The 57671-nt window shown below is 46.2% G+C and carries 52 protein-coding genes and 1 tRNA gene (2 of these 53 cut by a window edge); 24 read left to right on the top strand and 29 right to left on the bottom strand.

Annotated features, from left to right (window positions below; all coding sequences use genetic code 11):
* From ESB13_RS19350 to ESB13_RS19335, 4 genes are all read right to left on the bottom strand, one after another.
* Nucleotides 1–1637, bottom strand: partial view of a SusC/RagA family TonB-linked outer membrane protein gene (locus ESB13_RS19350; protein ID WP_129005333.1) — the 5' end (the start) only. 1930 nt of this gene lie to the left of the window's left edge; the window shows 1637 of its 3567 coding nt (coding positions 1–1637); the start codon lies at nt 1635–1637; the stop codon falls past the left edge of the window.
* Between the two features lie 138 nt (nt 1638–1775).
* On the bottom strand, nt 1776–3023 hold the full coding sequence (locus tag ESB13_RS19345) for a FecR family protein (protein WP_129005332.1): 1248 nt from the start codon (nt 3021–3023) through the stop codon (nt 1776–1778).
* Nucleotides 3024–3121: 98 nt separating this feature from the next.
* On the bottom strand, nt 3122–3703 hold the full coding sequence (locus ESB13_RS19340; protein WP_129005331.1) for an RNA polymerase sigma-70 factor: 582 nt from the start codon (nt 3701–3703) through the stop codon (nt 3122–3124).
* Between the two features lie 288 nt (nt 3704–3991).
* Nucleotides 3992–4063 (bottom strand) — tRNA-Arg (locus ESB13_RS19335).
* A 111-nt stretch (nt 4064–4174) separates the two neighbouring features.
* On the opposite strand from ESB13_RS19335, the gene ESB13_RS19330 reads away from it, so the two are divergent.
* A complete protein-coding gene (locus tag ESB13_RS19330) occupies nt 4175–4825 on the top strand; it encodes a tetratricopeptide repeat protein (RefSeq protein WP_129005330.1) in 651 nt (216 codons plus the stop codon).
* 157 nt (nt 4826–4982) lie between these two features.
* Nucleotides 4983–5396, top strand: coding sequence for a DUF3788 family protein (locus ESB13_RS19325; protein WP_129005329.1), 414 nt, complete (start codon nt 4983–4985; stop codon nt 5394–5396).
* A gap of 80 nt (nt 5397–5476) precedes the next feature.
* Here the strand turns inward: ESB13_RS19325 and nth are convergent, their stop codons facing one another.
* The 5 genes from nth to ligA all read right to left on the bottom strand — a co-directional run bounded on the left by nth (nt 5477) and on the right by ligA (nt 10396).
* Nucleotides 5477–6136: an endonuclease III gene (nth, locus tag ESB13_RS19320; protein ID WP_129005328.1), complete on the bottom strand. Its 660-nt coding sequence runs from the start codon at nt 6134–6136 to the stop codon at nt 5477–5479.
* Nucleotides 6137–6165: 29 nt separating this feature from the next.
* Complete coding sequence (locus tag ESB13_RS19315; RefSeq protein ID WP_129005327.1) at nt 6166–6426, bottom strand: hypothetical protein; 261 nt, start codon at nt 6424–6426, stop codon at nt 6166–6168.
* A 66-nt stretch (nt 6427–6492) separates the two neighbouring features.
* On the bottom strand, nt 6493–6810 hold the full coding sequence (locus ESB13_RS19310) for an FtsB family cell division protein (protein ID WP_129005326.1): 318 nt from the start codon (nt 6808–6810) through the stop codon (nt 6493–6495).
* Between the two features lie 72 nt (nt 6811–6882).
* A complete protein-coding gene (eno, locus tag ESB13_RS19305) occupies nt 6883–8166 on the bottom strand; it encodes a phosphopyruvate hydratase (RefSeq protein ID WP_129005325.1) in 1284 nt (427 codons plus the stop codon).
* 94 nt (nt 8167–8260) lie between these two features.
* On the bottom strand, nt 8261–10396 hold the full coding sequence (gene ligA, locus ESB13_RS19300) for an NAD-dependent DNA ligase LigA (RefSeq protein WP_129005324.1): 2136 nt from the start codon (nt 10394–10396) through the stop codon (nt 8261–8263).
* 91 nt (nt 10397–10487) lie between these two features.
* Here ligA and ESB13_RS19295 point away from each other — a divergent pair, with 91 nt between their 5' ends.
* The 6 genes from ESB13_RS19295 (at nt 10488) to ESB13_RS19270 (ending at nt 16009) form a co-directional block, all read left to right on the top strand.
* Complete coding sequence (locus tag ESB13_RS19295; RefSeq protein ID WP_129005323.1) at nt 10488–11189, top strand: NUDIX hydrolase; 702 nt, start codon at nt 10488–10490, stop codon at nt 11187–11189.
* Nucleotides 11190–11290: 101 nt separating this feature from the next.
* Nucleotides 11291–12166 (top strand): YicC/YloC family endoribonuclease, encoded by an 876-nt coding sequence (locus ESB13_RS19290; protein ID WP_129005322.1) that lies wholly within the window; start codon nt 11291–11293, stop codon nt 12164–12166.
* 33 nt (nt 12167–12199) lie between these two features.
* On the top strand, nt 12200–12679 hold the full coding sequence (locus ESB13_RS19285; RefSeq protein WP_129005321.1) for a gliding motility lipoprotein GldH: 480 nt from the start codon (nt 12200–12202) through the stop codon (nt 12677–12679).
* Nucleotides 12680–12740: 61 nt separating this feature from the next.
* Entirely contained in the window at nt 12741–14297 is a 1557-nt protein-coding gene (gene treA, locus ESB13_RS19280) for an alpha,alpha-trehalase TreA (RefSeq protein ID WP_129005320.1), read from the top strand.
* Nucleotides 14298–14299: 2 nt separating this feature from the next.
* Nucleotides 14300–15286 (top strand): sensor histidine kinase, encoded by a 987-nt coding sequence (locus ESB13_RS19275; RefSeq protein WP_129005319.1) that lies wholly within the window; start codon nt 14300–14302, stop codon nt 15284–15286.
* A gap of 3 nt (nt 15287–15289) precedes the next feature.
* The gene (locus ESB13_RS19270; protein ID WP_129005318.1) at nt 15290–16009 is read left to right on the top strand and encodes a response regulator transcription factor; all 720 of its coding nucleotides are present in this window, start codon (nt 15290–15292) and stop codon (nt 16007–16009) included.
* An 86-nt stretch (nt 16010–16095) separates the two neighbouring features.
* Here ESB13_RS19270 and ESB13_RS19265 read toward each other — a convergent pair whose 3' ends face one another.
* Entirely contained in the window at nt 16096–17865 is a 1770-nt protein-coding gene (locus ESB13_RS19265) for a BatD family protein (protein ID WP_129005317.1), read from the bottom strand.
* Between the two features lie 113 nt (nt 17866–17978).
* Between ESB13_RS19265 and ESB13_RS19260 the strand changes: the two genes are divergently transcribed.
* From ESB13_RS19260 to ESB13_RS19245, 4 genes are all read left to right on the top strand, one after another.
* A complete protein-coding gene (locus ESB13_RS19260) occupies nt 17979–19121 on the top strand; it encodes a formimidoylglutamase (RefSeq protein WP_129005316.1) in 1143 nt (380 codons plus the stop codon).
* Nucleotides 19122–19301: 180 nt separating this feature from the next.
* A complete protein-coding gene (locus tag ESB13_RS19255) occupies nt 19302–20714 on the top strand; it encodes a D-alanyl-D-alanine carboxypeptidase/D-alanyl-D-alanine-endopeptidase (protein ID WP_164974281.1) in 1413 nt (470 codons plus the stop codon).
* Nucleotides 20715–20888: 174 nt separating this feature from the next.
* Complete coding sequence (locus ESB13_RS19250) at nt 20889–21500, top strand: phosphatase PAP2 family protein (RefSeq protein ID WP_129005314.1); 612 nt, start codon at nt 20889–20891, stop codon at nt 21498–21500.
* Nucleotides 21501–21786: 286 nt separating this feature from the next.
* On the top strand, nt 21787–22293 hold the full coding sequence (locus tag ESB13_RS19245; RefSeq protein WP_129005313.1) for a hypothetical protein: 507 nt from the start codon (nt 21787–21789) through the stop codon (nt 22291–22293).
* 23 nt (nt 22294–22316) lie between these two features.
* On the opposite strand, the gene mutL is transcribed toward ESB13_RS19245, so the two are convergent.
* On the bottom strand, nt 22317–24239 hold the full coding sequence (gene mutL, locus ESB13_RS19240) for a DNA mismatch repair endonuclease MutL (RefSeq protein ID WP_129005312.1): 1923 nt from the start codon (nt 24237–24239) through the stop codon (nt 22317–22319).
* 186 nt (nt 24240–24425) lie between these two features.
* Here mutL and ESB13_RS19235 point away from each other — a divergent pair, with 186 nt between their 5' ends.
* The 4 genes from ESB13_RS19235 to ESB13_RS19220 all read left to right on the top strand — a co-directional run bounded on the left by ESB13_RS19235 (nt 24426) and on the right by ESB13_RS19220 (nt 31103).
* Nucleotides 24426–27383, top strand: coding sequence for a glycoside hydrolase family 3 N-terminal domain-containing protein (locus tag ESB13_RS19235; protein ID WP_129005311.1), 2958 nt, complete (start codon nt 24426–24428; stop codon nt 27381–27383).
* A gap of 28 nt (nt 27384–27411) precedes the next feature.
* On the top strand, nt 27412–29103 hold the full coding sequence (locus ESB13_RS19230) for a DUF4836 family protein (RefSeq protein WP_164974280.1): 1692 nt from the start codon (nt 27412–27414) through the stop codon (nt 29101–29103).
* Nucleotides 29104–29166: 63 nt separating this feature from the next.
* Complete coding sequence (locus ESB13_RS19225) at nt 29167–29817, top strand: ATP-binding cassette domain-containing protein (RefSeq protein ID WP_129005309.1); 651 nt, start codon at nt 29167–29169, stop codon at nt 29815–29817.
* An 89-nt stretch (nt 29818–29906) separates the two neighbouring features.
* On the top strand, nt 29907–31103 hold the full coding sequence (locus tag ESB13_RS19220) for an FtsX-like permease family protein (RefSeq protein ID WP_129005308.1): 1197 nt from the start codon (nt 29907–29909) through the stop codon (nt 31101–31103).
* Nucleotides 31104–31261: 158 nt separating this feature from the next.
* On the opposite strand, the gene ESB13_RS19215 is transcribed toward ESB13_RS19220, so the two are convergent.
* The 10 genes from ESB13_RS19215 to ESB13_RS19170 all read right to left on the bottom strand — a co-directional run bounded on the left by ESB13_RS19215 (nt 31262) and on the right by ESB13_RS19170 (nt 41973).
* Nucleotides 31262–31984: a porin family protein gene (locus ESB13_RS19215; RefSeq protein ID WP_164974279.1), complete on the bottom strand. Its 723-nt coding sequence runs from the start codon at nt 31982–31984 to the stop codon at nt 31262–31264.
* 123 nt (nt 31985–32107) lie between these two features.
* Nucleotides 32108–33844 carry a regulatory iron-sulfur-containing complex subunit RicT gene (gene ricT, locus ESB13_RS19210; protein ID WP_246022632.1) on the bottom strand — a complete coding sequence of 579 codons (1737 nt, stop codon included), beginning with the start codon at nt 33842–33844 and terminating at the stop codon, nt 32108–32110.
* Between the two features lie 163 nt (nt 33845–34007).
* On the bottom strand, nt 34008–35222 hold the full coding sequence (locus tag ESB13_RS19205; RefSeq protein WP_129005305.1) for a DNA polymerase III subunit: 1215 nt from the start codon (nt 35220–35222) through the stop codon (nt 34008–34010).
* A 39-nt stretch (nt 35223–35261) separates the two neighbouring features.
* Nucleotides 35262–35807 carry a glutathione peroxidase gene (locus tag ESB13_RS19200; protein ID WP_129005304.1) on the bottom strand — a complete coding sequence of 182 codons (546 nt, stop codon included), beginning with the start codon at nt 35805–35807 and terminating at the stop codon, nt 35262–35264.
* A 76-nt stretch (nt 35808–35883) separates the two neighbouring features.
* Nucleotides 35884–36570 (bottom strand): ComF family protein, encoded by a 687-nt coding sequence (locus ESB13_RS19195; protein ID WP_129005303.1) that lies wholly within the window; start codon nt 36568–36570, stop codon nt 35884–35886.
* A gap of 99 nt (nt 36571–36669) precedes the next feature.
* Nucleotides 36670–38043 carry a DNA repair protein RadA gene (gene radA, locus ESB13_RS19190; RefSeq protein WP_129005302.1) on the bottom strand — a complete coding sequence of 458 codons (1374 nt, stop codon included), beginning with the start codon at nt 38041–38043 and terminating at the stop codon, nt 36670–36672.
* A 525-nt stretch (nt 38044–38568) separates the two neighbouring features.
* Entirely contained in the window at nt 38569–39762 is a 1194-nt protein-coding gene (locus ESB13_RS19185) for a carbamoyl phosphate synthase preATP-grasp domain-containing protein (RefSeq protein ID WP_129005301.1), read from the bottom strand.
* A gap of 306 nt (nt 39763–40068) precedes the next feature.
* The gene (locus ESB13_RS19180) at nt 40069–40401 is read right to left on the bottom strand and encodes an ArsR/SmtB family transcription factor (RefSeq protein ID WP_129005300.1); all 333 of its coding nucleotides are present in this window, start codon (nt 40399–40401) and stop codon (nt 40069–40071) included.
* Nucleotides 40402–40526: 125 nt separating this feature from the next.
* Nucleotides 40527–40796 (bottom strand): HU family DNA-binding protein, encoded by a 270-nt coding sequence (locus ESB13_RS19175; RefSeq protein WP_129005299.1) that lies wholly within the window; start codon nt 40794–40796, stop codon nt 40527–40529.
* Between the two features lie 115 nt (nt 40797–40911).
* A complete protein-coding gene (locus ESB13_RS19170) occupies nt 40912–41973 on the bottom strand; it encodes a quinone-dependent dihydroorotate dehydrogenase (protein ID WP_246022631.1) in 1062 nt (353 codons plus the stop codon).
* A 128-nt stretch (nt 41974–42101) separates the two neighbouring features.
* Between ESB13_RS19170 and ESB13_RS19165 the strand changes: the two genes are divergently transcribed.
* The 5 genes from ESB13_RS19165 to ESB13_RS19145 all read left to right on the top strand — a co-directional run bounded on the left by ESB13_RS19165 (nt 42102) and on the right by ESB13_RS19145 (nt 46558).
* Nucleotides 42102–43280 carry a thiolase family protein gene (locus ESB13_RS19165; RefSeq protein ID WP_129005298.1) on the top strand — a complete coding sequence of 393 codons (1179 nt, stop codon included), beginning with the start codon at nt 42102–42104 and terminating at the stop codon, nt 43278–43280.
* Between the two features lie 4 nt (nt 43281–43284).
* On the top strand, nt 43285–44283 hold the full coding sequence (locus tag ESB13_RS19160; RefSeq protein WP_129005297.1) for a zinc-binding dehydrogenase: 999 nt from the start codon (nt 43285–43287) through the stop codon (nt 44281–44283).
* Between the two features lie 50 nt (nt 44284–44333).
* On the top strand, nt 44334–45167 hold the full coding sequence (locus tag ESB13_RS19155) for a universal stress protein (protein ID WP_129005296.1): 834 nt from the start codon (nt 44334–44336) through the stop codon (nt 45165–45167).
* 174 nt (nt 45168–45341) lie between these two features.
* Nucleotides 45342–46013 carry a DUF3800 domain-containing protein gene (locus ESB13_RS19150; RefSeq protein WP_129005295.1) on the top strand — a complete coding sequence of 224 codons (672 nt, stop codon included), beginning with the start codon at nt 45342–45344 and terminating at the stop codon, nt 46011–46013.
* Nucleotides 46013–46558, top strand: coding sequence for a hypothetical protein (locus ESB13_RS19145; RefSeq protein WP_129005294.1), 546 nt, complete (start codon nt 46013–46015; stop codon nt 46556–46558). The genes ESB13_RS19150 and ESB13_RS19145 overlap by 1 nt, the downstream gene beginning before the upstream one ends.
* 718 nt (nt 46559–47276) lie before the next feature.
* Here the strand turns inward: ESB13_RS19145 and ESB13_RS19140 are convergent.
* From ESB13_RS19140 to ESB13_RS19130, 3 genes are all read right to left on the bottom strand, one after another.
* Nucleotides 47277–47528, bottom strand: a complete 252-nt coding sequence (locus ESB13_RS19140; protein ID WP_129005293.1) for a helix-turn-helix domain-containing protein — start codon at nt 47526–47528, stop codon at nt 47277–47279.
* 165 nt (nt 47529–47693) lie between these two features.
* Nucleotides 47694–48818 (bottom strand): TlpA disulfide reductase family protein, encoded by a 1125-nt coding sequence (locus ESB13_RS19135; protein ID WP_129005292.1) that lies wholly within the window; start codon nt 48816–48818, stop codon nt 47694–47696.
* Nucleotides 48819–49352: 534 nt separating this feature from the next.
* Nucleotides 49353–51032 carry an NAD+ synthase gene (locus ESB13_RS19130; protein ID WP_129005291.1) on the bottom strand — a complete coding sequence of 560 codons (1680 nt, stop codon included), beginning with the start codon at nt 51030–51032 and terminating at the stop codon, nt 49353–49355.
* Between the two features lie 175 nt (nt 51033–51207).
* On the opposite strand from ESB13_RS19130, the gene gldB reads away from it, so the two are divergent.
* Nucleotides 51208–52239: a gliding motility lipoprotein GldB gene (gene gldB / locus ESB13_RS19125; protein WP_246022630.1), complete on the top strand. Its 1032-nt coding sequence runs from the start codon at nt 51208–51210 to the stop codon at nt 52237–52239.
* An 18-nt stretch (nt 52240–52257) separates the two neighbouring features.
* On the opposite strand, the gene apaG is transcribed toward gldB, so the two are convergent.
* Entirely contained in the window at nt 52258–52644 is a 387-nt protein-coding gene (apaG, locus tag ESB13_RS19120; protein WP_129005290.1) for a Co2+/Mg2+ efflux protein ApaG, read from the bottom strand.
* A gap of 172 nt (nt 52645–52816) precedes the next feature.
* On the opposite strand from apaG, the gene ESB13_RS19115 reads away from it, so the two are divergent.
* Nucleotides 52817–54271 carry an NADP-dependent isocitrate dehydrogenase gene (locus ESB13_RS19115; RefSeq protein ID WP_129005289.1) on the top strand — a complete coding sequence of 485 codons (1455 nt, stop codon included), beginning with the start codon at nt 52817–52819 and terminating at the stop codon, nt 54269–54271.
* 248 nt (nt 54272–54519) lie between these two features.
* Here ESB13_RS19115 and ESB13_RS19110 read toward each other — a convergent pair whose 3' ends face one another.
* The 4 genes from ESB13_RS19110 to ESB13_RS19095 all read right to left on the bottom strand — a co-directional run bounded on the left by ESB13_RS19110 (nt 54520) and on the right by ESB13_RS19095 (nt 57104).
* Entirely contained in the window at nt 54520–55245 is a 726-nt protein-coding gene (locus tag ESB13_RS19110) for a DUF4397 domain-containing protein (RefSeq protein ID WP_129005288.1), read from the bottom strand.
* 100 nt (nt 55246–55345) lie between these two features.
* A complete protein-coding gene (locus ESB13_RS19105; RefSeq protein WP_129005287.1) occupies nt 55346–55690 on the bottom strand; it encodes a translation initiation factor in 345 nt (114 codons plus the stop codon).
* An 89-nt stretch (nt 55691–55779) separates the two neighbouring features.
* A complete protein-coding gene (nadC, locus tag ESB13_RS19100) occupies nt 55780–56643 on the bottom strand; it encodes a carboxylating nicotinate-nucleotide diphosphorylase (protein WP_164974278.1) in 864 nt (287 codons plus the stop codon).
* A 77-nt stretch (nt 56644–56720) separates the two neighbouring features.
* Nucleotides 56721–57104, bottom strand: coding sequence for a DUF4783 domain-containing protein (locus tag ESB13_RS19095; protein ID WP_129005286.1), 384 nt, complete (start codon nt 57102–57104; stop codon nt 56721–56723).
* Between the two features lie 135 nt (nt 57105–57239).
* Between ESB13_RS19095 and gpmI the strand changes: the two genes are divergently transcribed.
* Nucleotides 57240–57671: the start of a 2,3-bisphosphoglycerate-independent phosphoglycerate mutase gene (gene gpmI / locus ESB13_RS19090; RefSeq protein ID WP_129005285.1), read on the top strand. It continues 1098 nt past the right edge of the window; the window shows 432 of its 1530 coding nt (coding positions 1–432); its start codon is at nt 57240–57242; its stop codon lies beyond the right edge, outside the window.

Here is a 57671-nt window from a genome sequence, read left to right as displayed (position 1 = left end):
TTCTGTGGTTTTCCGGAAGCATCAACGATGTTGTAATAAGGCCTCATGATACTCCATGTAGTAAAGTCGAGCATGTCATTTCCATTGAGCGGCATCGCACTGTTACTGAAATTGGTATTGGAGAATATTTTTACCGTTACCCCATTCAGTGGTTTCCAGTCGTTCCGCAGGTCGAGTATGAGCCGGTTGTCTTTGCTGCCTGCCATATTATTCCTGTTGGAGATATAGCGCACTGCCGCATTGGTAGCATTTTTATCAGTGCTGGAAGAGATAGAAAGGTTGTGTTGCTGCGTAAGCCTGTTCCTGAATAAATGGTGTTCCAGCTGTCCGATGGTGTTGTTCTTTCTTAGCTGGTTCAGTTCTGCATTGACTTCAGCTTCCGAGATTAGGCCCTGGTCTTTCATCACCATTAACTGCGTTACGCGGCCGTAAGTGGCATATACTTCATAGTCCCATTGTACGTTGGCTGCATCGCTGTTATAGTTATCTATTTCTGCATCTACAAAATCTGCAGCGCTGGTCTTGTTCAGGTAGGACAGGTTGGGGCGAAGAGTGATGCCTGTGCTGCCTTTATAGCCCAGCTGAATCTTTCCTTTTTTAGGTGTTTTAGTAGTGATCACTATTACGCCGTTTGAAGAGCGCGCACCGTAGATGGAGGCGGCTACTGCGTCTTTTAATACGGTAATGGTTTCTATGTTGTCGATATTAACAGACTCCAGTCCGCCCGATGCAGGATAGCCATCTATGACGATCAGGGGGTCTCCGTTGGCAAGGAAAGTAGATCGTCCGCGTACCTCCACCTTACCATCTTTTGTAATGGCCACTCCGGCCGCCTGTCCTTCCAATGCACTTAGGAGGTTGGGTTGCAGTTTGTTTTCCAGGCGTTTTGTTTGAACAGCGGAATACGCGCCTGTCATTCTTTCGCGTGAAATAGATTGATAACCGGTGTTAACGGTAACAGCTATCTCATCGAGTTTAGTAGAAACAGGGATGAGCGATAGCGTAAGCAGTTGCCGTTTTTCTGCTACCATAGCTGCGGTAACCGTAATTTCCTGCGTGGCATATCCTATAAAAGAAACCAGCAGGATATCGTTTTCACCGGCATTGATGGAGAAGCCTCCGCCGGCATCGGTTATTGTGCCTTTCCGTGTGCCTTTGATCATTATGTTCACTCCGGGCATGGGAGTTCCGTCTTTATCTACGACTCTGCCTGCGATAGCGGCAATTGCCGGCGGAATGTAGAATCCGGCAGCCGCAGGCGGGGGTGTTTTTTCAGACAGGATGATGGTTTTTCCCTGGAGTACATAATCGAGTTCCTGGTCTTTCAACAACAGGCTCAATGCTTCTTTTAAAGGTCGGTTGGTAACTGAGACCGAAACCTTCTTTGCTCCTGCCAGCAATTTCTTATTACTGAACAACACATAACCTGTTTGCTTTTCAATTTCTGAAAAGGCTTTTTTCAGTGTAAGATTTTTACCTGAAATGGTTACAGACTGGGCAGTACCGGCAGCATGTGCCGACATTAAGGCAGCGAATAAAAAAACAGATAGAAGCCTCATCGCTTTTGAAATTTGTGCAGGCAGCCTGGTTCTCCTGCGGGCAGGAGTATACAGGCAACCATAAGCAGTTTTTTGCATAACTTGTGAACTGTTTTGGTTGTGAAAAAAGTGGTTGCGAACCCTTTTATTATCAACTGGAATGCTGCCGGAAACGAGGACCAGTCGGTTCCGGCTTTTTTATTCCAAAAGAGAATACAGCTATTAGCCAGTTCCTTATCATGGCATTACTATGAGCGTTCTGCCTTCGACACGGAAATGGACATTGGATTTCTCCAATGCAATCAGTAACCCGTTTAAAGAAATATCCCTTGTCATCTTACCCACAAATTCTATATCAGGTACACGGGATTCAAATTTTACGTCTATATCGTACCATCTTTCCAATTGGCGCATTACCTCATCGATCCTGGCGTTATCGAAATTGAAAAAGCCGTTTTTCCAAGCCATTACTTTTTCGATATCGGCATTTCGTACAACCATATCTTTTACGGAGCCGGCATGCATGGTTAAGGATGCCTGTTGTCCTGGTTTCAATACTATTTTCTGTTTCCCGCCTTTTGCGGCAACGGCTACTTTGCCTTCGAGTAAACTGGTATTGAGGCTGGGTTCATCGGGATAGGCATTAATGTTAAAATGGGTGCCTAATACTTCTACCAGAAACCTATTGTCGGCATTGACAATAAAGGGGATTTTTCTGCCTTTTTTTTCTGCAACAGCGGCTTCAAAGTATACTTCTCCGCTGACGTCTACTTTGCGTGTTTCTTCCGTGAACTGTGTGGGGAAGCGGATAGAGCTGGCTGCGTTCAGCCAGGCTATAGTGCCATCCGGCAAACGGATCCTGAACTGCCTGCCTTTGGGTGTGGTTAGTGTATTATAAGTTTTTTCTCCGGCAGACGTCCCTGCATTTTTGTATTCAAGTTGCCCGTTTGCCAGGAGCAGATCTGCGCCATTCTGGTGGCCCAGCTTGCCGTTACCCATTGAATCGAGCACCAGTGTTGATCCGTCGGCGAGTGTAAGAATAGCGCCATCCTGGCCAGGAGCGATTTGTTCTGTTTTTTTCTCTTCGCGCTTTGCCTGCCCGGTTTTTCCCGAAGGAAAGAAGAACCATGCTCCCACCGCCAGCAGCAATAACGCAGCAGCGGCGCCAAACCATGTTTTACGTAAGAAATACAGGCGTGGTGCAGGTTCAACTGCTGCCGGCTGCCGCAAATGTTCTTCATGGAATGCTTTCAGTTCTTCCAACGTGCTACTTCTGAACGAAGCGTATTCTTTGTCAAGATCGGAAAGCGTGTTTTTTTCCGACAAGTTGTCCCGCCATCGCAGATGCGTTACCTGCTGTTGCAGCCAGTTTTGCAGCTCTTGCCTTTCTGCTTCTGAAAGCAGCTCCAGCTTTTCGCCCGTTGTCAGCGCTGCAGCTTTCAGCAGCAATGCCAGTTCTTTTTCAGGTGTATTGTCCTCCTTCATTCCGGAACACTTGTTTCTATATTAACAGATGACAACGGGTGTCTTCCTGATTTGACTTCCTCCTGCAACTTTTTTTTTAAAAAACAGGCTTTTGCGGATCAATCGGCAAGCAGCAGGGTTATAAGCGCTATCCCGGGCGCTATTTTTTCGCGCAGCAATCTGATGGCCCTGGCCTTCTGATGGCTTACGGCCGAGGCCGAAACTCCCAGCCGGAGTGCAATTTCATTGGTGCTGAATCCCTCGATACCCATTTGTACTACTTTGGTACATTCAGGCGGTAATGTTTTGATGGCTTCATGTAACGTGCGGATAACTTCTGCATTAAATATTTCCTGAAGTATGTCTTCGGCGGGTTTTTCTTCTAACTGCTCCGCTGCCATGCCCTCTTTTTCCCCTTCGCGTTTTGATTTTCTGAGATGATTCAACGACCGGTTACGGGTTGCTGTATATAGATAGGCCTCTATATTCTTCACTTCGTTTAGTGCCTCCCTATTCTTCCATAACTGCAGGAAGATTTCGGAAACAATGTCTTTCGCTGCTGCCTCATTGGCGACAATCCTGTTCGCAAACAGGCATAGTGCGGGATGCATTGCTATAAAAAGCTGGTCAAATGCCAGAACATTACTTTCACTGATACGTAAAACCAGTTCTTCCTTTTTGTATAATTCGCTGTATTTCAATATAATACCTAGCTTTGGCCTGTGTACGGAAGGGCAAAGTTAGGTAACTCCGGAAAGTTATATTTTATCGAAAATGGCTTATTTAAAATAAAAATCGGCAAAGCGAAGATTTTTTCACCTTTCCGATATGGTAGACAGGAGTTAGCCTATGTTCCCGGATCACAGCCAATGGCAGTTGCATCGACCGGCTTTTTAAACAATTAGCTGCATTTGTTTCCGGCGCGGTATGGAGGCAGTATGTAATAAAAAAGAAAAGACGCCGATTTTGCGACGTCTTTTTAAAATCTGTAGTCCCGACAAGAATCGAACTTGTATCTAAAGTTTAGGAAACTTCTATTCTATCCATTGAACTACGGGACCAGCACCGAAAATGATTTTTCGGGACTGCAAAAATAGTGGAATCATGCATTCCGGCAATCTAAAATCCCAATTTTGTGTAAACCCCTATCTTTGCCGCTCGAAAACAGGTGTATGAAGTTTTACAATTTGCTGATTAAATATCGTTTCTGGCTTGGAATTCTCGCGATCGTTCTGGCTGTTGTTGTGAATGTGAACGCAGGTTTCTGGCCGGCCTTTATCCTTTATCTCATTGGTGTTATTGCTATTGCGGGTCATTTTTTCATTGGTCCTATGCGTCTTATACAGGAGCCCATGGAGGCGGGGAATATGGAAGAGGTGGAAAAGATCCTCAAGTCTATCTGGTTTCCCAACCTGCTTTACAAGCCTATCCGTTCTACTTATTATACGCTGAAAGGCCATCTGGCTATGGCTACCCAGGATTTCGATACTGCCGAAAAGCATCTCAAAAAGAGCTCTTCCCTGGGCGCACCAATGCCGGAAGCCGAAGGCGCCAATAAATTACAGCTGGGTATGATGGCTATGCAAAAAGGCGACCTGCGTAATGGTGAAAGCTATATCCGCGCTGCTATCCGCGCTGGCCTGGCCGACAAGGAAAGTGAAGCGGTTGCCTACCTGAGCATGTGCCAGATCTTTATGAATAAAAGGGAGTTCAGGGCGGCGAAAGACTTTTTCCGCAAGGCTAAGGCTTGCAAACCAACTACTAAAGAGGTGCTGAACCAGATTAAAGAGATTGAAAAATATATTTCCCGTATTCCGGGATAGGGATTTCCCCGGAAGGGGACTTTACGTAAAAAAGGGATCAATTCTGTTGATCCCTTTTTTATTGCCTGAGCTCTGCCTGTGATAAACTGACTGCTACATTTGCTTGCGGGGGTTACCCGGATCTGCAATCTTATTCTTTACTTGCCATTGAAATCTTATGAAAGAAGAAACGCTAGTCTTTGCTGACAAAAAATTACAACCCGATCTGGCACTTGCTTTACATGCGCTTGGTAAGAATGCGACATTACTGGAACAGGTAATGGCGGAATGCGGCATTACAGACAGTATATGGAAGTTTTACGGTGCTTCGAGCGGATGGACGCTGCAATGCAGAAGCGGCAAAAAGAATCTCTTTTACATTCAGCTCGCCGGCACCGGATTTAATGTATGGTTTACACTTGGCAAGGCAGCTAAACAAAAGGTATTGGAGGATACACAGCTGGCAGCAGTTCATGAGGAACTAAGTGCGGCAAGGGAGTATACGGAAGGCACCAGCTTCTGTGTTAAGGTGCGGGCGAAGAAAGACCTTGCCCCGATTGTTAAGCTGGCAGAAATAAAGGCTGGGAAGTAAGTGCTATTTGTTCTATTGGCTGCGAGACCTGGCACATCAAAAGCCGTTGACAGGGGCTGTTTGATGTGCCAAGCCTGGTTTTATTTCGCTTTAGCTGGTTTTATATTTTTACGGTAGTAATTGCAGACCTCTGTCAAGCCGCAGTCGTAACATTTTGGGGTACGGGCGAGGCAGGTATAGCGGCCGTGTAAAATGAGCCAGTGGTGGGCTTTGTGGATGAGTTCGGTGGGGATGTTCTTTACCAGTTCTTTTTCTACGGCCAGCGGGGTTTTGGCCCCGGTGGTGGTGAGGCCCAGGCGGGCGGAGACCCGGAAAACGTGTGTGTCTACAGCCATGTTGGGTTGTTCGTCTATTACCGAGGTTACCACATTGGCTGTTTTGCGGCCTACGCCGGGCAGTTTAATGAGTTCATCGACGGTCATGGGGACTTCGCCGTTGAAGTCGTTGATGAGCATATTGGCCATGCCAATGAGGTGTTTTGCCTTGTTGTTGGGATAGGAGATGCTTTTGATGTAATAAAATACATCTTCGAACGAAGCCTGGGCAAGGTCGTAAGGGTTGGGGTATTGGGCAAACAGGGCCGGCGTGGTCATGTTTACGCGCTTATCGGTGCATTGTGCGGATAGGATCACTGCTACGAGCAACTGATAAGGGTTGTCGTAAAAAAGCTCTGTTTCCGCGTCGGGCGTATGCTCCTGGAAATAATGGATTACGTACTGGTACTTTTCTTTGCGTGTCATAATGTTCCTGAAGACACGAAATTACCGGTTCACTTTAAATCTGCCGCGGTTTCTGTTAGAATAGCTGAGCTGTTACGATCGTAAAGGTAGGTGAGTATCGCCTGGATACTGCGTTGGGAGGGGGATTTGATCTTTACGGAATCCAGTGTATCGGTAGCTTCCTGCATTACATTCAGCTTTTCCCTCAATCCCCAGTTCTCCTGCAGAATCTCTTCGGTTAATAACCTGTCCGGTACGGAGAGATCGCCGTAGAGATAAAGCAATAAGTCATCAGTTGTACATGTCTGCATATCTTCTGCTGCTAAATAAAACACTGGTAATATAACGGACCCCTGAAAAGGATATTGCGCCGGAATTTACTTTTTTTTGCTGGTAGCTGCCGGTTCAACGAGGAAAATATCTTCATTATCGCGCTTCATATAGAAGTTTTCGCGGGCATATTTCTCGAGTGCAGCGGGATTTTGCTGGAGATCTATGAGCTGTTGTTTCGTACGTATGATTTCGTCCTGGTAGAATTGTTTGCTTGACTGCAATTCGCGCAACTGTTTTTTCCGTTCCATTTGGGTAAAGACGTCGTTGCGGTCGAAAAACAGCAGCAGGATCACAAAAGCCACCAGGCTTACGAGGTACTTGTTCTTCAGGATAAATAAGACTGTTTTCGCTGCTTTCTTCATATAAAATAAAAACGACCGGTATTACCAATCTTTTGATAAAGGTAATACCGATCGTTTAATCAAAAAAGGGAACTATTTGCCGAATTTGATCTTGCCTTTAGGATAGATAGCGCTTTCGCCTAAAGCTTCTTCGATACGGATCAGCTGGTTGTACTTAGCCATACGGTCGGTACGGGAAGCAGAACCGGTTTTGATCTGGCCGCAGTTTAATGCTACAGCGAGGTCGGCAATAGTAGTATCTTCCGTTTCACCGCTTCTGTGGCTCATGATGGTTGTGTAACCGCTTCTTTGTGCCAGTTGAACAGCGTTGATTGTTTCAGTAACGGTACCGATCTGGTTTACTTTTACCAGGATGCTGTTTGCGGTATTGGTATCGATACCACGTTGTAAGATTTTGGTGTTGGTAACGAACAGGTCATCACCTACGAGCTGTACTTTATGACCGATAGCGTCGGTGAGTTTTTTCCAGCCGTCCCAATCTTCTTCCGCCATACCGTCTTCGATAGAAACGATGGGGTATTTGTTCACCCATTCCTGCCAGTAAGCTACCATTTCATCGCTGCTGATAGACTTGCCGGAGCTTTTATAGAATTTGTATTGGCCGTCTTTGAACATTTCGCTGGAGGCTGCGTCGAGGGCGATACCGATTTGTTCGCCTACTTTGTATCCTGCAGATTCGATAGCCTGTAATACAGTTTCGATCGCTTCTTCGTTGCTTTGGATATCGGGAGCGAAGCCGCCTTCGTCACCTACGTTAGTGCTGTAGCCTTTTTTCTTCAGAACAGATTTCAGTTCATGGAAGATTTCAACGCCCCAGCGTAAGCCTTCGCTGAAGCTTTCGGCGCCTACAGGAACGATCATATATTCCTGGTAGTCGATTTTGTTATCGGCGTGAACACCACCGTTAAGGATGTTCATCAAAGGCATAGGAAGAACAGTAGCGTTAACGCCACCGAGGTAGCGGTATAAAGGCAGGCTGCTTTCGAGGGCTGCAGCTTTAGCTACGGCCATAGATACTGCCAGGGTAGCGTTTGCACCCAGTTTGCTTTTGTTTTCAGTGCCGTCGATTTCGAGCAGTTTGGCGTCAACACCGGTTTGGTCGTTGATAGACCAGCCAATCAGTTGTTCAGCAATAATATCGTTAACGTTGGCAACTGCTTTTAAAACGCCTTTACCTACGTAAGTTTTTTTGTCGCCATCGCGTAATTCTACAGCTTCATGGATACCTGTAGAGGCGCCGCTGGGTACAGCTGCGCGGCCAAGGTGTCCGCTTTCAGTTAAAACGTCAACTTCTACTGTAGGATTGCCGCGGCTGTCTAAGATCTGACGCGCGTGGATGTCAGCTATGTAACTCATGATTAAATTGGTTTAAAATTGGTTATTTAGAATATCCTGGTTTTATAGTTTGCGCTGCAAATAAACGGCTTTTTGTGCATACGAAAACTAACCTTTATTTGCCCAAAAGCTGTATAAAATCATCTTCTGTAAGAATTCTTACTGTATTGATCTTTTTCGCCTTCTCCAGTTTGCTGCCTGCGTCTTCTCCTACTATCAGGTAATTAAGCTTGCTGCTAACGCCGCTTAACAACTTTCCTCCGTTGGCTTCGACCATGGCCTCAGCCTCACTGCGCTTGAGTTTGGACAAGGTGCCGGTGAACAGGAATGTTTGTCCGTGTAACGGAGTATCGTCAGTTCCTGCGTTATGTTTTTTGTGATTCTGCAGGTTTAGTCCGAGGTCTTCGAGCTGTTTCAGCAGTTCGAGATTCTGTTCGTTATGGAAAAACTGGTAAATACTGTTCGCCACTTTTATTCCAACATCTTCGAGTTGCTGCAGTTCATCTTCTGTTTTATCCTTCAATTCCATGAGGTTGGATACTGCGTTGGCGAGAGTTTTGGCGGTTGTTTCGCCTACAAAGCGGATGCCCAGGGCGTAGATGAGGCGGTACAGGGGTTGTTGTTTTGATGCTTCTATCGCGGCCTGGAGGTTTTCTATCGATCGTTTGCCATAGCCTTCGAGCTGGCCTATGGCGGAGAAGTTGAGTCCGTAGATGCCGGGGACATCTTTCAGCAGGTCCAGTTCATAAAAGCGGCGGATATTGGCTTCGCCGAGGCTTCTGATGTCCATGGCATCTTTGCTTACAAAGTGGATCATGCGTTCGAGCACCTGTGCTTTACATTCTATATTGATGCAGCGCCATACGGCTTCGCCTTCTGTTTTAAAGAGCTCGCTGCCACAAACTGGGCAATGGCGGGGGAAGACGATTTCTTCTTCTGTGCCATCGCGTCCTTCCGGGATGGACTGTACGATCTGGGGGATCACGTCGCCGGCGCGTTCTATTATCACGGTATCGCCTTTACGCAGGTCTTTTTCCCTGATATATTCTTCGTTATGTACGGAGATGCTGCTTACTGTTACACCTGCCAGGTAAACCGGGTCGAGCTTGGCAACTGGAGTAACGGCGCCTGTTCTTCCTACCTGGAATTCTACGTCCCGTAAGCGAGTGGTAGCCTGTCGTGCCTTGAACTTATATGCTGTTGCCCAGCGTGGGTGGTGTGTTGTCATGCCCATTTGATCTTGCAGGGCGAGGCTGTTGACCTTTATGACCATGCCGTCTATTTCGTAGGGCAGGGTATCGCGTAATGCTTCGTAGTCGGTAACGTGGCGTATCACTTCGGCGATGCCTGTTACGACCTGCTTTTCTTCTTTTGGAGAGCGGAATCCGCATTCCCATAACAGGTCGAGAGAGCCGGAATGGGTGCCGAGCGGAGCGTTTTCGGGCATGGGATGGTCGCCTTCGCGGCCGTCGATGGCGAGTGTATGGCCATCTGTTGTTACGTAATAGCTTATATGGTATAAAAACGCGTCGAGATTGCGTTTAGCGACATCTTTGGGATCTTTCATGCGGAGGCTTCCGCTTGCGGCATTACGGGGATTGGCGAGCAGGCTCAAGCCTTGTGCGGCCTGTAGTTCATTGAAGTTTTCGAAGGCTTTCTTGCTCATGATGATCTCGCCACGGATCTCGATCTGCTGGATGCCATATTTTGAAAAGGGTGCTGATAATGGTATGGAGCGGATCTGTTTAATGTTGGTGGTGATCTCTTCTCCTTCGACACCATCGCCGCGTGTTACGCCGCGAACGAGGATATCATTTTCATAGAGGAGAGAAATACTTGCGCCATCGAATTTGGGTTCTATGCAATATTCAACTTCCTGCAAACCTGTTAATTCCTGTGCTTTCCGGTCCCAGTCGGCCAGTTCTTCGGCGTTGCTGGAGTTTTCCAGGGATAACATGGGTACGAGGTGTTGAACCGTTGGGAAGGTTTTGGTAAGGTTTGAGCCTACGCGTTGCGTTGGCGAGTCGGGTGTTATCAGGTTAGGATGGGCTAACTCTATTGCTTTTAGCTGTTTATATAATTTATCATAGTCGGCATCGGGAATGAGGGATTCGCTGAGGACGTAGTAACGATATTCGTGGAATCGTAACACTTCTCTCAGGTGTGCTAACTTCTGTTCGTTTACGTCTCCATCGCTTAGCAGTTCCCGCGTTCGTTGCTGAAGTTGTTTCACCTGTTCTTCGGAATACATATTGTGTAGTTGATCGGTAAAGATAAAAATAGTTGTATTTTCGGTTCGTTATTATTTGTCTTCGATTAAAGCGTTAAGTGTTGCCAGTGTTATGAATAAGGAACCTGCCAGTGTATCAGCGTATGATACAGCTTACCCACGAATTGCAATGACTGTTGATTGTATCATCTTTTCTTTTGATGGCAATGAACTGAAAGTGCTGTTATTGCATGAGCCGGACCGGCCTAACGATCAATGGTCTTTAACGGGCAAGTTTGCTTCTGATGAAGAGGAGCTTGATGATGTGGCCTGCCGCGTATTACAACAGCATACGGGAATTGAAAGTGCCTGGGTGGAGCAGTTGCGTACTTTCATTCATCCGCGTCCTGCGGGGAAGGTGCTTACTGTTGCCTATTGTGCGCTTATAAACAGCAAAGACCAGCAGCTGCAGCTTTCGGGCAGTTTGCTGCAATGGCATAGTGTGCGGGAGTTGCAGTTCACGGAGTTTGGGCATAAAGATCTTGTGAGCTATTGTTACAAGTGGCTGCAGAAGCGGATACAGGAGCATCCTCTTGGGTTTAACCTGTTACCGGAGAAGTTTTCGCTGAGGGAGATGCAGAATCTTTATGAAGCTGTGCTTGAGACGCGGCTTGACAGAAGGAATTTCCGTAAAAAGTTCTTCGCCATGGACCTGTTGGTTGATACCGGCGAATATGAAAATGATGTACCACACCGTCCTGGTAAGCTATATACCTTTAATTTCCGCAAATACGAGGAATGTAAGCCGAATGGCACGGGCATCACTTTTCTCTGACCCATTATTCTATCTGTTTTCTTTATAAAAGGCAGCGCTTTTGGGCGCTGTTTTTTTTTGGATTATATTTCAACTACTTTTACGCACTAACAGATTTGCATATGTTGTACTCAATGACAGGTTATGGACGCGCAGAACAGGCAATCGGAGAAAAGACTTTCCTGGTGGAACTGAGGTCTCTTAATGGGAAACAGTTTGACCTGCGGTTAACTTTACCGGCCTTATTGAAGCCGTTTGAATTTGATGTGCGCACCACCCTTAGTGAGCAACTGGAGAGAGGTAGTGTGGAATGTATCATAACGCTCAAGCAAAACGGGGCTGCAAAACCGGTTGCCATTAATACTGAGCTGGTAAAAGCTTATTATCAACCTGTGGCGCAGCTTGCCAAGGATCTGAATATTGAAATGGACAATATCCTGAGCACCTTGCTGAAGTTGCCTGATGTTATTGCTCCCACCAATGAAATCCTCAATAAAGAAGACTGGCCGCGATTTGAGGCTATTCTTAAAGAGGCTATTGGTCAGCTTATGGCGCACCGTGTAGAGGAAGGTAAAATTCTCGAGGCCGATATGCTGCAGCGTATTGCGAATATAGAAACGCAGCAGGCTATTGTTGCCAGGCTGGAGCCCAACAGGCGCGCCAAGATCAAAGAAGGCCTGGTTAAGGTAATGGAAGAGCATGTAGGGAAAGAGAATTACGATCCCAACAGGCTGGAGCAGGAGTTGATCTACTATATCGAGAAAATTGATATCAGTGAGGAGCAGGTTCGTCTTACCAATCACTGTGATTATTTCAAAACCATCCTGAAAGAAAGGGATAAGAGCAAGGGTAAGAAGCTTTCTTTTATTCTCCAGGAAATAGGCCGTGAGATCAATACCACGGGTTCGAAAGCTTACGATGCACAGATCCAGCAATCCGTGGTACTCATGAAAGATGAGCTTGAAAAGGCGAAGGAGCAGGTTCTGAATATTTTATAGATTTGTATAACCGGATATAACAGATTCGTTCGTATGTTACGTAGCAGGAGAAAGAGTTTCATAGCAGGAATAACCGTAGTGGCCTTCGTATGTTGTTTAATACAGGCCTGTACCACTATCGACCTGTATGAGAAGCTTGCTTCTTTTCCCAAACACGAATGGACGAGTGCGCACAAGCCGGCTTTTACTTTTAACATTACAGATACTTCTCATCCGTACCAGCTTTACTTTGTATTGCGGCATACGGATGCCTATCGTTATAAAAATATTTGGGTGGAAATACAGGTTAAAGAGCCTGATTCCACCTATACCGTTACCCGTGAGTTTAACCTTGCCGCTGCCGACAGGTGGCTTGGCGAAGGGATGGATGATGTGTTTGAGCACAGAGTGCCTTTCTCCAGGGCCCCGGCTCTGCTAAAAAAGGGCGCTTATACTTTTACCCTTAAGCAGATCATGCGCGAAGACCCCTTGCTCAACGTGCTGAACGCTGGCATACGTATTGAAAAGCAATAGCGTATTTAACCTTTAGGTTATTTGCTTTGTTGTATTCTTTAAGCTGATAAAAACTATTGGTATGCAAAGGTTTTTACTATTCCCGCTTCTTTTCTGTTTCTATTGTGTGCAGGCCCAGTATGGCAGTATTCAGCCGCCGGACAGGTTATATGGTGCGTTGCTTACCGATGTGCAGATGAGCAAGGTGTTTAAAGATGGAAAAACTTTTGTTGATTGTGTTCCCAAAAAGGATCCCAAGGCTATTGCGAGTGGTTATAAGTCGTTACGTAATAACCCGCTTGTCCGTTACTCGCTGAAAGGTTTTGTTGACGATAATTTTTCTGAGCCTGCCAATCCTGCCTCAGGGTATGTTTCCGATAAATCGGAGCCGGTGACCAATCATATTAACAAACTCTGGTCTGTATTAAGTCATGCGCCTGATGTTGCGGTAAATGGCAGTTCTTTGTTGCCCTTACCTAATCCGTATATTATGCCTGGCGGCAGGTTCAGGGAGATCTATTACTGGGATTCTTATTTTACGATGCTGGGGTTGCAGGAAAGTGGCATGTATGCTATGATCGAGAATATGATCAACAATTTTGCGTTTATGGTGCAGCAGTATGGTCATATACCTAATGGCAACAGGTCTTATTTCCTTAGCCGTTCGCAACCTCCTTTTTTCTCCATGATGCTTGATCTGCTGGCGGCGCAGTATGGTAACAGGGTTTATGCCCAATACCAGATGACGCTGCAGCGGGAATATAATTACTGGATGGATAAAACAGATGCCAGGGGGCATACTGTAACTATGCCTGACGGGTCTGTTCTCAACAGGTATTACGACCAGGATAATGTACCCAGGCAGGAGTCTTTTTTTGAAGATTCTACGCTTGCGTTATCATCGAAGAGCAAGAACATCCGCCAGTTATACCGTGATCTGCGTTCGGGAGCTGAAAGCGGATGGGACTTCAGCAGCCGCTGGCTTGCTGATGGTCAGCACCTGTCTACTATTCAAACGACGAGGCTGGTGCCGGTTGATCTCAATTGCCTGATCTATCATATGGAGCTTACACTTTCGAAAGCTTATAAGGAAACGGGTGATCTTGTTCAGTCGGCTTATTACTCCAAGCTGGCGGGTAAAAGGAAAAAGGCTATTATGAAGTACTGCTGGTCTTCTGCGCAGGGATGGTATGTTGATTATCATATCGGGCGCAAACGTCAGAGCGCAGAGATGACGCTGGCGGGTGTTGTACCATTCTTTGTTAAGCTTGCTCCTGAAGAACATATCAACCGTGTAGCTGCTACCCTGGAGAAGAGTTTTTTAAAGGCAGGCGGGCTTATGACAACGCTTAAGAATACGGGGGAGCAATGGGATGCTCCCAATGGCTGGGCGCCTCTTCAGTGGATGGCTATAGAAGGGTTAAACAACTATAACAAAAAGGAGCTTGCCCGTACGGTAGCAACGCGCTGGGCCGAACTGAATATTAAAGTGTATAAGTCGACCGGTAAACTCATGGAGAAATACAATGTAGTTGATACCAATCTCGAAGCGGGCGGTGGTGAATATGAGGCCCAGGACGGTTTTGGATGGACTAACGGGGTATTGCTGAAGTTGCTGAAGATGTATAACCTGCAGTAGTTATGAAGGTCCCCCAATTTTTTAAAAAGCGATACCTGTTTTTCATCACCCTTTCTTACTGGGTGTTGCTTCTCTATATTATGGCTGCATTTGTGTTTTGGTTTATTACGCTGGAAACACAGAACAGGCAGATGTATGTATTCAGGGTTGGCGAGCTTAAAAGAGATGATCCGGGCTATTACGACAAGGTGGTGGAGATAGACAAGGCGCACCGCATGAAATCGATCCAGTATATTGGAGAAGGAAGCACTTTGCTGTTGCTTATGCTGTTAGGCGCTGTATTTGTTTATCGTGCAGTTCGCAGGCAGATCATCACTTCGCACCAGCAGCAGAATTTTATGATGGCGGTGACGCATGAGCTTAAGACGCCTATTGCCGTGGCGCGGCTGAACCTTGAGACAATGCTGAAGCGCAAGCTCGATGAATCGCAGCAGCAGCGGCTGCTACAGAATACCTTACAGGAGGCGGTGCGGTTAAATGAGCTTTGCAACAACATTCTTGTTACTGCACAGCTTGAGACCGGGGCTTATTCCATCAGCCGGCAGGAGCTTGATATCAGCTCCCTGGTGCAGCACAGTGCAGATGAATTTTCGGTTCGTTATTCCCAGCGCCGTATCAATACGAGTATTCAGCCCGAATTATTTGTAGAGGGGGAAAGTTTGTTGTTGCAATTGCTTATAAGTAATCTTATTGAAAATGCTTTAAAATATTCTGCGAAGGATGAGCCGGTATCTGTTTTTGTGAGTGCCCAGCACAAACATGTGAAGATAGAGATCGCTGATGGCGGGGCTGGTATTCCTGATGAAGAAAAGAAGCTTGTATTCGAGAAATTCTATCGTATTGGGAGTGAAAGTACCCGTACTACCAAAGGAACGGGGCTTGGGCTGTACCTTTGTAAAAAGATAACTGCCGACCATAAGGGCACTATTACCATCAAAGATAATAAGCCGCATGGCAGCATATTTACCGTCATATTACAATCAGTATAAACTATGAGCACAGAAGGTAAAGGCAATATATTACTGGTAGAAGATGAAGAGAACCTGCATGAAGCGTTAAAGCTGAATCTTGAAATAGAGGGCTATTCCGTGACTTCGGCCTTTAACGGTACGGAGGCGCTGAAAGCCATACAGGCAGAGTATTTCGACCTGGTGATACTGGATATTATGTTGCCTGAACTGGATGGCATAGGCGTAACGGAGGGCATCCGTATACAACATATAGATGTGCCTATTCTTATTCTCAGTGCTAAAAGCAGCGGATCGGACAGGGTGCTGGGGTTAAAAAAGGGAGCGGACGATTATCTTACCAAACCTTTTAACCTTGAAGAGCTTTTACTCCGTGTTGATATTCTTATCCGCAAGAACAAAAAGATGCAGGATAAGGAAACCGTAGGTGAACATTATGAGTTTGGCGGCAACCGCATTGACTTTAATGCACAGGAGGCTGTTACGTGGAATGAGCAGCCTGTACAGCTTAGCAAGAAGGAGGCTATGTTGCTTAAGCTGCTTATAGAGAATAAAAATGATGTTGTTACCCGGGAGAAGATATTGCAGGTGGTATGGGGTTATAATGTATACCCGACTACCAGGACGATCGATAATTTCATTCTTAATTTCCGGAAATACTTTGAGCAGGATAGCCGCAGCCCCCGTTATTTTCATTCGGTAAGAGGGGTGGGGTATAAGTTTACCGATACGCCAATGAACTAACAGCGCTGCATTGCCGGCGATTTTGTTTGGCTGTAAAGCTTTTGTTTTGCTATTCTTTCTTCAACAGCGTGATTATAGCAGTAATGCTAGCACAACCTGTAGATCAGTTGTTGGAGTGTTACCAGTACCTGCTCTTTTGGAGGGGCTTCATCGGTGGGGGTATACAGTGCGTGATCGCATATGGTGAAGAATTCCCGGCATTGTTCTGTAAGCTGATCACTATCGCCGGTTTCGGTTTCCGAGATCATTTTTAATAGCTGTTCTCTGCTGCATGTTGCCGGTGAATGAGCGGCTTCGGCCATGGCATCGTGCAGGATCGTTTTACATTTATTAAAGAATGTTCGCTGATCTTCAACATGCACCAGTAGTTCTACAGCTGCGTTGAAATCTGTTTTAGCTACAACCACTGGTGTTGCTGCGGCTGCTATGGCTGCTTTTTCTTTTTTCTGTTTCTCCTGTCTAGAGTTAATGTACAGGATACTGGTTACGAGTAATGCCAGGGCAGGAACTATCCATATATACTGGCGGGTGGTCCGGTCTTCGCGAAAAGCCGGGTCGTTCCGGTAATCGTATTTCGCGGCTTTGGTAAAGGTTAACGGGATGCTTTCGGAGCGTATTGTCTGGTAGGTTTGTTGTTCCGGGTCAAAGTAGCAGAATTCAATGGGATTGATATTTGCGTTGCCTTGTTTACTGCCTATGAAGGGGATTTCGAAGGTGCGATAGCCTTCGAACGGAAAGACTTCTTTATTGATATCTTCCCTGCTGTTTGCGTCGTAATGTTCCAGTCCTGCCGGCCAGCTTACTTTAGGTGCATCGATAATGCGTTCCAGGTTGCCTTTACCTTTTACGGATATTACCAGGCTGTTATTTTCCTGTGCAGGAACGGATGTTTTTTCTGCCCGTGCGGTGATGGTAAAGCTGCCTACGACGCCTGAAAACAAAGCCGGGGCCGGGGTGGGTAAGGCTGATACTTCGATACTGGCGGGGGCATTCTTCAGCATTAATTTATAAGGTTGCCGGCGGTATTGTTCGTCGGCGATGCGGAAGGTGACTTCGTTTTGTATGGTTTGCCTGCCGAGGCTTAATGTACCTGCTTCCAGCGGTATCAGCTGCACTTTACGTATAGTGGCGACCCTGAATGTTTTGCCGTCTATCTTTTCTGTTTCGAATGCCTGTTCAAAAGGTATTTCGCTTACGCTGCAGCCGTTGAAATAGGGTGGTTCTCCGCTTATGGGATTGCTGGGTAAGGCTGTGTAGAGCCTGTAGGTTACCATAACGGGTTCGCCTACATAAATTCGTTTTTTGCTGCTGTTTACCCTGATGAAGCAATTATTGCGGATAACGGCAGCGGGATTGTCGCCGCGCCGCAGTACCGGCGCCTGTGCAAAGACGTCGTCTTTCACTTCTTCCCCGAAAAGCGATTGCAGTTGTGATGACGGCGGTGGCGGGCTATGTACGGGTGATGGATTATCCTTGTTGAGTATTTTTATTTGTACGGCTTTGCAGGAAAGTTTTTTTCCGCCATTGACAACTGTGGTGGAGGGAATTTCGAGGGTGCCGGTTTTTTCGGGGGCTAGCGAGTACATATAGCTGGTTTTCTCACTTGACTGGCCATTGACGATGGTGTGTGATTTTGTTACCATGGGGCCCGACCGTATGGCCCAGTTGCGGAATACCGGCGCTTCGAAATGGGAGATGGCCTGGCCGTTATCGATGGTATATTCTACCTGCAGCACATCGTTCCTGAAGATCTCGGAGGCGGAAACGTGTATGTTGAAAGGCTCCTGTGCCCTGAGGGCAAATGGGATCAGCAGCAGCAGCATGCTGCTCAAAATTGTATGTTCCAGGAAACGCATTTAACAAATTTAAGGGATGAAACCCCTCGATATTCAAGCGGGATTGTTAATGTAAATTGTAAATTCCACTTCTACTTTAGTAAGTTTGCCGCAAACAAGTACATCCTTTATATATGCCTTCTTTTTCTATAGATTCCATTATTGATTTCCTGGAGCCCGTAAATACTTATGATCTTTCAAATGACGAAGGTTACCGGGATACCCAGCTTGGTAAACATATAGCGGTTTACGAGGAGTTTTTTCCTGACCTGGATGAGGCTGATATTGTGCTGGTAGGTTGTGGTGAAGCCCGTGGCGAAGGTCCCGGCCATTCGCGTTCGAATGCGCCTGACCTGGTTCGCAAGCAGTTTTATGGTCTTTACCACTGGCACGATGATGTAAAGGTGGCCGATGTTGGCAACATTAAAACAGGTGCAACCATGGCCGATACTTATGCTGCAGTTCGCACCGTAGTTGCTGAACTTGCCGGGCTGGGTAAAAGGGTGGTGATACTGGGTGGTTCGCATGACCTCACCCGAGCCCAATACGATGTTTATGCTTCTGCTGAACAGATCATTGAAATGACTTGTGTGGATGCCCGTATCGATATGGATATGGACAGCAGGGTGCCTGTTGAAAACTTTCTGTTAAGTTTGCTTACCAGTGAGCCCAACTACGTTCGTCATTATAATCATATTGGTTTCCAGAGTTATCTTGTTCATCCTGCTATGCTTGAAACTATTGACCGGCTTAGGTTTGACTGTTATCGTGTTGGCAGGGTGAAAGAGCAGATCGATGAAATGGAGCCTGTGATCCGCAATGCCAACCTGTTTAGTTTTGATATTGCTGCTATCCAGCACAGCCATGCGCCTTCGAACAACCTTACGCCCAACGGGTTTAATGGTGAAGAGGCCTGTACGCTGATGCAGTATGCGGGTATGAGCCCGAATGTAAATACGATCGGTATTTATGGTTTTGTTCCTAAAAGGGATGTGCAGGATATGACTGCGCGCCAGATCAGCCATATGCTCTGGTACCTGATGGATGGTATTCACAGGGGAAAGCAGGAAGCTAGTCTTGACCGTACTGACGAATTCAATGAATATAAAATGGCTTTTGCCGAGATAGAAGCCACTTTCCTGCAAAGCAAACGTACCGGCCGCTGGTGGATGCAAATGCCTGAAGGGAATTATATGGCGTGCAGTCACAGGGATTACCTGCTGGCGGCTGCCAATGAGATTCCTGAGCGCTGGATGCGGGCTATGGAAAGACATTAGGCCGGCTAAAGCCAAGTAAAAATCTGTCTTATGAGCAATAAAGGATCCGCTTCCCGGCTACATTTTATGTACCGGCAGCGTATGTTATTCTGCCGGCATATATTTTCCTTTGGGGAGATCCGTTTCAGACGGCATGGGACGTTTAGCTGGCGGGTTGCGTGTTTCTTGATTGCATCAAGCATGCTTGTGTTTTCTGCCTGCGGCACCAGTAAGCAGATAGCGGCCCTGGCCAATAAAACTTTATTACAGCGTTCGGAGGTTGCAACGGCGCATGTTGGCATCAGTATCACCGATGTTAATTCAGGGCAGTCGTTATATAGCTACCAGGGCGATAAATACTTTATTCCTGCCAGTAATACCAAGCTCCTGACGTGTTATGCTGCTATGAAACATCTTGGTGACAGCATTGAAGGGCTTCGTTATTTTGAGGCGCCTGCTGATATGGTGGCAACGCGTACTGCACCATCTTCGGGCGGGCAGCCATTGGCGCAATATGCCATGGCGGCTGACAGCAATACCAGAAGGGCAGATGAAGGAGTTGCAGCGGGGCGTTTGAAAACGATGTGTATTCTACCTACGGGAGATCCCAGTTTCCTGCATCCTGATTTTTCTTACCAGCCTGTTGCTGCATTTCTTAAAAGGAACAAGTTGGCATCGTTTGTTGTGTTTGGAGACAACTGGCGTACTACTTCGTGGGGGAATGGATGGGCGTGGAGTGATTATGAGGATTACTATATGGCTGAGCGCAGTGCTTTTCCTATTTATGGTAATGTGGTGCGGATACGCAAAACAGCTGCGTCTTTTTCGATGCAGCCTTCGGGATTTTCATTGACCCATGAAGGGGATGATGTTGGCGCGGATGATGATACTTATGGCCGTGACAGGAACAGTAACCGTTTTTACCGGAGGCCTTCTCCTGTGAAGCATTCTACGTTGGCAGCGGCGAAGAAAACCTTGAGCATCGATATTCCTTTTATGACCGCGTTGCCTGTTTCGGTACAACTATTACGTGATACATTAGGGCTTATGATAAGTGAGGGCAGTGCAGCGCCACAGGGAGCGTTGCAGCATGTTATTTACTCGCAGCCTGTAGATAGTGTGTTGCGTATTATGATGCACAGGAGTGACAACTTTCTCGCAGAACAATCCCTGCTTCTTGTGAGTAATAGTTTGTTGCGGCAGTTAAATGAAGCGGCTGTTATCGACAGTTTGCTTTCTACAGACTATGCCGGCATGCCGCAGGCTCCGCGTTGGGTTGATGGCAGCGGGTTAAGCCGTTATAATCTTATTTCCCCGCAGGACTTTACCTGGTTACTGCATAAGATGAAGCAGGATTTCAGCTGGCAGCGTATTACCGGGATCCTGGAAACAGGCGGGCAGGGTACTTTAAGCGGTTATTATAAACAATATGCCGGCCGTATTTATGCGAAGACCGGTACGCTCAGCAATAATGTTTCCCTGAGCGGTTACCTGCTTACGCAGAAAGGGAAAGTATTGGCATTTTCTGTTATGGTTAATAATCATAAGGCATCCGTTTCCGATATCAGGAGGGAGGTGGAGGCATTTTTAGGCGGGGTTATCGACAAATGGTAAGGCCGTAAAAAGGAAAAAAGCCTTAACTTTCCAAAAGACTATTTTGCTGAACAGATGTGTGTGGAACAGGTATAGGCCCCAATTGAAGAAGAATAAGAACGATAGCTGATATTTTAAGTTTTTTCTAAGTTTTGGCGCAAAAGAAAACGTCAAATAAATCGTTTCTTACTGGCAATGCTGAAGTACTATTTATTACCAATCCTGCTATGGACCGCAAATTGTGCGTGTGCCCAGAATGTGGATGTCAATATCCTGAAGTCAATCAATCCCAGTGGTAATTTTTCGGGTTACTGGAAAACGACTACGAACTCCATTTTTAAAGTTAGTGGCGCTGTTCCTATCGGTATTATGATCGCCGGTGGTGTGAGCGGTGACAGGGAGCTGTTAAAGAAGGGGTTACATATTGGTGAAGCCGTTCTTGCCAATGCGCTGGTGACCGAATTACTGAAACGTTCGGCTATGCGCGACAGGCCATCTGCCACGTGGGATGGGGTAATACATGCGTATAAACCTGGTAACGATCGTAAGTCACTTCCTTCCGGCCATACTTCGGCCGCTTTTTCGCTGGCTGTGAGCACATCCCTTGAATTTAAAAAATGGTATATAACAGTACCTGCTTTTGCTTATGCGGCAAGTATTGGTTATTCGCGTATGTATCTGGGGGCTCATTATCCTTCCGATGTTCTTGCCGGCGCAGCAGTAGGCACAGGAACAGCGTTGCTGACACACTGGGCCAATAAGAAGCTATTTAACAGGCCGAAACCTACTTTGAAACCGTTGCCTTAAGCTGTTTGTGTGCGGAGAATGGAAAATTAAAGCGGCTTATAGACGGCTTTAGAGCGGCTTTAGTGCGGCTTTGATCTGCTTTTGAGGTGGCGGATGGTACCTGGTGGGGTGGCAGGCTGTACATGTGATGACATGCAGGAGCGGTTATTCATCCGGGTTTTTCAAGTTTAAACACTGAATGAGTGCCGGGGCGTTTGTGGACGGTTACCCGTAAAAACCCCTTATTCAGGTTACATCTTCTCTTATTTCGGGTATGTTTCTTGTATCTTTTGTGGAAAACAAAGCCATGAAAAACATAACCTTATCCTTAATGCTGGTTGGAACTGCACTTATTACCCTGATCTCCTGTGGTAACAATCCCAACCAGCGCGTCATCAATGATTCTGCTTCTACTTCGCGTACTGATCTGCGTAATGATTCGATGTCTGTTTGTTTTCAACGGTTTTCCGGAAAGACGGAACAGGATACTTTTACTGTTCACCTGGTTATGCGTGATGGTAAAGTTGACGGGGAGCTTGTTGAGATGATCTATGAAAAAGATACCCGTCGCGGTACGCTCAAGGGGACTGTACAGGACAGCACTGTTACAACGGTATGGAGTTATATCCAGGAGGGGAAACAAGATACATTGCCTGTAGTATTCAAGATGAGCGCGGACGGTAACCTGCTTCAGCAGAATTATAGTGTGGATCCTGTTTCGGGGCGGATGTATTTGAGCGATACTGCCAGTTTTTCGCTTGTTTTCAAGCCGTTCGACTGCCGTAAGATACCGAAACAGAAGAGTGACAAATAAAGCGGATGCCTGGCTTAGGGCATTTACCGGCCAAACATTCTGTCGAGGTAGTCTTCCTTGAATTCTATGTAAGTGGGGCTGCCTGTTGGGGTAACGTTGGGCGTACTACAGGATAACAGTTCATTCACCAGTGTTGACATTTCGTGCTGGGTGAGCGTTTGGCCGGTTTTAATAGCCTGTTGGCGGGCCATACAGCGCACCAGTTTTTCCCGTTTGCTGAATTTGATATCGCTGCTGAAGTGTTTAAACTGTTCTATCAATAGTTCAATGGAATGTTTTTCGTTGCCTTGTGTGATATCGGCGGGGGTGCCCTGGATAATGAAGGCATCTTTTCCGAAAGGCTCGATGTGGTAACCTATTGCGCGCAACTCGGGTAAAAGGTCCTGTAACAATATTGCGTCGGAGGGGGCGAGTTCCAGCGTTGCGGGGAACAGGCTTTGCTGCGAGGCCATATGGTTGGAGTGGGCTGCCTGTGAGTAGCGTTCGTATAAAATACGTTCATGTGCCAGTTGCTGGTGCACCACCAGAAAACCGCTGCTCATGGGTACCAGGATATAAGTATAATGTAACTGCAGGAGCGGGCTGTTTTCGATCACCTGCCGCGTACCGGCTGCTTCCAGTGAGTACAGTCCTTCTACCACCTGCGGGGTTGCTGTAATATCGTAGACGCCTGCCTTTAGTTGTGACAGGCCGGGCAGGTCGCCTATGGGGTCGATGGAAAGATCGCTGGCGGGGGGTGTTCCTATTTCGGCGGCAGGGGTGAAAAAGTCCTGCCAGTTTTTCAGCTCACTCTTTTTTGAAGAGCCTTCAATAGCGTGTGCCTGGTTTTTTTGTGTAAAAGTTTTATAGAGATCGGAGCCTGAAGCAGATTGTTGTTTATCTTCTGTAAAGGGTTTGTTGAGCGCATCGAGCTGTTGTATATCGGCATTGAGCGTAAAGTCGAGCGAAGGTGCCACGCTGAATTGCGCGAGGGCATGTTTTACTGCGGCCTGAACAAAGGCGTAAACGATCTTTTCGTCTTCGAACTTGATCTCCTGTTTGGTGGGGTGGACGTTGATATCCACCTGGGTGGGATCCAGTTCTATAAACAGGGCGTAGAGGGGGAAGCTATCTTTTGGGATCATTTCCTGGAAGGCATTCATCACGGCGTGGTTGAGGTAGGCGCTCCTGATGAACCTGTTATTGACGAAGAAGTATTGTTCTCCTCTTGTTTTACGTGCGGTATCGGGTTTTCCTACGAAACCTGCTACGTTCATATAATCCATTTCTTCTTTCACCTGTACGAGCCGGGAGGCATACTGGCTGCCCAGGATCTGTACCACACGTTGTTTGAGGCTGCCTGCTTCGAGGTGGAACTGTTGCTGGCCGTTGTTGGTAAGAGAGAAAAAGATCTGCGGAAATGCCATTGCGACACGAATGAATTCGTCGGTGATATGGCGCATTTCGGCGGCATTGCTTTTGAGGAAATTACGGCGGGCGGGAACGTTGAAGAAGAGGTTCTTCATACATATGCTGGTGCCTACGGGGCAGGCACAGGGTTCCTGTTTTATCACGGCGCTGTTTTCCACTTCGATGAAAGTGCCCAGTTCATCTCCGGCCCTGCGAGATTTCAATTCTACCTGTGCTACGGCGGCTACGGAGGCCAGGGCTTCGCCTCGGAAGCCCATTGTTTTTACATGAAAGAGGTCGTCGATCTGGCGGATCTTGCTGGTGGCGTGTCTTTCGAAACACATGCGGGCATCTGTTTCGCTCATGCCTTTCCCATTATCTATAACCTGTACCAGCTGCTTTCCGGCGTCGCTGATGATGAGTTTTATTTCGGTAGCGCCCGCGTCAACTGCATTTTCCAATAGTTCCTTGACCGCACTTGCCGGCCGCTGTATCACTTCTCCCGCTGCTATCTGGTTTGCTATGTTGTCTGGTAATAACTGTATAATATCTGGCACTGGATCTCTCGGTTTTTGAACTTGTAAAAATAGGGAATAGATGACAGATGGTAGAATGATAGGTGGTAGCTGGTTATAGCGGTTTTTTGTTTCGATTTCTACTTTTTTGTTTCAATTGCCGCAGAAAGCCGCAAATGTGGGAAAAATTTCTCTTATCTTGCTTTTAAGCTATCAAACTTTGTCGTCATGAAATATCTCGTTTTGCCTTTACTGGTCTTTTCTGCTATTCGGGGTTACAGCCAGCAATTTTTACAGGCGTCGCCGGCTGCCACGCGTTGGGTAGACAGCACTTTTAAAACCCTGTCGAGGAGTGAAAAGATCGCCCAGTTGATGGTTCTCCGGGTTTCTACCCGTAATGGTCCTAATTCTGTGGCTTTTTATGACGATCGTATAGCTACAGAGATCAAGAAATACAATATTGGTGCACTTTGTCTTTTCCAGGGTAATCCTGTAAAGCAGGCTGAGGTGGTTAACAGGTTACAGGCGTTGGCGCCGGTTCCGCTGATGGTTTGTATTGACGGCGAAACGGGGGTAGGTATGCGTTTCGATAGTATTGTCAAGTTTCCCGACCAGCTTACCCTTGGGGCCATGCAGAACCCGGACCTTGTTTACCGGGTGGGAAAGGCTATTGCCGGGCAGTGCAAGCTGGCGGGCATCCAGGTTAACTATGCGCCGGTAGTGGATATTAATAATAACCCCAATAACCCGGTGATCAATTTCCGTTCATTTGGAGAAGACAAATACAAGGTTGCCTTGTTTGGGACACAGATCACCAAGGGGATGCAGGATGGTGGCATTATGGCCTGCGGTAAACATTTTCCCGGCCATGGCGATGTGGCAGTGGACTCGCACCTGGATCTTCCTGTTATCAACAAATCGCGTGCGCAGCTAGACTCGCTGGAGCTTTATCCTTTTCGCCGGCTTATCAGCGAAGGTGTGGGAAGTATGATGGTTGCGCATCTTTATATTCCTTCCATCGATAATACGCCTAATCGTGCCACTTCTCTTTCTGAAAAGAATGTTACTGGTTTACTGCGTAATGAGTTGCAGTTTAAGGGTATTACATTTACCGATGCCATCGAGATGCAGGGGGTAGCCAAGTATTTTCCTTCGGGTGAGGCTTCTGTGCAATCGCTGATAGCGGGGAATGATATGTTATGCTTACCGAGTGATGTTGGCGGGACTATCAAGAAGGTGAAAAAGGCCATTCGCAGGGGGCGTTTGAGTAAGGCTGCTTTGAATGAGAAGGTACGTAAGGTGTTGCTGGCAAAGTATAACCTTGGCCTCGATACACTGAAGGCTATTGAAACCAATAATATCACAGCGCGTTTGAATGCTGCCGTGCCTGCATTGAAGAAGGAGGTATATGAAAACGCAATTACGCTGTTACGCAATAATAATAAAAGCCTGCTGCCGCTGGCTACGGGCAAGAAGACGGCCTTCGTTGGGATAGGAATAGAAAAAGCCAATGCTTTTGCGAGTCGTTTACAGCAGGTATACCAGGCTGATTGTTTCTTCCTGGGATATAAAGCGGATGCTGCTGCGGCTACTGCGATACTGGAGAAGGTGAAGGTTGGTTATGATGCTGTTATTGTAGGTGTGCATCAGTATACAAAGTATCCTGCGAATAATTTTGGGATCAGCGCTGTTGCGGCGGGCTTGCTACAGCAACTGCAAATGCAGGAGCATACCATTCATTTTGTATTTGGTAATCCATATGCTATTAGAAATAACTGCAGCGCCGGGAACCTGGTTGCCTGTTATGAAGACGACAGCCTGATGCACGAAACTGCTACGGCGTTGCTGCGTGGCACACTTCCGGCGCGTGGCACTTTACCTGTTACGGTATGTGAGGGGCTTAGTTATGGTGCCGGCATTATTGGAAGCGGGGAAGCAGTTGCAGCTACGGGAAGCGGGCCGGCAGCGGGTAATGCAACAACTGGTTTGCCTTCGGTTATAGATGTGCGGACATTAAATAAAATTGATGCTGTTGCTGCGGAGGCCATTGCCAAAGGGGCAACTCCGGGATGCGTAGTGCTGGTTGCGAAAGACGGTAAGGTTGTATTCAACAAGGCTTATGGTCATATGAACTATGATGGTGCGGAACCTGTAACCACGGCAACGGTATATGATCTGGCCTCTGTGACCAAGATCTCTGCTACTACTGTGAGCATCATGAAATTATATGAAGAGGGGAAGATCGATTTAAAAAAGAAGCTGGGTGATTATCTTTCCTGGACCAGGGGTTCTGATAAGGCCGGATTAACGCTGGAGGATGTTTTGCTGCACCAGGCGGGGCTGGTATCGTGGATCCCTTTTTACAGGGAGACCATAGATACGGCTACGGGCAAACCCAAGCCGGGCTTTTATACTTCCAGGGCCGATGCTTCGCATTCTGTTGAGGTTGCGGATCATATGTATATGCGCAACAGCTGGCGCGATACACTGTATCAGCGTATCTTGCAAAGCAAGCTGGGAACACCGGGCAAGTATGTGTACAGTGATAACGATTTCATTTTCCTGGGTAAAATAGTAGAGCAGGTATCGGGGCTGCCGTTAGATGAATATGCCCGTATTCATTTTTATGAGCCGTTGCAAATGGCGACTACCACTTTCAAGCCATTGGAACATATGAACATAGCTGCCATTGCGCCTACTGAAAAGGAAAAATATTTCAGGCTGCAGCTGCTGAGGGGGCATGTTCATGATCCCGGCGCTGCGATGTTTGGGGGAGTTGCGGGACATGCGGGGTTATTCAGTAATGCCGGTGACCTGGCCAAACTTTACCTTATGCTGCTGAACGGTGGGGAGTTGAATGGCAAGCGCTTGCTGAAGAAAGAAACGATAGGCCTGTTTACCGCTTATCACAGTGACAGCAGCAGGAGGGGATTGGGCTTTGATAAACCTGAAAAGGACAATGCGTCGCGTAAGGAGCCTTATCCAACGCTCAGTGCTTCTCCGTCAACCTTCGGCCACACGGGCTTTACAGGCACTTGTGTATGGGCTGATCCGCAGGAGCATCTGCTGTATATTTTCCTGTCGAACAGGGTATGTCCTGAGGGTGGTTCCAATGGCAAACTGGGGCAGCTGAATGTGCGTCCTGCCATTCATGAAATTATTTATAGTGCTCTCCATCATATGTAATATATTCGTCCTAATAACTTTCCAACAGATGAAATCATTAAGAAACACCCTACTACTTACGGCAGCGGCTGTTATGCTTGTATTTGCAGCATGTAAAAAGCCGGTACCAACGCAGACGAAATACATCCCTAAAGATGTTTCTTTTGTATTTGCGGCAAATGTGAAAAACCTCCAGGAAAAGCTGGAGAAAAGTAAGATCAGTATAGACTCGCTGTTTAAAAAGGCGATCGCTGAGAGTAAATCTTCTGCTTCTGAGCTGGCTAAATGGGATGATTTTAAAAATGCGGGTGTCAAGTGGCAGTCTGAGATCTATGTGTATATGCAAAGCAAAGGTGCGATGATCACCGGCAGCAATGCTATTTTTGGTGCTGTTGCTGCTATGGATGATAAGTCGAAGTTCCAGGCTTACCTGAAGAAGCAGGCTCCTGATGCAGAGATCAAAGAAGGTTCGGGCTATTCGTATGCCAATATCAAGGGTGGTTTTTCCATAGGATGGAATAGTGATGTGATTGTAGTAGCCGGTGCTGTTGGTGAAAAATACAGCAACAATGGTACTGTGAATAATGCTGAAGCCCAGATCACTGCTGCGTTCAGCCAGAAAGAAGCCGAATCGGTTGCCGGTATTCCCGAGTTCAGGGAGCTGGCGGGCAAAAAGTCTGATGCGCTGGTATGGTCTAATTCTACGGCTTCACTGGCTGCTATACCTATGATTGGTCTTACCAAAGCTGCTGATCTGTTCAAGGATTGTTATTCTGCAGCTACCCTCAATTTTGAAGATGGTAAAATAACCGGTGAGTCTGCTACCTATATGGGTAAAGCGCTTTCGGATATTGTCAAGAAATATGACATGCCTGAAGTTGATATCAAGGCATTGGAGAAATTCCCTTCGAACAATATAGATGGTTTTATTTCCATGTCGTTCCAGCCAGGCATCCTGGTCGATATTGTCAAATACATGGGTGTTGAAGCTATTGCCAATCAGTACCTGGCTTCTATGGGTTTTTCGCTTGAAGATATTATTAAGGCTTTCAAAGGTGAATTCACCTTTATTGCTTCTGACTTCGCGATTGAGGAAAAGCCAAATGCATTTTTACCGCAGTACAAGACAAAGCAGCCTGTTTTCAAAATGATCGTCAATGCCAAGATGGGCGATAAAGCGGCCTATACCAAAGTAACCAATGCGCTGGCAGCAAAAGGCATCCTGGTACAGCAGGGCAACCAGTATGTACCTGCCATGGCTACAGGAGGTTATCCTGTTACTCTTGATGAAAAGGACCTGTATTTTGCCAGTGATTCGGTGGTTCTGCAGCAGTATAAAGCAGGTGCCGGCAAAGCTGCTATTTCCGATGAAATAAAGAACAAAATCAAAGGCAAGGCATCTGCTGTATATTTCGATTTTTCGAAGATCATAGCAGGCATTCCGGCTGATTCCAGTTATGCTGCTCTGAAAGCAGAGGCTCAGGCTACTTTTAAAGATTTTATTGCTGTTAGTGAACGTAAGTTCGATGGTAAGAAAATAGGCAGCTCTTTTGAATTGCGCACAGGTAATGATAAAGAGAACAGTCTGGCTTCGATCATCAAGTTTGTGCAGAAAGCTGTTGCTGCCGCAGAAACTGAGCGCAAGAGCAGGAATGCGATCCTTGATGAGGAAGTAACGCTGGACAGTTTACCAGCCGGGGATGTTGTTGCACCGCCTTTGTTGGAACAGCCAAATAAATAAGACAAGATAATATAGCCCCGTTCTTCGGGGCTTTTTTACTTTCAGCTTTATGTTATACGGGTTATGCAAATAATATTAAGTAAAGTAATACCCACGCCGCTGCGTGATAAGATGCAACAGCGGGAATCGGAGATCTGGAATAAAGAGCTGGTGTTTGAGCCGGGGCAATGGGTGAAGATAAAGGCGCCCAGCGGCACGGGTAAAACAACTCTTGTTCATATCCTGTATAAGCTACGGCACGATTACTCGGGGAAGGTGCAATGGAATGGCAAGGATCTTACCAGTTGTCCGGCGGCGGAACTTGCTGTCATGCGGCAGTCTTCTATCAGTGTCATATTCCAGGATATGCGGTTGTTTTCCAATCTTACGGCTAGGGAGAACATTGAGCTCAACAGGATATTACCTGTTCATCCGCGGTATGCGGTTGAGAAGATAGATGAAATGGCTGCCAGGCTGCAGGTATCTCATATTCTTGACCAGCGTGCAGGTCTTTGCAGCTATGGCGAACAGCAGCGTATTGCCATTATAAGGGCACTCATACAACCTTTTCAATGGCTTATTATGGACGAGCCTTTCAGTCATCTTGATGAAGAGAATACCCGCAAGGCTGCGGCGCTGATTGCCGAAGAGTGCACGCTCAGGAAAGCAGGTTTCCTGCTTACCGATCTCGATGAAGATGATTACTTTGCTTATACACGGTACCTGGGGTTGTAGAGGAGAGAGAAGGTTAGTTGATTGTTGATGAAGACGCGGCAGGTAGCAGTTAATGGATCTTTTAATTTTTAGTGCAACAGGAGGAACAAATGTTACACAAATTATTACATAAGCTAATAAAAGGCGGTGCGGGCAGAAGCCGCTTTGTAATGGCAGCGGCGGGATTGTCTGTGGCACTGCTGCTTATTCTTGGTGCTGTTCAGTTACAGGTAAATTATAACAGCCTGTTATATGGCAAGAGCAACCAGGATAGTATTGCCAACTTTCTTGTCATTAACAAGGTTGTGAACAATCAAACGCTGGGGGCTACTACACTTTCCACTGCTGAACTTGCCGATTTACGCAGTCAGCCTTTTATTGATGGGGTGGGGCTTTTAACGCCCAGCCGTTTTAAGTTATCGGCGGAGAGTGTAAGCGAGCATATGCCGTTTTATTCCGAATTGTTTTTTGAAAGCGTTCCTGATGAATTCATCGATGTTACCAATGATGCCTGGAGGTGGAATGAACAGTCGCAGTTTATACCGATGATCATTCCCAATATGTTCCTTGACCTGTATAATTTTGGTTTTGCCACATCGCAAAGCCTGCCTCAGCTGACACAGGACCTGGTAAAGAATCTGCCTATCAAGGTAAATGTGAGGACGGGGACGACTGTTGTTTCCTTTTATGCAAAGGTGGTGGGTTTCAGTGATCGTATATCGTCGATACTGGTGCCACAGTCGTTTATGGACTGGGCCAATAACAAGTATGGAAGTGGGTTGCCTGCCCAGACTTCCAGGGTGGTGATCCGCACCCGCGATGCCGGCAACCCGGCTCTTACGGCTTATTTGCGTGCGCATGAGCTTACTACCGATGCCGATAAAACCCGTTTCAGCAAATACCGGCAGATCGTAGATACCGTGGTAAACATTTCGGGCGCCACGGGAATTGTAATGCTGGCGTTTGCGCTGCTGGTTTTCACGCTGTTCATTCAGCTTACGATTGCCTCCTGTAAGGATGAGATCGTTTTACTGGTTACTATTGGAGCGGCGCCGGCTCAATTATATCGTTTCCTGATGCGCCAGTTCTTTCCTTCCAATGTTGTAATTGTGGGTGCGGCGCTGGTGGTGATCACAGTGTTGCAATGGTGGCTTGCGGGTTTCCTTAGTGATAAGAATATGGAGCTTCCTGCTCTTGTGGGATGGCCTACTGTGGTTGCTGCATTGTTGATACTGCTGGTATTGTGGATCGTTAACAGGAGCACTATCCGCAAATACATTTCCATCATGGATAAGAAGGAATCGTGACTACGGTGTGCGTGCAAAAGCTTACCATGGGTATGGACTAAATAAAAGAGGCCGTATCATTGATGTGATACGGCCTCCGGGGCTTGTTAACTGAAGTCTGCGTTTGCGATGTAGACTTTGTTTACAGCCGACGCTCATTTTATGAAGCTAATTTGCGACTACAACCTGAAACCTACGTTAACGCTTAACGTACGGAATTTATTTTTGTCGTTGTTTTCATTTTCAAACTGCTGGTTGATCTTGCTCAAACCCCAGTCGTAGGTTACGCCTACCAGGAAGCGGCCTGCTTCAATACCAGCGGTACCGTTTAAGCCGAATTCAAATCTTTTCAGCCTGTCGAGGCGGGAGTCATCCGGATCGTTTCCGTCGATAGATTCGAATTTGATGTCTTCTTTGGTTGTGGTGGTACTACCCAGCACATTCACTTCCCTGGTTGCTTTACCCCACAGGCCCATAGATACGAAGGGACCTGCTCCGATAAAGAACCGGCTATCGTCGCCCATAGGGATTTTCACTGCAAAGTTTACGGGAACCTGAAGGTAGTAAGGTCTGAACTTGTACTTCACATAGTTCTGGCTATGGTCATTGTCATTTGCATAGCTGTTGGCCTTAGCGCCTTTGCCCTGGAGGAATAAACCTGCCTGCAGGGAGAACATGTCATTTAAGGGTAAATCGCCCAGGAAGCCGGCGTTAAAAGTAGCCAGGTTATTAGAGCTGTTTACGGTACCATCGCCGTTTGTTGAAATGTTTGCCAGGCTAAAGGAACCTCTGAGATAAATACCACCGGGGTTGGTATTAGTAGTAGAAGGAGTTACGCTCTGTGCCCACAATCCTGTACTGCTTATGGCAGCAAACGCTAATAGTGCGAATTTAGTTTTCATAAGTTTTTTCATTTGATTATGAACATCGGAAGTCCAAGACCGTGCCAAATGTTTTAACATTAAAAAAGGAGGCCCCATTGGACCTCCTTTTAATGTATTGATTTTTAACGATCTACATATTTTTTATTCATTTCCCGTGCCTGGGGGTGAATCTTGCTGGGGAGGGCGTTGTTGTGGATTTTGTGGAGGCCTTTGTTGCCCACGTGGGTTGTTCCTGTTTCCCCTGTTGTTACCACGCTGTTCACCTGAAGACTGGTTCTGGTTGCGCTCTGGCTGGTTACTTTGTTCACCCTGGTTACGCTGTTCTGCGCCTTTTTGTTCACTTTTTTGCTGACGTTGTTCACCGCCCTGGCGTTCGCCACCGTTATTTCCGCGCTGGTTGTTACCCTGGTTACGATCGCCCTGCTGGCGTTCGGGTTTGCCGGAGCCGCCCTGGTTACGTTCGGATTGCGCCTGATTTTGGTTGCGTTCTGCCTGGTTACGTTCGTTGCCCTGGCCGCGTTCGTTACCTTGACTGCGTTCGTTACCCTGGTTACGTTCACCCTTCTGGCGTTGCTCATTGGCTTGCCTTGGTTCCGCATTCTGGTTACGGTTACCCTGGTTTTTTTCTCCGCCCTGGTTACGTTCGTTGCCGCGACCCTGTCCGGATTGTTTTTGTTGCGCAGGTTTGGCGTTGCCCTGCTGGCTGCGTTGCTGGTTACGGTTATTATCGCCGTTACCGGAACGTTCGTTGCCTGAGCGGTCGTTGGCGGCGCGTTCGTTTCCTGCTGCGCGGTCGTTACCGCCGGCACGTTGTTGTTTGCCGGCGCCGTTTCCGCGTTGTTCGCGTTCTTTGTTCTTGCGGCGCTGGCTGCCACGTTCGAGGCTGCGGAGGCTTATCTGGCCTACTACATCTACAAACTGCGGTTCTATTTCTTTGGGCTTGGTGCTTATTACTTCAACAGCCTGCAATTCATCTACTTTTTCGCCGCGGGCATTCAATCGTTTGATCTCTATTACGCGGTGAATGGTTAACGGGTATTGCTTATTGCTATCGGGCAGCACGTACCACATCAGGTTTTTGAAGATATCCTTCTTTATGAGGTTGGCTGTACCCCTTGTGGTGCCCAGTGTTTCGGCGTTATCCGGAAACTGTTGTAAGGCATCGAGGTAAGTATCGAGCTCATAGTTGAGGCAACATTTCAGACGGCCGCACTGACCGCTGAGTTTGGTTTGGTTGATGCTCAGGTTCTGGTAACGGGCTGCAGTAGTGGTAACACTTTTGAAGTCGGTTAACCAGGTGCTGCAGCATAATTCGCGGCCGCAGCTTCCGATGCCGCCTACTTTTGCGGCTTCCTGGCGGATACCAATCTGCCTCATTTCCACCTTTATCTTGAATTCGGAGGCAAATATTTTGATCATTTCGCGGAAATCCACACGATCATCGGCGGTATAAAAGAAGGTTGCTTTTTTACCGTCGGCCTGTATTTCCACTTCGCTGAGCTTCATTTGCAGGTTGAGTTGCCGTGCAATTGCACGACTGCGCATTTGTACCTGCTGTTCGCGGCCTTTATGATGCTGGAATAATTCGAGATCCTTATCTGAAGAACGGCGAAGGATCTTTTTCATTTCGGGGTTGAACTCGTCAACGCCTTTTTTCTTGAGCTGCATACGTACCAACTCGCCGGTAAGACTTACTTCTCCTACGTCAAAGCCGCTAACTCCTTCTACACTAACATAGGCGCCTTTTTCGAAATATTGTAAAGTAGGATTACGGTAAAATTCTTTTCGACTACCCTGGTTGAAGCTTACTTCCACGACCTTGCAAGTGCTTTCGGGGTCGTTAAAGGGAAGATTCATCAACCAATCGTGTACGTTCATCCTGTTACAGCTACCGGTATTGCAACCTCCATTGCTTTTACAGCCGCCCGGTTTCCCGGTGCCACATGATCCACATCCCATAATGATATATCGGTCAGTTTAGATGAATAAAGTATATATAGGTACAGGCCTACATATAAATATAATATATATGCGTTTAGGCCTATTCTGCCAAAATTAGGGCTTTATCCTGAATAATATGGTACAGCTTGATTGTGAGCGCGTGGAACAGCATTTTCGCGTTGGCATTGCGTTCTATATAGTAAGCAGCTTTGTCGAGTTCCTCTATCAGCACCTGTTGCTGACTTACCCCTGCTATTTTGTTGAGTCGCTGGGCAAAGTCTTTGTCCTGGTCTGACAGCATCAGCTTTTCCGCTCCCATTACCCTTATTCTTATACTTTGTTCGAGCAGGTGGTTGAAGTAGCGGAGGAACTGCTTTTGTTTTTCGCGGCCCATGCGGCTTACTTCTTCAATCCATTTCACCTGTGCTGCGGGACCTCCTTTCAAGGTGGCGTTGAGCCAGTCGCGCAACAGCGCCTGCCAGTCTTCACCTGCATGCTGGAGCAGTTGCAGGGCCTCGCGGTAATTACCTTCGGCGATGCCTGCTACCTGGCGCGCCTGTTCGGGGGCTGTTCCGTTGCGTTGCATCAGGCCGTTTTCGATGTCGCTGCTTTCCAGCAAAGGCACTTTTACGAGCTGGCAACGGCTCAGGATAGTAGCAAGGATCTGTTCCTCGTTTTCGGCAACAAGTACGAATAAGGTATTAGGTGGCGGTTCTTCAATCAGTTTCAAGAGTTTATTTCCTTCCTTACCCAGGTATTCGGGCATCCACATCACGAGTATTTTGTACTCGCTTTCGAAGCTTTTCAGGCTTAGTTTGCGGAGTATGTCGTTACACTCGTCGGCGGTGATATTACCTTGTTTGTTTTCGGCGCCAATGCTTTGGAGCCAGTCGAATGCATTGCCGTAGGGCTGTTGGCCGAGAAACGAACGCCATTCGGTGGCATAATCACTGCTGACGGGTTTGTCGCCGCTTTTTTTAGGAATAACGGGGTAGGAGAAGTGAATATCGGGATGGATAAGTTGCTTTGCTTTAATGCAGGCCGGGCAAACACCGCAGGCATCTGAGAGGGGTTCTGCCGCTACGGCAGGCGCTTCTGCTTCGCCAAACATGGATAAGCTGGCTTCTGCCGGCGCCTTTGATTTGCCTGAACGCCCGGTACAGGTTACATACTGGGCAAATGCGAGTGCAAGCGGCAATACGCCGCTTCCCTCTTTGCCCAGGAATAACAACGCGTGGCTCAGCCTGTTATGCTGGACTATTTCTGCCAAATGTTGTTTAACCTCGTGCTGACCTATAACATCTTGAAATTGCACAAACTCTATATTATTCAGTGAAAACCTTCTTTCCGGCCTCTAGTTCAATAATTTGGTGAGCTCCGGGCTTTCCGGCGTCACTTTGCTTTCAAAATGCGCTACCAGTTTACCGTTCTCATCGATCAGGAACTTGTTGAAATTCCAGCCAATGGTTGCATCGAGTACGCCGTTCTGCGACTTTTGGGTCAGGTATTGGTAAATAGGAGTGGCCTTTTCACCTTTAACGTCTACACGGGTCGTGAGCGGGAAGGTTACCCCGTAATTCTTTTCACAGAAAGAAGCGATCTCGCTGTCTTCCTGGTATTCCTGTCCGCCGAAATTGTCGGAGGGGAAACCTACGATCACGAGTTTGTCTTTGTGTGACTGGTATAATGCTTCCAGCCCTTTGTATTGTTTCGTATAACCGCATTTTGAGGCGGTATTTACGATCAGGATCTTTTTGCCTTTAAAGGCTTTAAAGTCGATGGTAGTGCCATCCAGCGCCTGTATTTTGAAGTCGTAGATCGACTTAGGCGGCCTGGGCCTTGCAAAAACGGCTGTCACCGCTATAATGCACATCAGGCAGAATATAGCATATTTGGTCATGGTAGTCTTTTTTTAGATGATCCCAAAATTCAGCAATAATTACCTATAAAAAAAGAAACTCTTGTTAAAGCGGGTTTCAGAGCAATGTATAGGCCACGCTGGTAATATTAAGAGACGCTGGTTTGGCGTTGAGTAGGGCCTGTCCGCAGGCTTCGAGGGTGGCGCCTGTAGTAATGATATCATCTACCAGCAGCAGGTGTTTCTGATGCAGCACTTCCGGCGTTGTAAGGCTGAAGGTATTTTGCAGGATGTTCATCCTTTCTGTACGTCCCTTGTGGGTTTGAGTGGCTGTGGAGGCTTGTTTTACGAGTACGCCATCGACAACGGGCACCTGCAACACATTACTAATCCCTTTTGCCAGCAGGAAGGCCTGGTTGTAGCCCCTTTGCTGTTGTTTTCGTTTATGCAGTGGTACCGGTATGATGGCGTTTATGTGGTTAAATCTTTCCGATTGCAGCATTGCGCTGCCCAGTATTTGACCCATCCAGCGTCCTGCTTCCTGATTTCCCTGGTATTTCACTGCCTGCATCAGATGCTGGACAATGGAAGGGCGGGTGAAGTATAAAAGACTGCCTGCTGCTTTTACGGGAATCCTACCATAAAAGACCTTTTCAACGGGGTTACCCTCATGTTGCAGGAAGCCTGTATAGGGCAGCATTGCCATACATTCTGCGCATATTACGTCGTGTTGCTGCAACTGATCGTTGCCGCAGCCTGCGCAAACGTGCGGGAAGAACAGGTGCAGAAATGCGCTCAGCCACATGGGGAACAGATGGCAGGTAGTACAGGACGATAAGATGAATTCATGGTTATGGGTTTAACGCTGTAAGTTACTTCGCAGGTTGATTAAACGGCGGGATCACTAAAACAGCAGCTGGTACACTTCATCTACTCTGCCAAGTGCTACTACTTCTATAGAGAACTGTTTGTTGTCGAAGCCTTTTTTGTTGTGGCGGGAAACGACGATCTTTTCGAACCCGAGTTTTTCGGCTTCGGCGATGCGTTGTTCAACGCGGTTGACGGCGCGTATTTCGCCGTTGAGACCTACTTCGCCGGCAAAGCAGATGTGCTGGGGAACGGGAATGTCTTCGTAAGAAGATAGGAGGGCGCAAATAACGGCCAGGTCTATAGAAGGGTCTTCTACCTTGAGGCCGCCGGCGATGTTCAGGAAAACGTCTTTGAGACCAAACTGGAAGCCGCCGCGTTTTTCCAGTACGGCCAGGAGCAGTTGCAGTCGGCGCAGGTCGAAGCCACTTACGGTACGCTGTGGCGTGCCATAAACGCTGGGTGTAACCAGTGCCTGTACTTCTATAAGCAGGGGGCGGAGGCCTTCAATAGTAGCGGCGATGGCGCCACCGCTAAGCTGCTCTTCTTTGTGGGTTAACAGTATTTCGGAAGGATTGATCACCGAGCGCATACCTTCGGTGGTCATTTCATAAATACCCAGTTCGGCGGTACTGCCGAACCTGTTCTTGAGCGTACGCAGGATACGATAGGTATAGTTACGCTCGCCTTCGAATTGAAGTACAGTGTCGACCATATGCTCCAGTATTTTGGGGCCGGCGATGCTACCGTCTTTGGTAATATGACCTATGAGAAATACAGGAGTGTTGGTTTCCTTGGCAAAACGTTGCAGTTCGGCTGCGCATTCTCTTATCTGGGAAACACTGCCCGGGGAAGATTCAATAAAGCTGGACTGTAACGTTTGTATGGAATCGACAACCACCAGTTGCGGTTTCAGCTTTTTTATCTCCTGGAAGATGATATTAGTGGCTGTTTCGGTAAGGAGGTAAAAATTAGGGTTGCTGATGTTTAAACGGGTGGCGCGCATTTTAATCTGCTGTTCGCTTTCTTCTCCGCTTACATAGAGGGTCACGATGTCTTTCAGTTGTAAGGCACTTTGAAGGAACAGGGTGCTTTTGCCGATGCCTGGTTCGCCGGCTACCAGTACAATGCTGCCTGGCACAATGCCGCCTCCGAGTACGCGATTTAATTCTGAGTCGGCGGTTACGAGGCGGCGCTCTTCGGTACTGCTTACTTCATCCAATGCAACAGTTCGTGAGCCGCGTTTATTATCGGAGTAGTTCTTCCATCCGTCGTCTGACCTGGAACTGCCTTTGTCCAATACTTCTTCTACGAATGTGTTCCACTGGCTGCAGGAAGGACATTTTCCCAGCCATTTGGGGCTTTCATAACCGCAATTACTACAAAAAAAGGCTGTTTTTATCTTACTCATCCTGTTTAAACTTTTAGCCGCTCCTCTTTATCAAGGTCACCGGAATTCATAAAAAAAGGGTCAGCATCCCTGCCGACCCTTTTACTTACTAACCCATTAAATTCTGCCACTAAATTACAATAATGGGCTACAATTCAAAATTATTTTTTACCCATGTTGAAAACTTTTAAATCGCTAAAACCCGCGCCGGGATGGCATAATGACACATCGGCAGTAAAGCTGTCAGGCTAATTAACCGTAGTTTTTGGGGCAAGTGGCCGGTTGCCGGCGAGGCGGGTAAAAAGGGCTAAAAGGGCGTTCTCATAACCAATTGAGAAACAGGGGAAGTAGAGGTTTTTTCAGGAAAACGTGGAAAAAAGGTGCAAAAAATCGCATAATTCCTACTTTTGCAGTCGCCAATTTTTTATGGTTGCTTAACTAATAGTTGTTAATGTAACCATTTGGCAGCCTTTCGGGGCAGTATATACATGAGAAAACCCCTGTCGTTTCCGGCAGGGGCTTTTTATTTCAGTTGGTTGTAACAGTTTATTTGCTCAGGTGCATACTTCTTTCTTTGTAGAGCGTGCGGAAGTAAGGGTCTCTGAGGTCCTTAATGAAGCGGATAGCTTCTCCGGTGCTTTTCATTTCAGGTCCCAGTTCTTTATTTACACCCGGGAACTTATCGAAGCTGAACACTGGTTCTTTTATTGCGTAACCTTTCAGTTGTTTTTTCATTTCAAAGTCTTTCAGGGTAGCGGCGCCGAGCATTACTTTGGTAGCGATGTTCAGGTAAGGGATACCGTAAGCTTTTGCGATGAAAGGAGTAGTTCTTGATGCGCGCGGGTTAGCCTCAATAACGTACACTTTGCCGTCTTTGATGGCAAACTGGATATTGATGAGGCCGCGGATATCGAGGGCGCGGGCAATCTTTTCTGCATAGTATTCCATGGTGGTAATTACCATGGGGGTGAGGTTAAAGGCGGGTAGAACCGCGTTGCTGTCACCGCTGTGAATACCTGCCGGTTCAATATGCTCCATTACTCCCATTACGTGGAAGTTGGTACCGTCGAAGATGCCGTCTATTTCTGCTTCCTGGCAGCGATCGAGGAAGTGGTCGATCAGGATCTTATTGTCCGGAATATGTTTCAGCAGGCTGATGACTGCTTTTTCAACTTCTTCGTCATTGATAACGATACGCATACGCTGGCCGCCTAATACATAGGAGGGGCGAACGAGTACGGGGTAACCTACTTTGTTAGCCACTTCAATGGCTTCTTCAGCGGTGAAGGCGGTACCATACTGTGGGTAAGCGATCTCCAGCTCTTTCAGCAGGTCGCTGAAACGGCCGCGGTCTTCGGCGATATCCATGCTATCGAACGAAGTACCGATGATCTTGATACCTTTTTCGTGGAGGCGTTTTGCGAGTTTCAACGCTGTTTGTCCTCCCAGCTGTACGATAACGCCTTCGGGTTGTTCCAGTTCAATGATTTCCCAGAGATGTTCCCAGAATACGGGTTCGAAATACAATTTATCCGCGATATCGAAATCGGTAGATACTGTTTCCGGGTTACAGTTGACCATGATGGCTTCGTAGCCACATTCTTTAATGGCCAGGAGGCCATGCACACAACAATAGTCAAACTCGATACCCTGACCAATTCTATTAGGGCCACTGCCTAAAACAATGATCTTTTTCTTAGCGGACGGATTAGATTCGTTGGAGGAAAGTGTCTTGCTCATTTCTTGAAAGATTGCGCGAAATTAGGGTTTTTCCTTCAGTCGTGGCCAATTCAGTTTTGGCAGCGTGGATTTTTATGGGAGGAGGTTGGGCGGGTGGTACACTTATGCGTATAAAAGGCCATATGAATGATAGCGGAGATCAGACATAGAACACGGGATTTTTTGGAAGCAATCGTGGACGTGGGATGGTATCGCGTTGGATACAACCTTTAGTACCACCAGAATGAACATACTGATGATACTATTGGTGGTACTGAAGGTTCCATTGATCAAGATAATGGAACAATACTTATAACGGTCGGGGATCTATTTGATCTCTTCTACTAATGCGTTTATTTGTTCTAACACGGGATAATGGATGTAGTAGTTGAAAGACCGGCCTTCGCGATCTGCAGAAACAAGTCCCACGTTTTTCAGAATGGTCAGGTGCTGGGAAACAACAGCTGGTTCAAGATTTACTTTGGCAGTAAGGTCTTTCACGAGAATTGTTTTTTTCTTATCAATCAGTTTGAGCATTTTCTGTCTAACAGGATGAGATACGGCACGTAACAGCAGTAGTGTACGCCTGAGGGCGGGTTTGTTGAATTCTACTGGTTTAGTGCTCGCTGTACTTGATTTGCTGATTGCCTTTTTTGCCATGCTACTTAGTTTTAAAAAACTGACACAATTAATATCGGGGAAGAGTGTACGGGGTTGAAAGCAACCCGCCGGCAAACCCCGACGGGTTAATAATCTTTTCGGAAAGTACAGTAATTGTACGGTACTTATATTTTAGATGACAGCTCTTTACCTGCTTTAAATTTAGCTACTTTTTTAGCTTTGATTTTGATAGTGGCTCCTGTCTGTGGATTACGTCCGGTGCGGGCAGCTCTTTTAGAAACAGAGAAGGTACCAAAGCCTACGAGAGTTACTTTATCTCCTTTCTTCAACGTTTTAGCTACTGCTTCTGTAAATGAATCCAGTGCAGCACCAGCTTGTTTCTTAGAAATACCTGCGTCGCCTGCGATCTTTTCAATCAGTTCTCCTTTGTTCATAATTATATTTTTGTTGGGTTAACAATTAACCAAAGATAAGGCTTGAACCTATATGGCTGTTACTTCTTAGCCTTTTACTAGTTAATAATTTCACTGTTTTTCCCTCTTACAGCAATTATTTAACGTTATTGTGCAATAAATGCTTACAGATGTTGCTTGTTATGAAAGGTCCTTCATATATGAAGCCCGTCCATACCTGTACTAATTCGGCACCTGCGTCGAGTTTTTCTTTTGCATCGTTTCCCGTAAAAATACCGCCGCTGGCAATGATGGGAATGTTGCTGCCAATAGAACGGTGTAAATAAGACACGATCTCTGTAGCCCTTGCTGTTAAAGGCTTTCCGCTTAATCCGCCTGCTCCTGCCGCTGCTGATTTCTGTTGTGATGGTGCAGTAAGCCCTTCCCTGCTAATGGTTGTATTCGTTGCTACGAGGCCACTCAGCGGTATTTCTGTTGCCAGCGAAGCAATATCAGCAAGTTGTCCTTCGGTTAAATCGGGCGCTATTTTCAGCAATAATGGCTTGGGGTTATTCTTCCCCTGGTTAATTTCCTGTAATTGCGACAGGATCTTGCGCAGCGCCTCTTTTTCCTGCAATTCCCTTAATCCGGGAGTATTGGGTGAGCTTACATTCACTACAAAGTAATCTACCACATCAAATAACCTGCGGAAGCATATTTCATAATCACGCCATGCTTCCTCATTTGCGGTAACCTTGTTTTTGCCAATGTTTCCTCCAATGATCATGGACGAACTACCTGCTTTTGAGGATAAACGTTTTTCGAGCTTTTGCGCTATGGCTTCTACGCCATCATTATTAAAGCCCATACGGTTGATCAATGCTTTGTCGGCAGGCAGGCGGAACAGACGTGGCTGTTCGTTTCCGGGTTGTGCTTTTGGCGTTATGGTTCCTATTTCCACGAACCCGAAACCCAGCGTCTCCAACTCCTTAAGATAAGAGGCGTTTTTGTCGAAACCGGCACCCAAACCAACAGGATTCCTGAACCTGAGTCCGAAAACTTCTTTTTCCAGTCGCTTATCTGTTACTGTCAGCATTTGACGCATGGCCGAACGAACCGGACCTATGCTACAGGCTGTATGTAACATGCTCATGGAAACATGATGCGCTTTCTCCGGCGATAACTTGAACAACATTTGTCTTAAGAGTGGGTATATCATGGCGCGAAGATAAAGCGTCTGTTAAATTAACCGGCCACTTAGTTGCATAAACAACTTGCGCCATTTATTGTTTATATTTGAATAGCACCTTTCCGATAACCTTATTTGTTAACGATTAATCATTGCCTATGCAGGACGCATATATTGTAGCAGGCTTAAGGACTGCTGTTGGAAAAAGTAAAAAAGGAGGCCTCCGCTTTTTCCGGCCCGACGATCTGGCTGTTGAAGTCATCAAAGGGCTTATGGCCAGTATTCCGCAACTGGATCCAAAACGTATCGATGATGTTATTGTTGGTAATGCCGTTCCCGAAGCAGAGCAAGGGCTTCAGTTCGGGCGTATCATTGCGGCGCGTGCGTTGGGAATTGAAGTAGCGGGTATCACTATCAACAGATATTGCGCCAGCGGCCTGGAAAGTATTGCCACGGCTACCGCCAAAATCAGGTCGGGCATGGCCGAATGTATTGTGGCCGGCGGCACCGAAAGTATGAGCCTGGTGCCTACGGCCGGCTGGAAAACTGTTCCTGCGTACTCTATCGCCAAAGATGAACCCGATTATTACCTCAGCATGGGGCTTACTGCCGAAGCTGTGGCTAAAGAATTTAAAATATCACGGGAAGACCAGGATGAATTTGCACTCGGATCGCACCAAAAAGCGTTACGCGCCCTGGAACAAGGGTATTTCAAACCCGGTATCATGCCGGTAAATGTTGAACAGGTATATGTCGACGAAAAAGGCAAGCGGAATACCAGGAGCTTTATTGTAGATACCGATGAAGGAATACGCGCCGACACTACTATAGAAGCGCTGGCTAAACTAAAACCGGCATTTGCGATGGGTGGTTCCGTTACGGCGGGTAACAGTTCACAAACCAGCGACGGCGCCGCTTTCGTTGTAGTAATGAGCGAGCGTATGGTAAATGAACTTGGTTTAAAACCCATTGGGCGTCTTGTCAACTGCGCCAGTGCCGGTGTGCATCCGCGTATTATGGGTATAGGGCCGGTTGCTGCAGTTCCCAAAGTATTGAAGCAGGCGGGTATGAGCCTGTCCGATATAGATCTTATCGAGTTGAATGAAGCTTTTGCCTCGCAGTCGCTCGCAGTGATCCGTGAACTGGGCCTTGATCCTGCTATCGTTAATATCAATGGTGGCGCTATTGCCCTGGGCCATCCGCTGGGATGTACCGGCTGTAAGCTCACCGTGCAGCTATTGAATGATTTGAAAAGACTCAACAAAAAGTATGGAATGGTAACCGCGTGTGTAGGCGGTGGGCAGGGCATTGCCGGTATTATTGAAAACATTGACTAAACATATGAAAGCTGTTGTATGCCCCGGTAAGGAGCTGCCGCTGCAGGTACAGGAGGTGGCCATGCCCGCTGCAGGGCCCGGTGAAGTGGTTGTTGCAATTAAAGCTGCTGCCTTTAATCACCGTGACTGGTGGATAAGGCAAGGTCAGTACGCCAATCTTCGCTATCCTGTTGTACTTGGCAGCGATGGAAGTGGAATTGTGTATGAGGTAGGAGAACATGTATCTATAGACTGGCTTGGCAGAGAGGTGGTCATGAATCCCGGTATGAACTGGGGCGACAGCCCGGAATATCATTCCAGGGAGTTTAAAATGCTGGGTTTGCCCGATGATGGTTGTTTTGCCCGGTATGTAAAGGTTCCTGCATCGACATTGTTCCCAAAACCTACTTATTTAAGTTACGAAGAGGCTGCTGCTATTCCCCTGGCCGGCCTCACCGGTTACCGGGCGCTTTTCACGAAAGGAAACCTGAAACCCGGTGATCATGTATTGCTAACGGGTATTGGCGGCGGCGTGGCATTGCTAATGTTACAAATGGCTGTAGCCATTGGCGCTAAAGTATATGTAACTTCAGGCGACGACGCCAAAATTGAAAAGGCCCAAAAGCTGGGGGCTTCCGGTGGTGTAAACTACAAAACGGAAGGCTGGCATAAGCTGCTGCAGGCATTCACGGAAGGTTTTGACCTAATTGTAGACAGTGCCGCGGGCGATGGCTTCCGGAACTTCATAGATCTTGCCAGGCCCGGCGCCAGGATTGTTTTCTTTGGCGGCACCCAGGGAGCTATCACCAATCTTAACCCGCAGAAGATCTTCTGGAAACAGCTGCAGATAAAAGGAACTACCATGGGCACGCCGGAAGAGTTTGAAGCCATGCTGCAACTCTTTGATCGCTATCATATTCATCCCGTTATAGATAAAGTATATTCCATGGAAGAAGCTGATACAGCAATTCATAAAATGGAAAATGCAAGTCAGTTCGGAAAAATAATAATGCGTATTGAATAGTATGCATGGAATGATAATTGTGACCCTTTACATTATACAAACAAGCTTATATGCAAACCATTTTAGTTCCTACTGATTTTTCTGTAACCGCCAGAAATGCTGCATTATACGCCATACAGCTGGCGGAAGACCTTGGTATTCCCAAAGTGATATTATATCATGCATACCAGTTACCTGTATCTGTAGATCCTATGCTGCCTACCATGCAACTGATGGATATCAATGAAATAAAGAAAATAGCCGAAGAAGGCGTCGATAATTTTCTTAAACAGGTAAAAGCGTCTATTGCAACAGAAGTGGTGTTGGAAGCAGTGAATGAATTCAATGTGCTGGACACAGGCATAGAGCAGGTGTGTGAAAATTACAATGCCCGTTTTGTGGTAATGGGTATTACAGGTGGCGGAAAAGTGGAAGAGGTGCTGGTGGGAAGTAATACTACGGCTATTGCCAGGAAATCGAAGGTTCCGGTGATCATTATTCCGGCAGAATGTAAGTATACGCCGCTGGAAGAAATTGTGCTGGCCTGTGATTTTAAAAAGGTGGCAGAAACAACGCCTGTACAAGCTATAAAAGCGTTACTGGATGAAACAAAGGCTAAATTGTTTATTCTTAATGTAACAGAAGGAGGACGTGGCATTACGCCGGAAGTATCGCAGGAAAGCCTGATGATAGAAACGTTGTTCCAGCAATACCAGCCATCGTATCATTTCCTGGAAGGAGATGATTTTACAGAGGTTATCAATGAATTTTCATCCAAACATGAAATAGATCTTATTATTACCATACCTAAAAAGCATGGCATGTTCGAGAAGTTGTTCCGCCGCAGTCATACAAAGATGCTGGCGTTTCACAGTCATGTGCCTTTGATGGTGGTGCATGAGTAGATAAGAACGACGTGTGAGAACAATTAAAGTTTTCAAGGCTGGGGTTCCCCGGCCTTTTTTGTTTTGTATATGTGTTAAGCTAAAAATTATTATATAAGTATTTATATCTTTAAGGCTTAAATTTAGTCTGCAAACATTTATGGGCTATTTGCATTCCTGAAACCCCGATATTACATGACCAAAACGTTCAATTTTTATTGTGATGAAAGTACCCATCTGGAAAATGATGGACATCGTTATATGATATTAGGCTACGTTTCCACTTCTTATAATCAGCTGAAAAAACATAATCAGGCCATAAGAGAAATAAAACGGAGTCACTTCATTAAAGGCGAAATGAAATGGAGGTCTATTTCTAAATCAAGAGTGGTGTTTTATGCAAAGGTTGTAGAGTATTTTTTTATGACCGATTTAGAATTTAGGGCTATTATAATTGACAAAACCCAGTTGAACCATAGTGGCTTTAATCAAACACATGATGAATTTTATGACAAAATGTATTTTCAGCTCTTAAATAAGAAGATTCAATTTGACGCTACTTACAATATTTATATAGACGAGAAAGATACGCATAGCTATAAAAAAGCCCAAAGTCTTAAACAATACCTGGAACGCGACTATCATAATATAAGAACGCTTCAAGCTATTAAGTCATATGAAAGCGAGTTGATGCAGATGGCCGACTTGTTGATGGGGGCTATAAACTATAAATTGAGAGGGCTTTCTAAAGTGGCATCAAAGAATACTATAATAGAGAAAATTGAGAAAGAAATTGGCAAACCTATAATAGAGCCATCTTCTCTTTATGAAAAAAAATTTAATAAATTTTTTATTGATCTTAAGTAATGCCTCTTAATCAAATCAAAGTATATAACCAGTTTTTGGAACTCCCCCATCTTAATGAGCCGCAGAGAGCGGCTTCTTTGAGAGCTATTTTTAATAGGGATATTGAAAGTAATGATACCTTGGCTTTCAGAACAAAAAAAATACGTCCCATAAAAAACGCAGACGGACAACCTGCTTTAGACGTACTATTCGATCACCTGACAAAAGCTGCCATAGAAATAAAAGATTCTGACGGAAAAATTATAAAAAAGAGATCTGATTGGGATGATGGAAGGTGTTTAAGATTGCATTGGGTTAAGCACCATATTGAAGAAAGAAAAGCTGATGGTTTCGTCGTTTTTAGCTATATCGATAGGATAAAAGGTAGAGGAGATGTTCCAAGAACTTACCTGTACGACCAGGCGGAACAATATGTAGTGGTCTTAGAACCTTACACAGTAACTGCCGATTATTATTTAATAACTGCTTTTCACCTTACAAAAGATAAAGGGGGCACTAAACAAATTGCTCAAAAACTAGCCCAAAAGCTGGATGCCGTATTATAAAAACGCAAAACCCGGTGTATTTCATGACACATCGGGTTTCGAAGCTCAATTGTCCTAGAATGGTACAATGAACAACGCAAAGTTATACAATTGTTTTGTATATACAATATATATAAAGGTCATTTTATATAGCCTGTTAGTAATATAACGTTTCAATAATACTAATTATGACCTAAGTCTTTGCAAGCCATAAGCTTGCGAGAATTTTGTGATCACAATGTGATGCGCTTAACTTGAATAGGCTTTAAAAGGCAGGAATGCCTGCGGTGAAAGCTTAAAGTAATCAGCTAGTGCATTAATGTGGTTAAGATTATACTTGGCTCCATTCTTTCCACGTTATTAATGAAAGAGCGAGAAACCCCTATAATATTGCCTATATCTTCCTGTGAAAGCTTTTCCCTTATGTAGATTTGTTACAAAATCAATGACGTGCTGTTCAATCTCAGATGGAGGAATAATATTAGTAGCCATCGTTACTGTTTTGAAAAGCCTTAAACCCAAAAGGGGGAAGGGCTGGAAGTTGAAAATTAAATCAGGCTAATAATATTGTTACATTGTAGTTAGTGAAGTTTCCGGAATTATCTATTCTTTTGGGTAAATATCCGGCTGTTACAGCATAACAATATCTTTTAGAAGAGTATGATTCTTCCGTAGTACCATAAATTTAATAAAGTGCTGACAATTGTAGTAAGGTTTATCCTTGTCACTGGCCAATTGCTTAATTGGGAAAAGCTTTTGGGGGTAAAAATGCCTGCGGCGAGAGTTTAAAATAATCGGATAATGAGTTGATATGATCTAGATTATACGTTGCACTCCGGGAAAGGCTTTCGATATCCTGAATATAGGAGCGGGATACACCTATAATATTACCAATGTCTTCCTGTGAAAGCTTTCTATCCTTGCGTAGTTGCTTTACAAAATCAATAACGTATTGTTCTATTTCGGATGGAAGGTTAGTATTCGTCATCATCACAAATGAGCAAATAAATAAAAAATAAATGCCGCTATAAAAATAGAGTATAAACGTTGCAACAAAAGCTGGCGGCAATGCAGTAAGTATAATAGCCAGTAAAAACAGAGGCTGACCCGCAAGAGTCAGCCTCGTATGATAAAATAATGCTGATGCTTATTTTTTCTATAACACCTCCGCCAGTTTCTTTTCCAGGTCTTCGCCCCTGAGGTTCTTACCTACGATCTTACCCTGCGGATCGATCAGGAAGTTTTGAGGGATGGCGTTTACACCATAAGATTTTGCGGCAGCGTTGGCCCAGCCCTGAAGGTCGGAAACCTGTGTCCAGGTTAAGCCGTCTTTGTGAATGGCATCCAGCCATTTGTCTTTCGCATTGGCGTTGTCCAATGATACACCTAAGATGGTAAAGCCTTTGTTCTTATAAGTATTGAAAGCCTTTACAACGTTGGGGTTCTCTTTACGGCAGGGACCGCACCAGCTTGCCCAGAAATCGACCAATACATATTTTCCACGGAACGAAGACAGTTTAACGGGATTGCCGAGCGTATCGTTTTGTGTGAAATCGGGAGCTACCTGGCCTATACCAGTAAGTTTCGACGCCTGAATTCTTTGCTGCAGGGCCTTGCCTGAAGCGCTTTGTTTGGCTTTTTCGCTGAGTTTATCGTATAAAGGCTGATACTTGTCGGCATCTATGTCGTAAGGCATAGCCTGCTGTAATGTTATTAGTGCAATAGGAGAAGTTGGGTTTGACCGGAAAAATCCTAAATAACCATCTTCTTTCATTGTACTGTCGATAGCTTCGAGCTGTGGTTCCAGCTTATTCATGGTTGCTTCGTCGCCGGCTGAACGTGCAGCCTGGTATTGCGCTAACAATGGTTTGAACTGTTCTTCGTAAGGAGCCAGCCCTTTCTTCAGCTTTGCATAGTCGGCATTGGCAGGCGCACCGGTGATCACTGCATTTGAAAAGGAATCAACGTGTGAAACGTTGATAGTACCTGGTTCCAGGAACACGGTTGCAACGTATTTGGGAAGGACACCCATAGGGCCGGGGTTGGCAGCCAGAAGATTGGCAGAAACAATATCTTCGCCCACTACGCCTTTAAATGTGTATTTGCCATTTACCAGCTGGGCTGTATCAAATACTCTTTTACCTGCTTTCTGATAGAACAGTAATATAGAGGACTGTTCATTGGTGAAATTCTTCAGTTCTCCGTTGATGGTATATGGGGTTTCCTGGGCCCATACGCCTAATGGAGCAGCCATTAATAGCCACAATAAATTCTTTTTCATTCTTCCTTATTTTTTAAATTTCTTGTACTCGAATGAAACGCCGGCCGCGTCCTCCTACCTGGAAAATAGGCTTCTGCACTTGGTTCCATAGAAAATTGAGGAAGTAATTTACAGATTCCCTCAATAAAAAAAAGTTATATTTTAAATAAGGCAAGTCGTAAACCTGTTTAGGCCAGTATTAAGGGCGGTGACCCTAAAATGCTGATGCAAAGCTTATATAAACCAATGCAGCCATAAAAAATCATCATTACACCACCCCGTTTCTAATTACAAAGCCAATACCGCCGTCAATTTATCCCATAAGAACACTCAAGCGAAGCAGGAACCAGGCTTGGGTATACCATAAGCATACCTAAACCGCAATTGTATCGGACCAGCATCGCACTTGTATCGCACTTGCATCGCACTTGACCTGGGCCACCCGCCCGGGTTTACAGCACTTTTCCCCGGAATACAAATTTAAAATCCGGCTTTCCCGCGCGGAAATGCCGTTTCCGGCACGCCGGACAACAGAAAATAGCCACCTGGCCCCTGTTAGGACAGATATTTTCCAACAATAGGCACCCGGCGACCCACGCCAAAGGCTTTGGGAGATACCCGGATAATGGGGCAGAACTGGTTTCGCTTGTATTCGTTCATATTCACCAGTTTAAGCACCCTGTCTGTGAGGGCTGCATCGTAACCGAGCGCCTTGATCTCGGCAGGCCCCATACGTCTTTCGATGTATTGATATAGAATGTTATCGAGAATATCGTATTCAGGTAAACTGTCGCTGTCTTTTTGTTCGGGACGCAGTTCTGCACTTGGAGCCTTGGTGATGATGTTTTCGGGGATTATTTCCTGGTTCCTGTTCATGTAGCGGGCCAGTGCATACACCTGTAGTTTGTAACAATCGCCCAGTACGCCCAATCCGCCGGCCATATCGCCGTAAAGGGTGCCGTAGCCTGTAGCCAGTTCACTTTTGTTGGAGGTATTGAGCAGGATATACCCGAATTTATTGGAGATAGCCATCAGCAGGTTTCCGCGGGTCCTGCTTTGCATGTTCTCTTCGGCCAGGGAAAAAGGCAGGTCCTGGAAAATGGGTTTCAAAGTGTTCAGAAGACTGTTATACACATCGTTGATGCGCACAATATCGTAGGGGTTGCCAAGGTTCACGCTTAATTGTACCGCATCGTTCACCGAATGTTCTGTAGAATACGGTGAGGGCATTAGTATCGCGCGCACATTTTCTTTGCCAAGGGCTTCGCAGGCCAGGGCCAGGGTTACTGCCGAGTCAATGCCACCGGAAGAACCCAGGATGGCTTTGGTAAAGCCCATCTTGGAGAAGTAATCTTTGATGCCCATTACCAGCGCCTGGTAAATCTGTTCTATGTTCAGCTCCGGCTCCAGTGTGGCCGGATTGAGGGCATGGCTGGGTATGCGCGAAACAGGCTCCAATACAGGTACATCCAGGTCGCCATTATCGAGCAGGGTGGCGCCGTCTATTGCTTCCTCGAAAAGCGGGAGTGTTTTACGCAGGTTGCCCGCGCCATCGAAAATGAGGGAGCCGCCGTCGAATACGATCTCCGTTTGACTGCCAACAGCATTACAATAGAACATGGGAATGCCGTATTTCAGCACGTTCGACTTTACAATGGCTTTGCGGTCTTCGTCGTGTGTATAATCGAACGGGGAAGCGCTCAGGTTGATCATAACATCGGGCTGCTGTTGTATCAGCTGGTCCATAGGACACTGGCGATACAGGATGCTATCGCCCAGGTTCCAGATATCTTCACAGATGGTGATTGCGAGTTTCTTGCCTTTGAAGGGAATTACCTGCCAGTCGAATGCCGGTTCAAAATAGCGGTATTCATCGAACACGTCGTAGGTAGGAAGTAAGGTTTTATGGATCTCGGCCTGTATTTGTTTATCGTATAACAGGAAAGCGGCATTGAACAGGCTTTTGCCGCTGCGGTTGTTACGGGCGGGTGAACCTACCAGTACACCAATGCCATCGGCGTGTTCTTTAATACGGTCGATGCTGTCGTAACATTTATTGATGAAGTCGTTGAACTCTACAAAGTCGCGTGCAGGATAGCCGCAGATGCTCATTTCGCTGAAAACAATGAGGTCTGCTCCCTGTGTTTTTGCTGTGGCAATAGCCTGTATGATCTTTTCCGTATTACGTTCAAAGTTGCCGATATGGTAGTTCTGTTGCGCCAGTACAATCTTCATAAAACATATTTCTGCTACGAAGTTCAAGAATTATGCTCAATCTTCATAGATGTAAGGTTTCCTTTAATTTCTCCTGCAAATACTGTTTTGTAGCGTTCGGGCGTATCGGCCGTGAAACTTTTCGTTCGTATTTGAGTACGATCTGTGAACGAAAAAGTTCATGTACGTTTGCAGTATGAAGAATCCGGGTATCTATCGTTTATTCGTGTGGGCATGTGCTGCTGTTATGCTTTTGTCGTGCGGCGGCGGCTCCAAAAGAAAAGTTCCTGATGTGTCTCATATAAAGGTGAAGTTTGAAGTAAAGCGCTTTGACCAGGAGCTGTTTTCGCTGGATACAACAGACCTGGGCGCTGCGTTAACCAGGCTGCAGCAACATTACCCCGGTTTCCTTAACGATTACCTGTATAACATACTGGCATTGCCTCCACAGGAAGACAGTACCGTGGCGATGCTGAAGCGTTTTATCCACGATTACAAGCCCGTGTACGATTCGGTACAACTGCGTTACCGCAACCTGGGATCGTTGGAAAAGGAGCTGGTGCATGCGCTTCAGTTAACCGGTTATTATTTCCCGGGATATAAACTGCCTGAATCGCTGATAACATTTGTAGGCCCTGTTGAAGGGTATGCCAATGTGTTAACGAATTCGGGCTTTGCCGTAGGGTTACAGCTTTACCTGGGTAAGGATTTTTCGGCTTACCAGATGGATTACTTCCGGGAGATCTATCCTTCGTATCAATCGAAACGTTTTGAGGCTGTTTATATCCCTGTCAACTGCATGCGCAATATTGTTGACGATATGTACCCTTACAAAGCCGGCAACCGCCCTTTGGCGGAGCAGATGGTGGAACTTGGCAAACGTATGTACCTGCTTGATCTGCTGTTGCCCGAAACGGCGGAACACCTGAAGCTGGGATACACCGAAAAGCAGCTGGAGGGCTGTTATAAACACGAGGCGTTGATCTGGAACACTTTTGTACAAAACGACCTGTTATATGCTACCGATCCCATTGTTATCAGGGATTATGTAAACGACGGACCTAAAACGCCTGTATTGGGAGAAGAATCGCCCGGGTTTATAGGCCAGTTCACCGGATGGCAGATCGTTAAGAAGTGGGCGGAAAAGCAAAAAGATCTTACTCCGCAGGAGTTGATGAGAACGCCTGCCAGGCAGCTATTTGACGAGGCGAAGTACAAGCCGAGATAAGCTTGTGTGGTATTGAGATCAGTTATTTTTGAAAGGAACCACCATCTGGAAAGGAGGGATCTTAACGATAAAGGTCGTTTTGGTATCCTGGTTCTCCATGAGATAGGTGCCTTGCATGCGGCCTATTTCTGTACGGAGGTTACATCCGCTTACGTATTGGAATTGTTTACCTGGCTCTAATACGGGCTGTATGCCTACTACGCCTTCTCCTTCTACTTCGCGGTTTTGGCTATTGCTATCGAAGATAAACCAATGGCGGCGCAGCAATTTCACTGTGAAATGATTCAGGTTTTCAATAGTAATACGGTACGCAAACATAAATTCGTTGTTCACGGGGTGGCTGTATTCATCCTGGTAGAACGTTTCTACGCTGATCTGAACACCTTCGGAAGTTTTTGTAATCATGCAGTAAATCTTGCTCTGCTATAAAATTACGGATTTAAGTATAACAAAAACCAGTCATTTTTTCCCGCATTTACAGGATCGTACGTTTTCCATTTTCTTTAATATGTAAAATGGACGCGCCATAGTACCTTTGCCCCACTCAATCTATTTATACAACTCAAAATTCAGGACGATGACAAAAATTGCTGTAGCAAAAGGCGATGGTATTGGACCGGAGATTATGGATGCTGTTCTTTCTATTTTTCAGGCTGCACAGGTACCTCTTACCTACGAGTTCGTAGACATGGGAAAATGGGTGTTTGATAAAGGATTTAGCAATGGCATGACCGCCGAAGCCCAGCAAACGATCGAAAGCCTCGGCATTTTATTTAAAGGGCCCATGGAAACGCCTAAAGGCAAAGGGGTTAAAAGTATTAATGTTACTGCCCGTAAAACCTGGAACACTTATGCCAACAAGCGTGTATTCCAGACTCTGAGTGGTGTGGATACTGTTTTCAGTAAAGCAGGTATTCCCATCGATGTTACTATTGTTCGTGAAAATATTGAAGATACCTATGGTGGGGTAGAGCACATGCTTACGCATGACGTAGCGCTCAGCCGCCGTTTTATTACCCGTCCGGGAAGTATGCAGGTGATAAAATATGCTTTTGAAATGGCCAGCAAAAAAGGCGCACGCCGTATTACCTGCGGTCATAAAGCAAACATCATGAAGATCACGGATGGTCTTTTCCTGGAGTGCTTTTATGAAGTAGCCAAGAACTATCCCAACCTGAAGGCCGATGACGTTATTGTTGATGATCTTTGTATGAAGCTGGTAACACGCCCCGATACTTTTGATGTGGTGGTGCTTACCAACCTGCAAGGTGATATCGTATCCGATCTTTGCGCCGGCCTGGTAGGTGGTTTGGGCTTTGCTCCTTCTGCCAACGTAGGCGATCATATCAGCATCTTTGAAGCGGTACATGGTACGGCTCCTGATATTGCAGGTAAAAATATTGCCAACCCTACGGCTTTACTGCTGAGTGGTCTTTCTTTGTTACAGCACCTTGGTTTGTACGACAAAGCTTCGATTATAGAAAATGCATTGTTATATACGCTGGAAAGCGGTGTGCATACCGGTGACTTTGGCGATCGCAGCAAGCCTTCCCTGAATACAACAGAGTTTGCGAATGCTATCATCGCCAACTTTGGTAAGAAGCCTGCCAACAATCCTAAACCAAGCATGTCTGATCAGCCTTCTACCTGCACTGTGTGGGACCTGGAGAAGAATGCGATGATGGAAAGTACGGAAGCAGGTTCCGACAAGATAGTTGGTGTTGATATGTTCATCGAGAGCAATGTGCAGCCTGAAGAGATCGCTAAGAAATGCCAGCGTCATGCCGGCGTTAAATTCAACCTGGTTAATATCAGCAACAGGGGTACACAGGTTTGGCCTACGGGTTCCAAGTTCACCAACCTGGTAAACCAGTATAATGCACGTTTCGAATCGATAGACGACCTGGAACTGAACCAGCAGGATGTAATAGGTTTGTATGTTAGCCTGAGCGGCGACTTCAAGATCTGTTCTCTTGAACTGCTGAACCAGTTTGGTGATAAAAAAGGTTATAGTCTTGCCCAGGGACAATAGTTGCCAGGGAATAGTTATAAGAATGATCGCCCGGTGCTTGTTTAGGATCCGGGGTTAAAATAAGGAGAGGGTGGGTCATAAATAAAAATAGCCGCTGAGAATTGCTTAAACGCGAACCCGGCTCCATCAGGTACCCGAATAAAACGAGGCCGTATCGCACTTATGATACGGCCTCGTTTTATTCTATGGGAATTCTTATGCTGTGAGACTTATTTGATTTCGTTGTTACAAACAACAGGTGTATTCTGTTAAAAGTCCTGTAACAGTAATCCTATTTTAAAGCCTTCGGCTGTACCTGCTTTACTGAGGAAGCCGGAGGAGTACAGGGTGTAATGTTTAGTACCTGCCAGTGATACCGGCAGCCTGGCCACTTCATTGCTTGTGCCGGCTTCGCGGGCAATGATCACATAATCTCCTTTCAGGTAATATTTGAAGGCAAGCGATGCCACATTTTCGTTACTGTTCTGACGAAACAGAAAGTCGCGTGTAAAGTCGGGTGTTGTTACGCTGCTGATATAGAAATCCAGTTTTGGTGCATCGGGTGAAAAGTGAAAGCAACGGATGCGGGCAGAATCTGCTGATACAGTAGTAAAAAAATCTGTTGTAATAACGGCACGTGTTGCCTGTAATGATGTATCTACAACGATGACGGTATTGGCGGTTCCGCCGCCGAGTGTTGTTAATTGCGCTATTACAGGGTTATTATCGCTTTGTCCGGCTGTATCGGCAACAACACCATAAAGCGTGGCTGCTGCAGTTGTAAAACCTGAAACAGACTGGTAGTTAATAGCAGACGCCACTTTTACAATTTGGGCGGTGCCGCCATAAAAATCCAATGAGGGGTGCCTGGCGGAAAGATTCGCAAACGAAACCTTTGTATCGGGAGGCGGGGTGTAACTGGCGTTTTTACTACAACTGGTTAAGATAGTTCCTGCAAGAACACATACGACCACAATAAACAGAACTTGCTTCATGTCAATAGTATTAAGGTTTATACCGTCATTCTGATGTGTGAATGTTCGCAAACGTTGCTCCGGTATAAAATAATTCCTGCTATAGGGGCTAATGGTTGAATCAGACCTTTTTAGATTGCTTGTAATTATTCTTCAGCAGCCACTGTAATACCTTTTCACGCTGGTCGCCCTGGATAATGGCTTCGCCGTCTTTAACGGCGCCGCCGGTACCGCAGAAGTTTTTCAATTGTTTACCCAGTGTTTCAAGATCATCCTGGGTGCCAATGAACCCGGTTACCAGTGTCACCGCTTTGCCTGCACGTTGTTTGGTGTCGAGCCTGACACGCAGTTTTTGCTGAGCTGGAGGCAGGGTTTCTGCTTCGGAAGGCGTTTCGTCTTCGAACCGGAAGTCGGGGTTGGTACTATATACGAAGCCGTTATTGTCTGGTTTATTTTTTTTCGACATACGAGTGTGTGCTTTTGTTAAAGAATTCTAAAAGCGGTTGGTATGCGGTCGTTGGCGTTGGCCCTGTTGTGACACGCTGTTGTGTTTTATCAAACAATAACTGCTTTCAGACTCAGGTCCAGGCTTTGCGCCTGGTGTATCAAGCCGCCTACGCTTATATAGTCTACGCCTGTTTTTGCGTAATCTACAATGTTGCTGAGGTTAATACCGCCACTGGCTTCGGTTTCAAATGCGCCACCGATCAACTGCAAAGCTTCTGCTACCTGTTCGGGAGTGAAGTTGTCGAGCATAATACGGAAAACCTTGCCTTTACCTGCTGCAATCACTGTTTTTACGTCATCGAGGCTGCGGGTTTCGATCTCTATTTTCAGTTCGGGCTGTTCCTTTTGAACGTAGGACCATGCTTTTTCAATTGCCGGTTCCAGTCCGCCGCAGAAATCGATATGATTATCTTTCAGCATGATCATATCGTAAAGGCCGAAGCGGTGATTGGTACCGCCGCCAATACGTACTGCTTCTTTTTCGAGGAGGCGGAAGTTGGGAGTGGTTTTACGCGTATCGAGCAGGCGGGTTTTATATCCCTGCAGCTGGCTGGTATAGCGGCGTGTTAAGGTTGCAATACCGCTCATACGCTGCATACAGTTCAATACCAGCCGTTCACATTTCAGGATGGTATGAATGGAGGCTTTTACTTCAAAAGCCTGTTCTCCTGCCGTCATGGTATCGCCATCATGTTTAAATACACGTATATCGCTGGAAGGTTCCACCAGGGTAAAAATGGAATGAGCCACGTCTACGCCGGCGAGAATACCGTCTTGTTTGATCTTTAAAACGGCTTTGCCCTGTTGTCCTGCCGGAATACAGCTAAGCGTTGAATGGTCGCCGCTGCCTATATCTTCCCTTAACGCCTCGCGGATTAAATGGTCGAGCTGTTCATCAAAGTGTGCTATCATAGTTTCAAAGGTAGGAAATGAGGAAAAAAGAAAAGTCCTGCTTTCGTGCAGGACTTAGCTATTATTTTCAGTGGATCTTAATTGATCCGGACGGTAATGATGGAGGTTTTGTCGCCTTTTGATTTCATCATCAGTGTAATATTATAGCTTTTACCCGAGGACTGTAATTTACCGGTCATGTACATGGTTCCGCCCATTTCGCGTTGCGAAGTAAGTTCGAAGCCTTTGACGCGGTTTTCGGAGAAGAAGTTCTTTAAGGTAATACCAGCCTGGTTCTTACCTACGTTCTTGATCTCATCTTTTTCAGGAAGCTTAATATCCAGGATATTATCAAAAAACTGGCTCAGTTGTTCTGCATTGCCTTGTTTTAAAGCACTGATGATACTCTCAGGATCTCCACTCACCGCTTTGAATGACAGAAGGATGAAACCTAAGCCTGCCATCAGCAATAATCTTTTCATATTGAAGGTTAAATGATTTTTATCATTGGATACTGCGCCAAAAATGTGCCAGTTTTGGTAGCGTTAAAACGGGCTTAAAGTTAAGCCCTTATTCGAAATTCTTGTAATTATTTAAACTTAGCGTAGTTTTATCACATGGAAAACAGGAAAGCAATACTCGTCATCATGGATGGATGGGGACTCGGAAATGTTAAGACAGCTGATGCAATTCAAAATGCCAATGTTCCTTTTGTCAGCAGTTTATATGGTAAATATCCTAATGCAACACTGGTTACCTGTGGCGAGCAGGTAGGTTTGCCAGACGGACAGATGGGGAACAGTGAAGTAGGGCATCTGAACTTAGGCGCCGGCAGAATTGTTTACCAGGAGTTGCAGCGTATCAATGTTGCTATCCGCACCGGTGAATTCGCAAAGAATCCCAAGTTGCTGGAGGCTATCCGTTTTGCCAAAAACAATAACAAACCTTTACACCTGCTGGGCCTGGTGAGCGATGGTGGTGTGCATAGCCACTCCAGCCATGTAAAAGCCATTTGCGATGCCTGTAAGGCAGAAGGCCTGGAGCAGGTA

Origin of the sequence: Filimonas effusa (assembly GCF_004118675.1) — a bacterium.
Lineage (GTDB): Bacteria > Bacteroidota > Bacteroidia > Chitinophagales > Chitinophagaceae > Filimonas > Filimonas effusa.
This window is presented reverse-complemented; position numbering and strand designations above follow the sequence as displayed.

Coding starts and splice junctions, on each gene's coding strand:
- ESB13_RS19345 (WP_129005332.1), bottom strand. CDS start 3,023: ATGAAGGAGGACAATACACCTGAAAAAGAACTGGCATTGCTGCTGAAA.
- ESB13_RS19330 (WP_129005330.1), top strand. CDS start 4,175: ATGAAGTTTTACAATTTGCTGATTAAATATCGTTTCTGGCTTGGAATT.
- ESB13_RS19325 (WP_129005329.1), top strand. CDS start 4,983: ATGAAAGAAGAAACGCTAGTCTTTGCTGACAAAAAATTACAACCCGAT.
- nth (WP_129005328.1), bottom strand. CDS start 6,136: ATGACACGCAAAGAAAAGTACCAGTACGTAATCCATTATTTCCAGGAG.
- ESB13_RS19315 (WP_129005327.1), bottom strand. CDS start 6,426: ATGCAGACATGTACAACTGATGACTTATTGCTTTATCTCTACGGCGAT.
- ESB13_RS19310 (WP_129005326.1), bottom strand. CDS start 6,810: ATGAAGAAAGCAGCGAAAACAGTCTTATTTATCCTGAAGAACAAGTAC.
- eno (WP_129005325.1), bottom strand. CDS start 8,166: ATGAGTTACATAGCTGACATCCACGCGCGTCAGATCTTAGACAGCCGC.
- ligA (WP_129005324.1), bottom strand. CDS start 10,396: ATGTATTCCGAAGAACAGGTGAAACAACTTCAGCAACGAACGCGGGAA.
- ESB13_RS19295 (WP_129005323.1), top strand. CDS start 10,488: ATGAATAAGGAACCTGCCAGTGTATCAGCGTATGATACAGCTTACCCA.
- ESB13_RS19290 (WP_129005322.1), top strand. CDS start 11,291: ATGTTGTACTCAATGACAGGTTATGGACGCGCAGAACAGGCAATCGGA.
- ESB13_RS19285 (WP_129005321.1), top strand. CDS start 12,200: ATGTTACGTAGCAGGAGAAAGAGTTTCATAGCAGGAATAACCGTAGTG.
- treA (WP_129005320.1), top strand. CDS start 12,741: ATGCAAAGGTTTTTACTATTCCCGCTTCTTTTCTGTTTCTATTGTGTG.
- ESB13_RS19275 (WP_129005319.1), top strand. CDS start 14,300: ATGAAGGTCCCCCAATTTTTTAAAAAGCGATACCTGTTTTTCATCACC.
- ESB13_RS19270 (WP_129005318.1), top strand. CDS start 15,290: ATGAGCACAGAAGGTAAAGGCAATATATTACTGGTAGAAGATGAAGAG.
- ESB13_RS19265 (WP_129005317.1), bottom strand. CDS start 17,865: ATGCGTTTCCTGGAACATACAATTTTGAGCAGCATGCTGCTGCTGCTG.
- ESB13_RS19260 (WP_129005316.1), top strand. CDS start 17,979: ATGCCTTCTTTTTCTATAGATTCCATTATTGATTTCCTGGAGCCCGTA.
- ESB13_RS19255 (WP_164974281.1), top strand. CDS start 19,302: ATGCTTGTGTTTTCTGCCTGCGGCACCAGTAAGCAGATAGCGGCCCTG.
- ESB13_RS19250 (WP_129005314.1), top strand. CDS start 20,889: ATGCTGAAGTACTATTTATTACCAATCCTGCTATGGACCGCAAATTGT.
- ESB13_RS19245 (WP_129005313.1), top strand. CDS start 21,787: ATGAAAAACATAACCTTATCCTTAATGCTGGTTGGAACTGCACTTATT.
- ESB13_RS19235 (WP_129005311.1), top strand. CDS start 24,426: ATGAAATATCTCGTTTTGCCTTTACTGGTCTTTTCTGCTATTCGGGGT.
- ESB13_RS19230 (WP_164974280.1), top strand. CDS start 27,412: ATGAAATCATTAAGAAACACCCTACTACTTACGGCAGCGGCTGTTATG.
- ESB13_RS19225 (WP_129005309.1), top strand. CDS start 29,167: ATGCAAATAATATTAAGTAAAGTAATACCCACGCCGCTGCGTGATAAG.
- ESB13_RS19220 (WP_129005308.1), top strand. CDS start 29,907: ATGTTACACAAATTATTACATAAGCTAATAAAAGGCGGTGCGGGCAGA.
- ESB13_RS19215 (WP_164974279.1), bottom strand. CDS start 31,984: ATGAAAACTAAATTCGCACTATTAGCGTTTGCTGCCATAAGCAGTACA.
- ricT (WP_246022632.1), bottom strand. CDS start 33,844: ATGAACGTACACGATTGGTTGATGAATCTTCCCTTTAACGACCCCGAA.
- ESB13_RS19200 (WP_129005304.1), bottom strand. CDS start 35,807: ATGACCAAATATGCTATATTCTGCCTGATGTGCATTATAGCGGTGACA.
- ESB13_RS19195 (WP_129005303.1), bottom strand. CDS start 36,570: ATGTGGCTGAGCGCATTTCTGCACCTGTTCTTCCCGCACGTTTGCGCA.
- radA (WP_129005302.1), bottom strand. CDS start 38,043: ATGAGTAAGATAAAAACAGCCTTTTTTTGTAGTAATTGCGGTTATGAA.
- ESB13_RS19185 (WP_129005301.1), bottom strand. CDS start 39,762: ATGAGCAAGACACTTTCCTCCAACGAATCTAATCCGTCCGCTAAGAAA.
- ESB13_RS19180 (WP_129005300.1), bottom strand. CDS start 40,401: ATGGCAAAAAAGGCAATCAGCAAATCAAGTACAGCGAGCACTAAACCA.
- ESB13_RS19175 (WP_129005299.1), bottom strand. CDS start 40,796: ATGAACAAAGGAGAACTGATTGAAAAGATCGCAGGCGACGCAGGTATT.
- ESB13_RS19170 (WP_246022631.1), bottom strand. CDS start 41,973: ATGATATACCCACTCTTAAGACAAATGTTGTTCAAGTTATCGCCGGAG.
- ESB13_RS19165 (WP_129005298.1), top strand. CDS start 42,102: ATGCAGGACGCATATATTGTAGCAGGCTTAAGGACTGCTGTTGGAAAA.
- ESB13_RS19160 (WP_129005297.1), top strand. CDS start 43,285: ATGAAAGCTGTTGTATGCCCCGGTAAGGAGCTGCCGCTGCAGGTACAG.
- ESB13_RS19155 (WP_129005296.1), top strand. CDS start 44,334: ATGCAAACCATTTTAGTTCCTACTGATTTTTCTGTAACCGCCAGAAAT.
- ESB13_RS19150 (WP_129005295.1), top strand. CDS start 45,342: ATGACCAAAACGTTCAATTTTTATTGTGATGAAAGTACCCATCTGGAA.
- ESB13_RS19145 (WP_129005294.1), top strand. CDS start 46,013: ATGCCTCTTAATCAAATCAAAGTATATAACCAGTTTTTGGAACTCCCC.
- ESB13_RS19140 (WP_129005293.1), bottom strand. CDS start 47,528: ATGATGACGAATACTAACCTTCCATCCGAAATAGAACAATACGTTATT.
- ESB13_RS19135 (WP_129005292.1), bottom strand. CDS start 48,818: ATGAAAAAGAATTTATTGTGGCTATTAATGGCTGCTCCATTAGGCGTA.
- ESB13_RS19130 (WP_129005291.1), bottom strand. CDS start 51,032: ATGAAGATTGTACTGGCGCAACAGAACTACCATATCGGCAACTTTGAA.
- gldB (WP_246022630.1), top strand. CDS start 51,208: ATGAAGAATCCGGGTATCTATCGTTTATTCGTGTGGGCATGTGCTGCT.
- apaG (WP_129005290.1), bottom strand. CDS start 52,644: ATGATTACAAAAACTTCCGAAGGTGTTCAGATCAGCGTAGAAACGTTC.
- ESB13_RS19115 (WP_129005289.1), top strand. CDS start 52,817: ATGACAAAAATTGCTGTAGCAAAAGGCGATGGTATTGGACCGGAGATT.
- ESB13_RS19110 (WP_129005288.1), bottom strand. CDS start 55,245: ATGAAGCAAGTTCTGTTTATTGTGGTCGTATGTGTTCTTGCAGGAACT.
- ESB13_RS19105 (WP_129005287.1), bottom strand. CDS start 55,690: ATGTCGAAAAAAAATAAACCAGACAATAACGGCTTCGTATATAGTACC.
- nadC (WP_164974278.1), bottom strand. CDS start 56,643: ATGATAGCACACTTTGATGAACAGCTCGACCATTTAATCCGCGAGGCG.
- ESB13_RS19095 (WP_129005286.1), bottom strand. CDS start 57,104: ATGAAAAGATTATTGCTGATGGCAGGCTTAGGTTTCATCCTTCTGTCA.